The organism is Vibrio navarrensis, from assembly GCF_015767675.1.
Classification (GTDB): domain Bacteria; phylum Pseudomonadota; class Gammaproteobacteria; order Enterobacterales; family Vibrionaceae; genus Vibrio.
Map to the genome: position 1 here is coordinate 2,362,679 of NZ_CP065217.1, position 57,671 is coordinate 2,420,349.

At 47.7% G+C, this 57,671-nt stretch carries 51 protein-coding genes, 1 tRNA gene, 3 pseudogenes and 1 riboswitch (1 of these 56 cut by a window edge); of the genes and pseudogenes, 27 read left to right on the top strand and 28 right to left on the bottom strand.

The annotated features are described in order from the left end of the window. On the top strand, positions 1–1,259 hold the 3' portion of the coding sequence (gene pta / locus I3X05_RS11270) for a phosphate acetyltransferase (RefSeq protein ID WP_045570798.1). The gene continues 886 nt to the left of window position 1, outside the view; the window shows 1,259 of its 2,145 coding nt (coding positions 887–2,145); the start codon falls outside the window, past its left edge; it ends in the stop codon at positions 1,257–1,259. Between the two features lie 58 nt (positions 1,260–1,317). Here the strand turns inward: pta and I3X05_RS11275 are convergent. The 12 genes and pseudogenes from I3X05_RS11275 to moaA form a co-directional block, all read right to left on the bottom strand. After that, positions 1,318–1,460: pseudogene (locus tag I3X05_RS11275) on the bottom strand (MgtC/SapB family protein); the annotation flags it as partial. 141 nt (positions 1,461–1,601) lie between these two features. Further along, entirely contained in the window at positions 1,602–2,546 is a 945-nt protein-coding gene (locus tag I3X05_RS11280) for a glutathione S-transferase family protein (protein WP_337970725.1), read from the bottom strand. 195 nt (positions 2,547–2,741) lie between these two features. Next, on the bottom strand, positions 2,742–3,737 hold the full coding sequence (oppF, locus tag I3X05_RS11285) for a murein tripeptide/oligopeptide ABC transporter ATP binding protein OppF (protein WP_045570800.1): 996 nt from the start codon (positions 3,735–3,737) through the stop codon (positions 2,742–2,744). Next, positions 3,734–4,705: an ABC transporter ATP-binding protein gene (locus tag I3X05_RS11290; RefSeq protein ID WP_045570801.1), complete on the bottom strand. Its 972-nt coding sequence runs from the start codon at positions 4,703–4,705 to the stop codon at positions 3,734–3,736. The genes oppF and I3X05_RS11290 overlap by 4 nt, the downstream gene beginning before the upstream one ends. 27 nt (positions 4,706–4,732) lie before the next feature. Continuing rightward, a complete protein-coding gene (gene oppC / locus I3X05_RS11295; RefSeq protein WP_045570802.1) occupies positions 4,733–5,635 on the bottom strand; it encodes an oligopeptide ABC transporter permease OppC in 903 nt (300 codons plus the stop codon). A 15-nt stretch (positions 5,636–5,650) separates the two neighbouring features. Beyond that, the gene (gene oppB / locus I3X05_RS11300) at positions 5,651–6,571 is read right to left on the bottom strand and encodes an oligopeptide ABC transporter permease OppB (RefSeq protein WP_045570803.1); all 921 of its coding nucleotides are present in this window, start codon (positions 6,569–6,571) and stop codon (positions 5,651–5,653) included. Between the two features lie 99 nt (positions 6,572–6,670). Beyond that, the gene (locus I3X05_RS11305; RefSeq protein ID WP_045570804.1) at positions 6,671–8,302 is read right to left on the bottom strand and encodes an ABC transporter substrate-binding protein; all 1,632 of its coding nucleotides are present in this window, start codon (positions 8,300–8,302) and stop codon (positions 6,671–6,673) included. A 530-nt stretch (positions 8,303–8,832) separates the two neighbouring features. Continuing rightward, positions 8,833–9,294, bottom strand: a complete 462-nt coding sequence (gene moaE, locus I3X05_RS11310) for a molybdopterin synthase catalytic subunit MoaE (RefSeq protein ID WP_045570805.1) — start codon at positions 9,292–9,294, stop codon at positions 8,833–8,835. A gap of 2 nt (positions 9,295–9,296) precedes the next feature. Next, positions 9,297–9,542: a molybdopterin synthase sulfur carrier subunit gene (gene moaD, locus I3X05_RS11315; RefSeq protein ID WP_045570806.1), complete on the bottom strand. Its 246-nt coding sequence runs from the start codon at positions 9,540–9,542 to the stop codon at positions 9,297–9,299. Then, positions 9,539–10,018 carry a cyclic pyranopterin monophosphate synthase MoaC gene (moaC, locus tag I3X05_RS11320; RefSeq protein ID WP_045570807.1) on the bottom strand — a complete coding sequence of 160 codons (480 nt, stop codon included), beginning with the start codon at positions 10,016–10,018 and terminating at the stop codon, positions 9,539–9,541. The genes moaD and moaC overlap by 4 nt, the downstream gene beginning before the upstream one ends. Before the next feature lie 10 nt (positions 10,019–10,028). Next, the gene (gene moaB / locus I3X05_RS11325; RefSeq protein ID WP_045570808.1) at positions 10,029–10,541 is read right to left on the bottom strand and encodes a molybdenum cofactor biosynthesis protein B; all 513 of its coding nucleotides are present in this window, start codon (positions 10,539–10,541) and stop codon (positions 10,029–10,031) included. Between the two features lie 74 nt (positions 10,542–10,615). Next, positions 10,616–11,605, bottom strand: coding sequence for a GTP 3',8-cyclase MoaA (moaA, locus tag I3X05_RS11330; protein ID WP_045570809.1), 990 nt, complete (start codon positions 11,603–11,605; stop codon positions 10,616–10,618). Continuing rightward, positions 11,594–11,732: riboswitch (molybdenum cofactor riboswitch) on the bottom strand. (Overlaps the previous gene by 12 nt.) Before the next feature lie 175 nt (positions 11,733–11,907). On the opposite strand from moaA, the gene I3X05_RS11335 reads away from it, so the two are divergent. Continuing rightward, positions 11,908–12,801, top strand: coding sequence for a YvcK family protein (locus tag I3X05_RS11335; protein WP_045570810.1), 894 nt, complete (start codon positions 11,908–11,910; stop codon positions 12,799–12,801). Between the two features lie 62 nt (positions 12,802–12,863). On the opposite strand, the gene luxU is transcribed toward I3X05_RS11335, so the two are convergent. From luxU to uvrB, 3 genes are all read right to left on the bottom strand, one after another. Further along, positions 12,864–13,211 (bottom strand): quorum-sensing phosphorelay protein LuxU, encoded by a 348-nt coding sequence (gene luxU / locus I3X05_RS11340; protein WP_045570811.1) that lies wholly within the window; start codon positions 13,209–13,211, stop codon positions 12,864–12,866. Further along, positions 13,195–14,613 (bottom strand): quorum-sensing sigma-54 dependent transcriptional regulator LuxO, encoded by a 1,419-nt coding sequence (gene luxO, locus I3X05_RS11345; RefSeq protein WP_045570812.1) that lies wholly within the window; start codon positions 14,611–14,613, stop codon positions 13,195–13,197. The genes luxU and luxO overlap by 17 nt, the downstream gene beginning before the upstream one ends. Positions 14,614–14,875: 262 nt before the next feature. Further along, a complete protein-coding gene (uvrB, locus tag I3X05_RS11350) occupies positions 14,876–16,906 on the bottom strand; it encodes an excinuclease ABC subunit UvrB (protein ID WP_045570813.1) in 2,031 nt (676 codons plus the stop codon). Positions 16,907–17,489: 583 nt separating this feature from the next. On the opposite strand from uvrB, the gene I3X05_RS11355 reads away from it, so the two are divergent. Beyond that, positions 17,490–17,565: transfer RNA gene (locus I3X05_RS11355), tRNA-Asn, on the top strand. Between the two features lie 58 nt (positions 17,566–17,623). Here the strand turns inward: I3X05_RS11355 and vceB are convergent. After that, positions 17,624–19,159 (bottom strand): multidrug efflux MFS transporter permease subunit VceB, encoded by a 1,536-nt coding sequence (vceB, locus tag I3X05_RS11360; protein WP_045570814.1) that lies wholly within the window; start codon positions 19,157–19,159, stop codon positions 17,624–17,626. 9 nt (positions 19,160–19,168) lie between these two features. After that, on the bottom strand, positions 19,169–20,365 hold the full coding sequence (locus I3X05_RS11365) for an HlyD family secretion protein (protein ID WP_337970726.1): 1,197 nt from the start codon (positions 20,363–20,365) through the stop codon (positions 19,169–19,171). Between the two features lie 230 nt (positions 20,366–20,595). On the opposite strand from I3X05_RS11365, the gene I3X05_RS11370 reads away from it, so the two are divergent. The 10 genes from I3X05_RS11370 to I3X05_RS11415 all read left to right on the top strand — a co-directional run bounded on the left by I3X05_RS11370 (position 20,596) and on the right by I3X05_RS11415 (position 29,312). Then, positions 20,596–21,201, top strand: a complete 606-nt coding sequence (locus I3X05_RS11370) for a TetR/AcrR family transcriptional regulator (protein WP_045570816.1) — start codon at positions 20,596–20,598, stop codon at positions 21,199–21,201. A 293-nt stretch (positions 21,202–21,494) separates the two neighbouring features. Beyond that, the gene (gene rsxA, locus I3X05_RS11375) at positions 21,495–22,073 is read left to right on the top strand and encodes an electron transport complex subunit RsxA (RefSeq protein ID WP_039429927.1); all 579 of its coding nucleotides are present in this window, start codon (positions 21,495–21,497) and stop codon (positions 22,071–22,073) included. Position 22,074: 1 nt separating this feature from the next. Next, positions 22,075–22,671, top strand: coding sequence for an electron transport complex subunit RsxB (gene rsxB, locus I3X05_RS11380; RefSeq protein WP_337970727.1), 597 nt, complete (start codon positions 22,075–22,077; stop codon positions 22,669–22,671). Positions 22,672–22,679: 8 nt separating this feature from the next. Next, positions 22,680–25,169 (top strand): electron transport complex subunit RsxC, encoded by a 2,490-nt coding sequence (gene rsxC, locus I3X05_RS11385; protein WP_337970728.1) that lies wholly within the window; start codon positions 22,680–22,682, stop codon positions 25,167–25,169. Beyond that, positions 25,169–26,236, top strand: coding sequence for an electron transport complex subunit RsxD (gene rsxD, locus I3X05_RS11390; protein WP_045570819.1), 1,068 nt, complete (start codon positions 25,169–25,171; stop codon positions 26,234–26,236). The genes rsxC and rsxD overlap by 1 nt, the downstream gene beginning before the upstream one ends. Before the next feature lie 13 nt (positions 26,237–26,249). Beyond that, entirely contained in the window at positions 26,250–26,888 is a 639-nt protein-coding gene (gene rsxG, locus I3X05_RS11395) for an electron transport complex subunit RsxG (RefSeq protein WP_045570820.1), read from the top strand. Next, complete coding sequence (locus I3X05_RS11400) at positions 26,881–27,573, top strand: electron transport complex subunit E (protein WP_045570821.1); 693 nt, start codon at positions 26,881–26,883, stop codon at positions 27,571–27,573. The genes rsxG and I3X05_RS11400 overlap by 8 nt, the downstream gene beginning before the upstream one ends. 66 nt (positions 27,574–27,639) lie before the next feature. After that, positions 27,640–28,281 (top strand): endonuclease III, encoded by a 642-nt coding sequence (gene nth / locus I3X05_RS11405; protein ID WP_045570822.1) that lies wholly within the window; start codon positions 27,640–27,642, stop codon positions 28,279–28,281. Positions 28,282–28,304: 23 nt separating this feature from the next. After that, complete coding sequence (gene gloA / locus I3X05_RS11410) at positions 28,305–28,721, top strand: lactoylglutathione lyase (RefSeq protein ID WP_045570823.1); 417 nt, start codon at positions 28,305–28,307, stop codon at positions 28,719–28,721. A 156-nt stretch (positions 28,722–28,877) separates the two neighbouring features. Next, positions 28,878–29,312, top strand: coding sequence for a DUF2753 domain-containing protein (locus tag I3X05_RS11415; protein ID WP_045570824.1), 435 nt, complete (start codon positions 28,878–28,880; stop codon positions 29,310–29,312). A 2-nt stretch (positions 29,313–29,314) separates the two neighbouring features. On the opposite strand, the gene motY is transcribed toward I3X05_RS11415, so the two are convergent. Next, positions 29,315–30,196: a flagellar protein MotY gene (gene motY / locus I3X05_RS11420; RefSeq protein ID WP_045570832.1), complete on the bottom strand. Its 882-nt coding sequence runs from the start codon at positions 30,194–30,196 to the stop codon at positions 29,315–29,317. Positions 30,197–30,393: 197 nt separating this feature from the next. On the opposite strand from motY, the gene rnt reads away from it, so the two are divergent. Both rnt and I3X05_RS11430 read left to right on the top strand, forming a co-directional pair. Next, positions 30,394–31,050, top strand: coding sequence for a ribonuclease T (gene rnt / locus I3X05_RS11425; RefSeq protein ID WP_039443506.1), 657 nt, complete (start codon positions 30,394–30,396; stop codon positions 31,048–31,050). Between the two features lie 21 nt (positions 31,051–31,071). Further along, positions 31,072–32,397, top strand: coding sequence for a Na+/H+ antiporter family protein (locus I3X05_RS11430; protein WP_045570825.1), 1,326 nt, complete (start codon positions 31,072–31,074; stop codon positions 32,395–32,397). 67 nt (positions 32,398–32,464) lie between these two features. On the opposite strand, the gene I3X05_RS11435 is transcribed toward I3X05_RS11430, so the two are convergent. Continuing rightward, entirely contained in the window at positions 32,465–33,097 is a 633-nt protein-coding gene (locus I3X05_RS11435) for a DsbA family protein (RefSeq protein ID WP_337970729.1), read from the bottom strand. A 119-nt stretch (positions 33,098–33,216) separates the two neighbouring features. Beyond that, positions 33,217–33,555, bottom strand: coding sequence for a Grx4 family monothiol glutaredoxin (locus tag I3X05_RS11440; RefSeq protein ID WP_039429958.1), 339 nt, complete (start codon positions 33,553–33,555; stop codon positions 33,217–33,219). Positions 33,556–33,836: 281 nt separating this feature from the next. On the opposite strand from I3X05_RS11440, the gene sodB reads away from it, so the two are divergent. The 3 genes from sodB (at position 33,837) to I3X05_RS11455 (ending at position 35,908) form a co-directional block, all read left to right on the top strand. Next, the gene (gene sodB / locus I3X05_RS11445) at positions 33,837–34,421 is read left to right on the top strand and encodes a superoxide dismutase [Fe] (RefSeq protein WP_193157867.1); all 585 of its coding nucleotides are present in this window, start codon (positions 33,837–33,839) and stop codon (positions 34,419–34,421) included. Positions 34,422–34,546: 125 nt separating this feature from the next. Then, positions 34,547–35,050, top strand: a complete 504-nt coding sequence (locus I3X05_RS11450) for a VC2046/SO_2500 family protein (RefSeq protein WP_337970730.1) — start codon at positions 34,547–34,549, stop codon at positions 35,048–35,050. Positions 35,051–35,224: 174 nt separating this feature from the next. Continuing rightward, positions 35,225–35,908: an SDR family oxidoreductase gene (locus tag I3X05_RS11455; protein ID WP_193186148.1), complete on the top strand. Its 684-nt coding sequence runs from the start codon at positions 35,225–35,227 to the stop codon at positions 35,906–35,908. A 162-nt stretch (positions 35,909–36,070) separates the two neighbouring features. Here I3X05_RS11455 and adhE read toward each other — a convergent pair whose 3' ends face one another. Continuing rightward, positions 36,071–38,776 (bottom strand): bifunctional acetaldehyde-CoA/alcohol dehydrogenase, encoded by a 2,706-nt coding sequence (adhE, locus tag I3X05_RS11460; protein WP_337970731.1) that lies wholly within the window; start codon positions 38,774–38,776, stop codon positions 36,071–36,073. Positions 38,777–39,437: 661 nt separating this feature from the next. On the opposite strand from adhE, the gene I3X05_RS11465 reads away from it, so the two are divergent. From I3X05_RS11465 to I3X05_RS11480, 4 genes and pseudogenes are all read left to right on the top strand, one after another. Further along, the gene (locus I3X05_RS11465; RefSeq protein ID WP_039429970.1) at positions 39,438–40,076 is read left to right on the top strand and encodes a YchE family NAAT transporter; all 639 of its coding nucleotides are present in this window, start codon (positions 39,438–39,440) and stop codon (positions 40,074–40,076) included. A gap of 66 nt (positions 40,077–40,142) precedes the next feature. Next, positions 40,143–40,625: pseudogene (locus I3X05_RS11470) on the top strand (ion transporter); the annotation flags it as partial. Between the two features lie 72 nt (positions 40,626–40,697). Then, a protein-coding gene (locus tag I3X05_RS11475; protein WP_337970625.1) for an IS3-like element ISVpa4 family transposase occupies positions 40,698–41,821 on the top strand; the annotation gives its coding sequence in 2 pieces (ribosomal slippage) (positions 40,698–40,950 and positions 40,950–41,821; 1,125 coding nt in all). 52 nt (positions 41,822–41,873) lie between these two features. Continuing rightward, a pseudogene (locus I3X05_RS11480) lies at positions 41,874–42,164 on the top strand (ion channel); the annotation flags it as partial. A 35-nt stretch (positions 42,165–42,199) separates the two neighbouring features. Here the strand turns inward: I3X05_RS11480 and asd are convergent. Further along, positions 42,200–43,330, bottom strand: coding sequence for an aspartate-semialdehyde dehydrogenase (gene asd, locus I3X05_RS11485; protein ID WP_045572484.1), 1,131 nt, complete (start codon positions 43,328–43,330; stop codon positions 42,200–42,202). A gap of 409 nt (positions 43,331–43,739) precedes the next feature. On the opposite strand from asd, the gene nhaC reads away from it, so the two are divergent. After that, positions 43,740–45,176 carry a Na+/H+ antiporter NhaC gene (nhaC, locus tag I3X05_RS11490; protein WP_337970732.1) on the top strand — a complete coding sequence of 479 codons (1,437 nt, stop codon included), beginning with the start codon at positions 43,740–43,742 and terminating at the stop codon, positions 45,174–45,176. A 66-nt stretch (positions 45,177–45,242) separates the two neighbouring features. On the opposite strand, the gene I3X05_RS11495 is transcribed toward nhaC, so the two are convergent. Further along, complete coding sequence (locus tag I3X05_RS11495) at positions 45,243–46,490, bottom strand: Hpt domain-containing protein (RefSeq protein WP_045572482.1); 1,248 nt, start codon at positions 46,488–46,490, stop codon at positions 45,243–45,245. Positions 46,491–46,591: 101 nt separating this feature from the next. Beyond that, positions 46,592–47,593, bottom strand: coding sequence for a nucleoid-associated protein YejK (yejK, locus tag I3X05_RS11500; protein ID WP_045572481.1), 1,002 nt, complete (start codon positions 47,591–47,593; stop codon positions 46,592–46,594). A gap of 84 nt (positions 47,594–47,677) precedes the next feature. Between yejK and I3X05_RS11505 the strand changes: the two genes are divergently transcribed. After that, the gene (locus tag I3X05_RS11505; RefSeq protein ID WP_039429982.1) at positions 47,678–47,905 is read left to right on the top strand and encodes a YejL family protein; all 228 of its coding nucleotides are present in this window, start codon (positions 47,678–47,680) and stop codon (positions 47,903–47,905) included. 21 nt (positions 47,906–47,926) lie between these two features. Continuing rightward, complete coding sequence (locus I3X05_RS11510; RefSeq protein WP_045572480.1) at positions 47,927–49,738, top strand: DUF3413 domain-containing protein; 1,812 nt, start codon at positions 47,927–47,929, stop codon at positions 49,736–49,738. A 98-nt stretch (positions 49,739–49,836) separates the two neighbouring features. Here the strand turns inward: I3X05_RS11510 and I3X05_RS11515 are convergent, their stop codons facing one another. Both I3X05_RS11515 and I3X05_RS11520 read right to left on the bottom strand, forming a co-directional pair. Further along, positions 49,837–50,547, bottom strand: coding sequence for a Crp/Fnr family transcriptional regulator (locus tag I3X05_RS11515; RefSeq protein WP_082069820.1), 711 nt, complete (start codon positions 50,545–50,547; stop codon positions 49,837–49,839). A gap of 156 nt (positions 50,548–50,703) precedes the next feature. Next, on the bottom strand, positions 50,704–51,021 hold the full coding sequence (locus I3X05_RS11520) for a methyl-accepting chemotaxis protein (protein WP_045572478.1): 318 nt from the start codon (positions 51,019–51,021) through the stop codon (positions 50,704–50,706). Positions 51,022–51,160: 139 nt separating this feature from the next. On the opposite strand from I3X05_RS11520, the gene I3X05_RS11525 reads away from it, so the two are divergent. Both I3X05_RS11525 and I3X05_RS11530 read left to right on the top strand, forming a co-directional pair. After that, a complete protein-coding gene (locus I3X05_RS11525; protein WP_337970633.1) occupies positions 51,161–52,771 on the top strand; it encodes an IS1634-like element ISSpu7 family transposase in 1,611 nt (536 codons plus the stop codon). A 245-nt stretch (positions 52,772–53,016) separates the two neighbouring features. Beyond that, complete coding sequence (locus I3X05_RS11530; RefSeq protein WP_082069583.1) at positions 53,017–54,699, top strand: methyl-accepting chemotaxis protein; 1,683 nt, start codon at positions 53,017–53,019, stop codon at positions 54,697–54,699. Positions 54,700–54,727: 28 nt separating this feature from the next. Here the strand turns inward: I3X05_RS11530 and I3X05_RS11535 are convergent, their stop codons facing one another. Both I3X05_RS11535 and I3X05_RS11540 read right to left on the bottom strand, forming a co-directional pair. After that, a complete protein-coding gene (locus I3X05_RS11535) occupies positions 54,728–55,645 on the bottom strand; it encodes a histone deacetylase family protein (protein ID WP_045569552.1) in 918 nt (305 codons plus the stop codon). Between the two features lie 15 nt (positions 55,646–55,660). Then, positions 55,661–57,652, bottom strand: a complete 1,992-nt coding sequence (locus I3X05_RS11540) for a DNA topoisomerase III (protein WP_045569553.1) — start codon at positions 57,650–57,652, stop codon at positions 55,661–55,663. Positions 57,653–57,671: the final 19 nt, after the last annotated feature.

A 57,671-nucleotide genomic window follows, 5' to 3' on the forward strand; every position in this document is an offset into this window, starting at 1 on the left:
GTGTGGAAATTGGCGCCGTGCTTCTGACCGGTGGTTACGATATTCCTGCTGAGATTACAGGTCTGTGTAAGCCAGCGTTTGAAACCGGCCTACCCATTTTCAAAGCACAAGGCAACACTTGGCAGACCTCGTTAAACCTACAAAGCTTTAGCTTGGAAGTGCCAGCAGACGACAAAGAGCGTATTGAATTCATCAACGAGCACGTTGCAAGCCACATTGACGGCAACTGGATCGAATCCATGACCGAAGGCACGCAGAAATCACGCCGCCTAAGCCCACCAGCGTTCCGTTATCAGTTGACTGAACTGGCACGTAAAGCGGGTAAACGTATCGTGCTTCCAGAAGGTGATGAGCCACGTACCGTCAAAGCAGCGGCTATCTGTGCTGAGCGCGGTATCGCAGAATGTGTCCTGCTTGGTAACCCTGAAGAGATCAAACGTGTTGCCGCTCAGCAAGGCGTTGAACTTGGTGCTGGCGTGCAAATCATCGATGCAGATGCGATTCGTGAAAACTACGTTGCTCGCCTTGTTGAGCTGCGTGGTTCAAAAGGCATGACCGAAGTGGTTGCGCGCGAAAAACTGCAAGACTCTGTGTTCCTTGGCACCATGATGCTCGAAGCCGATGAAGTTGACGGTCTGGTTTCGGGTGCGGTTCACACAACGGCGAACACCATCGTTCCTCCGTTCCAGATCATCAAGACAGCACCAAATGCGTCGATCGTATCATCCGTATTCTTCATGCTTCTGCCTGATCAAGTACTGGTTTACGGTGACTGTGCGATCAACCCAGATCCAACCGCAGAGCAGTTGGCAGAGATTGCTATCCAGTCAGCAGATTCTGCCGCAGCGTTCGGCATTGAACCACGAGTAGCAATGATCTCTTACTCAACGGGTGAATCAGGTAAAGGCGCTGACGTTGACAAAGTGCGCGAAGCAACACGCATCGCACAAGAGAAGCGCCCTGATCTGATCATCGACGGTCCACTGCAATACGACGCAGCGATTATGGAAAACGTGGCCGCTTCTAAAGCACCAAACTCTCCAGTTGCGGGTAAAGCAACCGTATTCGTCTTCCCTGATCTAAACACAGGTAACACGACTTACAAAGCAGTACAACGCAGCGCGGATCTCGTTTCTATCGGTCCAATGCTGCAAGGTATGCGCAAGCCAGTAAATGACTTGTCTCGTGGTGCGCTTGTCGACGATATCGTCTACACCATCGCTCTAACGGCCATTCAGTCAAGCCAAGAGCAGAAGTAATTGTCACTGTAAAGTTCAAGCCCTCGCCAAGTCGAGGGCTTTTTATTGTCAGGCCTACGGCGAGTAAGGCGGTTAAGCCGCCGAACAGACCAACCAGAGAGAAAGTGCGAATGCCTGCCACTCGGTCCCTTCCGCACTGTTGCGCATTACCCAGTCACGCTGAGTACCGATGATCACGCCGAGTAACAGCGCAATCAACAAACGCCTTGTTCATTAACCAATTCACTGACGTCTATTCCAACACCTTTAAAGGAAAATACCCTTTAAATTCAGTTTAATTGATTCATCAATATGGACTGTGAAATGACAAAGGTTGTGATACAAAAGACTTCTCATGTTTCATTACAAGTGATCCCGTCCGTGAGGCGAGTTCAGATCTAAATCTGGGCCAACAGGCACCACTTGGCTTGGATTAATGGTCGTATGGCTGAAATAGTAATGACGTTTGATATGGTAGAAATCTGTCGTTTCAGCAATGCCTTCGATCTGATAAAGCTCTTTTAGGTAGCCATTTAAATTGGGGTAATCGGCAATGCGCTTTTTATTGCACTTAAAATGGCCAACATACACAGCATCGAAGCGAATCAACGTGGTAAACAGACGCCAGTCAGCTTCAGTTAGGTGACGGCCAGCTAAATAACGATGAGTCGCCAAGTGTGCATCCACTTTGTCTAAAGCGGCAAAGAGCGCTTCATACGCCTCTTCGTAGGCTTCTTGTGTGGTGGCAAATCCACAACGATAGACACCATTGTTGATATTTGGGTAGATAAACGCATTCCATTCATCAATCACATCGCGAAGAGCAAGCGGATAGTAGTCGGCCGTATTGCCCGTCAGTTGGTTAAATTCGGAGTTGAACATACGAATGATTTCAGACGATTCGTTACTGACAATAGTGTGGGTCTTTTTGTCCCACAAAACAGGCACAGTGACTCTTCCGGTGTAGTCTTTCTGCGCCTGAGTATAAATTTGGTGCAAGCGCGTATGACCAAATAGCGGCTCAGGCAACCCCATTTTCCAGCCTTCACTGAGCATATCAGGGCAGACAATCGTGACATCAATATGGCTTTCTAACCCCTTAAGATGACGAAAAATCATGGTACGATGCGCCCAAGGGCACGCCAGAGACACATAAAGATGATAACGCCCAGATTCAGGTTGAAATGTTGCTGCCGCGCGATTTTCTATCCAATGACGAAATCCTGCCTCTTCACGGACAAATTTACCTTGATTTTGCTTCGTATCGTACCAAACATCGTGCCATTCACCGTTGATTAGCTTGCCCATTTTCGAGCCTCCTCGTGTTTTTTCTCAGTATAAACAGGCTGGCATTTTTCTTAACAAGTGGTGATTGCTAGTGATCTTCAGAAATTTCGAACAAGTACAGAAGTGCAATTTGAAACATCAGAGAGGCAGACACAGAGACAAAAAAAGCGCGGATCATTACGATACCGCGCTTAAGCCCGTCACAGGCTGAATGGCTTAGATTTCAACGTGCAGACACGAAACCGCGTGAGTATCTGTACCTTGAATGGTTGGTCTGGTTTTAGCACACGCTTCGGTCGCCTGTGGGCAACGCGTACGGAAGACACAGCCTGATGGTGGATTGATTGGCGAAGGCAAATCACCTTCCAACATCTGGATGGTTTTGCTGCGCTCGATCCTTGGGTCAGGGATCGGCACCGCAGACATCAGCGCTCGTGTGTATGGGTGTTTCGGATCGGCAAACAAGGCTTCTGATTTACCTAGCTCAACGGCATTACCGAGGTACATCACCAATACGCGATCGGAGATGTGTTTCACCACCGACAAATCGTGCGCAATAAACACCAAAGAGAGGCCAAGCTCTTTTTGCAACTCTTTCAAGAGGTTGACAACCTGAGCTTGTATCGACACATCCAGAGCAGAAACAGGTTCATCACAGATGATCATCTTCGGGTTCAAGATCAACGCGCGAGCGATACCAATACGCTGACACTGACCACCAGAAAACTCGTGTGGATAACGGTTGATTACGTTGGGCAATAGGCCAACCTTTGCCATCATCTCTTTCACACGATCTTTCACATCTTGCTTAGAAAGCTGCGGGTAGAAGGTTTCTAAAGGCTCAGCGATGATATCACCAACCGTCATACGCGGGTTAAGCGATGCCAATGGATCTTGGAAAATCATCTGCATGTCTTTGCGCGTTTCGCGGCGCTTGACCTCTTTCATCTTGGTCACATCTTGGCCAAGCCAAACGACTTCACCTTCGGTCGCTTGAACAAGACCGATAATGGCACGAGCAAAAGTCGACTTACCGCAACCAGACTCGCCTACCACGCCGAGCGTTTCCCCTTCATAAAGGCGAATGTTCACTCCGTCAACCGCTTTCAGATTCGCAGGCTTGCTCCAAGGCCAAGCCGATTTAGACGCGATGCTGAAATGAACCTTCAGATTTTTAACGTCGAGTAGTATTTTTTTCTCTTGTGCACTCATTTTGTCCAAGCCTCCCAATCAGAAAAACAGGCGCGCTGACGACCATCACCGAATTGCGTCAGAATTGGCGCTTCACGTTTACAGTGATCCATCACGCGATGACAGCGTTCTTGGTATGGGCAACCTGGTGGCAAACGCAGCAAGTTGGGTGGATTGCCCGGAATGGTTGGCAAGATCTCGCCTTCAGTATCAAGACGAGGAATCGCTTTCAAAAGACCTTCGGCATACGGATGAGTCGGTTGATAGAAAATGTCGTCAACTGTGCCATATTCCATTGTACGTCCCGCGTACATCACCAGCACTTTGTCACAAGAGCCTGCAACGACGCCCAGATCGTGAGTAATCATGATGATCGCCGTGTTGAACTCGCGTTTAAGTTCATTGAGCAGGTCCATGATCTGTGCCTGAACAGTCACATCCAATGCGGTGGTCGGTTCATCCGCGATCAACAGTTTGGGGCGACACAGCAGCGCCATCGCAATCATCACACGTTGACGCATACCGCCTGAGAACTCATGCGGGTACATGGTAATACGTTTACGCGCTTCGGGAATTTTTACCGCTTCCAACATACGCACAGATTCTTCGAACGCTTGCGCTTTGCTCATGCCTTTGTGCAGCATAAGCACTTCCATCAACTGATCGCTCACCTTCATATACGGGTTAAGCGACGTCATTGGATCTTGGAAGATCATCGCGATCTGCTCTGCACGCACTTTGTTCAATTTCTTTTCAGGCAAGTTGAGGATCTCTTTGCCCTCAAACTTAGCACTACCTGAAATTTTTCCGTTTTTCGCCAGCAAGCCCATAATGGCAAATACCGTCTGGGATTTACCCGAACCAGACTCACCCACGATACCTAGGGTTTCACCTTGGTTTAGCGAGAAATTTAAATCGTTTACTGCGGTGACGATACCATCTTGCGTGGTAAATTCGACGCGCAGATCTTTGACATCTAATAAGCTCATCATTGCTTCCTTAATCTTTTATTCTACTTATCTGTCTTTTGGATCGAGCGCATCGCGCAGGCCATCACCGACGTAGTTGAAACAGAATAGAGTAATAACCATGAACGCTGCTGGGAAAAGAAGCTGCCAAATAGCGACTTCCATTGTGTTCGCGCCTTCTTGCAGCAAGGCACCCCAGCTTGTCATCGGTTCCTGTACACCTAGACCAAGGAATGAAAGGAAGGATTCTGTCAGAATCATACTTGGGATGAGCAGTGTTGAGTAAACTGCCACGATGCCCAGCACATTTGGCACAATGTGCCGAGTAATAATATTCCAGTTACTAACACCACACACATGTGCTGCTTCAATAAACTCTTTGCTGCGCAAGCTCAACGTTTGCCCGCGCACAATACGTGCCATATCGAGCCAAGCAATCGCACCAATGGCAACAAATATTAGAACAATGTTGCGGCCGAAAAAGGTGACTAGCACAATCACTAAGAACATGAATGGGATTGCGTATAGAATCTCTAGAATACGCATCATAATGCGATCTGTACGTCCGCCAATAAAGCCCGATGCAGCGCCGTAAAGCGTACCGATCAGCACAGCAACCAGAGCCCCCATGATACCGACCATCAGAGAGATGCGTCCACCTACTAGTGTACGCACCAATAGGTCTCGGCCGAGCGCATCTGTACCAAACCAGTGCTCAGCGGTTGGCGCTGCATGCATGGCATACCAATCGGTATCTTCGTATGAATAAGTAGAAAACATTGGCACAAAAATAACGGCCAAAGTAATTAAAGAAAGAATGAACAAGCTGACCATTGCCGCTTTATTGCGCATAAAACGAATACGAGCATCCTGCCATAAACTGCGACCTTCAATTTCTAAGTTCTCAGAGAACTTTTCGATCGCTTCTAAGTTTGCTTTTTTGGTTAACATAATATCCGTGTCCAATTAGTAGCGAATTTTAGGGTCGATATACGCGAGCAGAATATCCACAACCGCATTGAAGATAATAAATAGGAAACCGATTAAGATAGTTACCCCCATAACCAACGAATAGTCACGGTTAAAGGCGGCGTTAACAAATAGTTTACCGATGCCCGGCAACCCAAAGATGGTTTCAATGACGACAGAGCCAGTAATGATACCAACGAATGCCGGACCCATATAAGACACTACAGGCATCATAGCTGGTTTCAGGGCATGCTTGATAACAATGTAGCGATAACTTAAACCTTTGGCGCGAGCAGTACGAATGAAGTTACTGTTTAGAGTTTCAATCATTGAACCCCGTGTGATACGGGCAAAGGTGGCAACATATAGCAACGACATACCAATAACAGGAAGTGTCATATAGTGGAAGGAACCATCTAACCATCCACCGGCTGGGAACCACCCCAGATTAATAGAGAAGATATAAATCAACACGGGGGCGAGTACAAAAGAAGGCATCACCACGCCGAGCATAGCCGTCGACATTATCGAGTAGTCAACCCAAGTGTTTTGCCTTAATGCTGCGATAGTACCGATACTTACCCCTAAAATGACAGTAAATATAAATGCTGCAAATCCAACTTTAGCAGATACAGGCAAAGCACTCGCTATCAATTCGTTTACCGAATAATCTTTATATTTAAACGATGGGCCAAAATCACCTTGCAAGATATTGGTCAAGTAGGTGAAATATTGTTCAGATACTGGTTTATCCAAACCATATTTCGCGTTGATATTAGCCATAACCTCTGGAGGCAGAGGACGCTCAGAAGAAAATGGGTTACCTGGTGCAAAACGCATCAGAAAGAAAGATATCGTGATTAGCACCAACAAAGTTGGAATCGCTTCAAATATCCTTTTTGCAATGAATTTAATCATAAACTCACTCTTTCAGTCTGTGACAATAGAAATTAAAAGACGCTGTATGCGCGCTGCGCATACAGTGTCTATATATTTATAGTTTTAAATGCTCAAGAACTATTGAGCTTTGATGTAAAGATCTTTAGCGTAGATCTTATCTTCCGCGTTACCAGCAGGGTAGCCGCCAACCGTTGGAGATACTAAACGAGATTTTACGTACTGATAGATAGGCGCAAGTGGCATATCACGAGCTAGTAATTTCTCAGCATCAACATATAGAGCTTCACGCTCTGCGTCGGAAGTGGTGTTCATCGCTTTTTCCATCACTGCATCGTATTCTGCACTGTGGTATTTCTGGTCGTTTGAGCTGTTATTGGACTGCATCAGTGACAAGAAGCTTGATGCTTCGTTGTAGTCACCACACCAACCAGCACGAGTTACGTCATATCCACCCGAACGACGTGTATCTAGGAAAGTCTTCCACTCTTGGTTTTCTAGCGCTACGTCAACACCCAGTGTGGTTTTCCACATTGATTGGACCGCAGTTGCAATCTTCTTGTGGTTTTCTGAAGTGTTGTACAGCAGTGTGAATTTTAGAGGGTTTGATTTGTCGTAACCCGCTTCAGCTAGAAGTTTCTTCGCCTCAGCAATACGTTCTTTCTGGGTCATCTTGCCATAAGCAGGCATTTCAGGGTGGAATCCGGCTGTGATTTCTGGGGTCAAGAAATAAGCAGGTTTCTGACCTTGACCAAGAATCGCGTCTGTGATGATGTTACGGTCAATCGCGTAAGACAATGCTTTGCGAACACGTACATCATTGAAAGGTGCTTTCTGGTTGTTGAAGCCATAGTAGTAAGTACATAGGTTACCTTGTACTTGAATCGATTCAGGATGCTCTTTCTTCAGGCGTTTGAAGTGCTCAAGTGGCAATTCGTTTGTGATCTGAATCTCACCAGATAGAAAACGGTTCATTTCCGAGACTTGGTTTTCAATTGGCAGGTAAGTCACTTTGTTGATGACTGTATGCTCATTGTCCCAGTAATTAGAGTTACGTTTTAGCTCCATACGCTCGTTCACAACCCATTTATCTAGAACGTATGCGCCGTTACCTACGAAGTGTTCAGGTTTGGTCCACTGATCGCCCCATTTTTCAACCGTTGCACGGTGTACTGGTTTCACAGTAGTGTGGCCCATCATTTTCACAAAGTATGGAACCGCTGATTCCAATTTGATCTCCAGTGTGTTTGCATCCAATGCTTTCACACCCAAAGTTTCTTTGTCTTTTTTCCCTGCGATGATGTCAGCAGCATTTTCCATCGTCGTCATCTCTAGGTACCAAGAGTATGGAGAAGCGGTTGCTGGATCAACTGCACGTTTGAAGCTGTATACGAAGTCTTCAGCAGTCACAGGATCGCCGTTAGACCATTTCGCATTTTTACGCAGGTGGAAAACAAAGGTTTTGTTGTCTGTTGTTTCCCAGCTTTCAGCCACACCTGGGATAGTGTTGCCAGTTGCATCCTGGTTCACCAAGCCTTCGAGTAAATCGCGAATAACGTTTGACTCTGGCACCCCTTCCGTTTTGTGCGGATCGATAGACGCGACTTCTGTGCCGTTACCACGAACCAGTTCCTGCTTTGCTGCTAGTTTAGTACCTGCTGGAACATCAGCAGCGAAGGAAAGAGTAGAAGTGGCAGCCATTGCCAAACCAGCGCCTAGAAGAAGGGCTTGAGTGATTTTGTTCTTATACATGCATAAACTCCAAGTTTTTCATTTGCATCCATGACTTCTTTGCAAGACACCAGAACGGCCAGTGATTTAGGAATTTTTAGCTTGTTTTTTAAGCAAAAATAGCTAAATAATCGCAAAGATTGCGGCACACATTAGCAATCATTGAAGTAATTTGCCATAAAAATGTAGCAAAAAACGTAATAATCCTTAGGAAACCGCACAATATTAGCACCTTATACTACAGCTTTAGTTTTCAGCAGAAGTTTCTTGACCAGCTCACCAAAACTCGTAGATATAAGTGTCGATAAATCTAAAAATCAACTCCACATCAGCATCTTGTGCTAGATATGTTGCTAAAAATTAACATTTATGACATATGGCGTCTAACAGATTGTGGCAAATATTTTGTCAGAAAAGGTGGTCTTGTGAACAATGTCACCGATTCAACACAGATACAAAAGTGAACTTAAGATCATGTTATTACTGAAAGTGATCGTGATACAAAAAAGCGATGGATGAGACCGAGACCATCGCTTTTCATTGTCTGTTGATTATTGGGGAGAATGCCAACGCTGCGCTGCTTTGCTGTCCGATTCTCGAGATTCCACCCAGCGCGTTTGCTCAGTGGTTCTCTCTTTCTTCCAAAAAGGCGCGTTGGTCTTGAGGAAGTCCATAATAAATTCGCACGCCTCAAACGCCGCACTGCGGTGCGCACTGGACACGCCGACTAGGACAATTTGATCGCCAAGCGCTAGATCACCAACTCGGTGAATCACTCGAACGCCTAATAGTGGCCAGCGTATTTGCGCTTGATCGCAAATCTCACTCAGTGACTTTTCGGTCATGCCCGGATAATGCTCGAGTGACAAGCCAATCACCTTGTCGCCGAGATTCATATCACGCACTTTGCCAACAAAAGTGACCACTGCCCCGGCGGCACTACCCTGCGCTAGATGGGCATATTCTGTGGCGAGATCGAAGTCCTCTAACTGAACAGAAACACGCAAATCCAAGGCTAACCTCCTGTCACTGGTGGAAAAAATGCCACCTCATCACCGTCTTTTACTTCAGTATCCAATGACACAATACTTTGATTAACTGCCGCCAACAGCTTACCGGTTTCCAATGCAAGAGCCCACTTTCCGGTTTGCGAGGCAAGATGAGCGCGAATCGCTTCGACATTCGCAAACGGCTCTTGCAGCTCAACTGAATCCGTGCATACCAACTCGCGGGTTTGCGCGAAAAAGAGAACTTTGATCATACATCCACCTTAAAGTGCCCTGATTTGCCGCCCGTTTTTTCCAACAGCCGTATATTGCCGATCACAATGTCTTTCTGTACCGCTTTACACATATCGTAGATGGTAAGAGCCGCTACAGAGGCCGCAGTCAACGCTTCCATTTCAACGCCTGTCTTGCCCGCCAACTTGCACACCGATTCAATACGAACTTTATTTTCCGTTTCAATGGCTTCGATCTGTACTTCGACTTTCGTCAGCAACAAAGGGTGGCAAAGTGGAATTAAATCCCAGGTTTTCTTTGCCGCTTGGATACCGGCAATGCGCGCCGTCGCGAAGACATCACCTTTATGATGTTGGCCGGATAGAATAAGTTGCAGCGTTTCTGGCGCCATTTGAACCAAGGCTTCTGCCCTTGCTTCACGCACCGTTTCAGCTTTGGCCGACACATCCACCATATTGGCTTCGCCCGAGGCATTGATATGGGTTAATTGGCTCATACTCTCTCCTTTATACACTCAGATGAGGCATAAAGTTGCACGGACGATGGCTGGCATCCAATTGTTGCTTGATAATTTTGCTCCAGCCCGTGCGACACGCACCCGTTGAACCCGGCATGGCGAAAATTACTGTATGGTTGGCAAAACCCGCAATCGCGCGAGATTGAATCGTGGAAGTACCGATCTCTTCATACGATACTTGACGGAATAGCTCACCAAAGCCTTCTACTTCTTTATCAAACAATGGCTTGAGCGCCTCAGGCGTGCTATCGCGCGAAGTAAAGCCCGTTCCGCCAGTAATAAGCACGGCCTGTACGCTCTCATCGGCAATCCACTGAGATACAATGGCGCGGATCTTATACATATCGTCAATGACAATTTTCTTATCGACTATGTGATGTCCAGCTTCCTTGGCGCTCTCCACCAAATACGCACCAGAAGTGTCATTTGCTTCGCTACGTGTATCTGACACGGTCAATACCGCAATATTTGCTGGTTGGAATTTACTTTCAGCGTGACCCATTTTTGTTCACCTTGTCATATCATTTAATCAGTTGTCTGCTCACCCTTTAGGCGGTGAGTTCGAGAAGTTTGGAATTATCCACCGATAGAAGCCAAATGTGGCGTCGCACCGGTGTTGCCTTGTTGGAGAAAGTGGCTGACGGCTTTATTTTTCAATCCGCCTGCAATGCGAGTGATCAGTTCGTCACGTTGCTCGTCACGGTGTAAGAGATCACGCAGATCGACTCCTTGTTCACCAAACAAACACAGATGCAATTTGCCTTTTGCCGATACTCTCAAGCGATTGCAACTGGTGCAAAAATCTTTTTCGTAGGGCATGATCAGACCAATTTCACCCCGATAATCTGGATGAACAAAAACCTGTGCAGGGCCATCATTAGCGGCTTTCACTTTCGGCAGCCAGCCTGCATTGAGTAGTTGAGTGCGGATCACAGCACCAGAAACATGATGCTGGTTGAAGAGTTGGTCCATCTCACCAGTTTGCATTAATTCGATCAAACGTAATTGAATTGGGCGATCTTTTATCCAGCGCAGGAAAGCCGGAAACTCGCGTAAATTTAGCCCTTTCATCAATACCACGTTGACTTTGACTTGCTCATAACCGACATCAAATGCACGGTCGATACCTGACATCACTTGAGCAAATTTGTTCTCACCGGTAATTTGCTGAAACATCCGCGCATCAAGACTATCGACGCTGACATTGATGTGAGTCAGCCCTGCCGCTTGCCACTGCGCGACCTGCTTCTCAAGCCGATAGCCATTTGTGGTCATCGCCACTTTTTCGATACCCGGGGTTGAAGCAATGCTCTCAATGATGGGTAAAAAGTCTTTACGCAGACTAGGCTCGCCACCTGTAATGCGCACTTTGTTTGTGCCGCAAGAGGCAAACGCAGCCACCAGCCGGCGGATCTCTGGGACAGATAAAAAAGACGAAGGCGCTTGCCCGTGCGACTGATAGCCGTTAGGTAAGCAGTAAGTGCACTTAAAATTACAGACGTCAGTCACCGACAAACGCAGGTAATAGAACTTGCGATGAAATGTATCTTCAAATTGTTGCGCCACGGAACACCTTTCCAAATACGGGAGGCGAGATCATTTCCAATGTCGCCCTTGTGGCCTTTTGCCACTGGCTTAAGCTGCTTATCGCAAAACACGACTTAGCAAGTTAAGCTCGGAGTTATGGCACCCTTGATCTAGCAAGATAAGGGTAGCTTTGCCAGATAAAATACTTAATATTTATGGTGGAATCTAGCTCTAGCCAAGAAAAACATCACTAAATACACAATTTACTACTTAGTGAGTATCTGATATGAATCGAATACTCTAAATTGTAGTTGGTTATGACAAAAAATAAGAAGAATTGAATGAACGTACACACTTCCAAAAAGGTCGTCGCAGTGGGTGGCGGCCATGGCTTAGGAAGAGTTTTGGCAGCTCTTAAAGACTTTGGTGGGAACGCGACAGGTATTGTCGCGACTACAGATAACGGCGGCTCAACCGGGCGTATTCGACACTGCCAAGGCGGCATCGCTTGGGGCGATACCCGCAACTGTATTAACCAGCTCATCACCGAACCATCTATCAGTTCCATGATGTTTGAATACCGTTTTAAAGGCAGTGGTGAACTTGACGGGCACAACTTAGGGAATCTGATGCTCACGGCATTGGACAACTTATCTGTTCGGCCTTTAGACGCCATCAATCTTGTGCGTGACATGCTCAAAGTCGAGGTCAATATTCTCCCCATGTCTGAGCACCCGTCCGATCTCACCGCCCTGTCGGTGGAGGGAAAATGGGTCACAGGAGAAACCAACGTGGATGAAATGGCCACCGATTTAAAACGCTTGGATCTTTCCCCAAAAGTGCCAGCCACGAAGGAAGCCGTCGTCGCACTTGAGCAAGCGGATGCAATTATTCTTGGCCCGGGCAGCTTTTTGACCAGCATTATGCCACCTTTACTTTTGCCTGAGCTGGGTAAAGCGATTGCACGTAACAGCAGGGCGAAACTGATATTCGTTGCTAACCTTAGCCCTGAATATGGCCCAGCAGGAAGAATGGATCTCAAACAAAAGCTGGAATGGTGTGAACGTGCTTGTCAAGGACGGAAAATTGATGTCATTCTTGGCGATACTGAACATCCTGATTTAAAAAAACATTGGCATTTCGCGACCCAATCTCTTGCCTCTGCCAACCACGATTGGCGACATGATCGCAATAAATTGCGTTTAGCCATTGAACAGCAACTGATTCAAGCTTAATGGGTAATACACTAACGGCCCATCAAGGGCCGTTTTCGATTCCCATATCCTATATTAGACGCTTAGAACGCTTCGTTTTGCCATCGCTGGTAAGCGTGCTGGGTTTGATGCAAGACATCAATCATTGCTAGCACATCGGTCACTTCGTCAAATGCGTCGTTTTGTTTCGCTCGTCCGTCCAAATTTAGGGCAAAGTCGCATAGAACATCGGCACCAAAACTGGCGGCGCTGCTTTTTAATGCGTGACTGATCTCTTTCAAGTAAGTGATTTTGTCATTGTAAGTGGCATCCGACAGTACCCCGAGGTAGGTCTCAAGTTCGTTAAGAAAGATACCCAGCAATATAGGCACGTTCTCCGGACCTATCTCTTCACCGAGCGAAGCGATTTTCTCTTTATTCAGTAATTCCATCACGGGCCCTGCTCTCTTCTTTTCCATTCCAAGTCTGGAGTTTGCGATAGATAGTCGATGGACTAACGTCCAAGTAACCTGCGGCACGTGGAATATTGCCATCACACGCTTTTATCGCCTGCTCAATCGCCATTTTTTCTGTCATCCATAACGGGTAGATATCTGTTACAGAAACCGGCTCTAACTCTTTGAATAGGCGATTTTCGCTGCGAGCTAACGGTTGATTTAACGGCGGTGGTAACATTTCCATGGTAATTTCCTTACCATTGTTTAGTACTACGATATTACGCAGTACGTTTTGTAGCTGTCGCACATTGCCGGGCCATTCGTACTCATTGAATCGATCAAGTACCTGTGGAGAGAAACGTACAAAGTTTTTACCCTCCTCATGAGACATATAACCAAGTAAAGAATAGGCGATCTCTATCACATCCTCTCCCCGCTCTCGCAGCGGAGGAAGATGCAGTGGGATCACGTACAAACGGTAGTACAAGTCCTCACGAAAGCGCCCCTCTTGCACTTCTTTCCAAGGATCGCGGTTGGTTGCGCAAACAAAACGCACGTCAACACTTTTCATTTTTGACGAACCGACTTTCTGGAACGTGCCTGTTTGGATAAAGCGCAGCAACTTGGTCTGCAAATCCAAATCCATTTCGCACAGCTCATCAAGAAACAACGTACCGCCATCGGCCAATTCTGCGGCCCCTTGCCGGTCAGTAGCCGCGCCTGTAAAGGCACCTTTTACGTGGCCAAACAGCTCACTTTCAATCAAATCTTTGGGAATAGCCGCGCAGTTAATGGCGATGAAAGGCTTGTCACCACGACGACTCGCGGCGTGAATGGCCTCTGCACAAACTTCTTTACCTGTGCCACTTTCTCCGGTGATGAAAATACTCGCTTTGCTGCTCGCCGCTGAGTCTATGGTGCGGTACACCTGCTGCATTTTTTGACTACTACCGATGAAACCTTGGTAATTCTGATTAGCTGGACTGTCAGCTTCATTTTTCAGTTTGCTGGCTTTACGAATGGCGTTATTGACCGTGACCCGCAAGCGGTCTGCTTCACAAGGTTTAATCAAGAAGTCTTGCGAGCCATGACGCATCGCCTCGACTGCAGTATCTATCGAACCGTGCGCGGTCATAAAGATTATCGGGACATCGGGATGACTGGCTTTCACTGCGTGCAGGACATCCATTCCAGTCATGTCAGGCAATCTTAAATCAAGCAGGATCAGATCCGGGATTCGGTGTTTGAGACTTTCAATCGCATCTCGTCCGGTACCAACAATATTAATGTCGATACCCAATGGTGTTAAATAGGATCGGTATAAAGCCGCGACAGACGCAGTATCTTCCACCATGAGAAGGTAACGCGAGCGCGGCGCATCAGTAGTATGTTGCATAATCTAGCCAAGTTTTATTTGTGTTTCGAACAATAATCGCATTGCGCGATGCATTTTGCAAATTACAAACGTGCTTTTTCGGAAATATGTTCAAAAATCAAGCAAAGAGAACCACAAAGATTGGCATAAACGATGCAAAGGCTGGATGACCTTTTAGGTCACCTAGCCAACTGACGTTGTTAGTGAACTTCGTGTTCGCAACCGTAGCCAATAGTGAAAACGCTGTTGGCTTTTTTTTGCGTCTGAGATTGAAAGTGGGCCTTTAGCTATTGGCGATAAATTGCTGACGCAGCTTTTCAATTTGATCGCGCTTCTCTGCAGCCAACTCAAATTCCAGATCACGTGCATGCTTGTACATCTGAGCTTCCAATTTACTGATCTCTTTCTCAAGCTGCTGCGGAGACAGGATGTCGTAGGTCTGAGAAGGCTCAGCCACTTTAGACAGAGGCACCATTTTGCTGCTCTTCTGCTTGCGGCTCTTGGCTATGTCTCCCAGTTCCATAATATCTTTGATATTGCGTTTTAGCGCTTGCGGCTGGATGCCCATTTGCTCGTTGTAGGCTTGCTGTTTCTCTCGACGACGATCGGTTTCATCCATCGCCTTTTGCATTGATTTGGTGATGTTGTCCGCGTACAGGATGGCTTTACCATTTAAGTTACGCGCTGCGCGGCCAATCGTTTGAATCAGAGAGCGTTCCGAACGTAAGAACCCCTCTTTATCAGCATCCAGAATAGCCACCAGCGACACCTCAGGCATGTCGAGACCTTCTCGCAGTAAGTTGATACCCACCAGCACATCAAACTCACCCAGGCGCAAGTCACGGATAATCTCCACCCGCTCAACCGTGTCGATGTCCGAGTGCAGATAGCGTACTTTGACGTCGTGTTCATGCAGATATTCGGTCAAATCTTCCGCCATGCGTTTGGTTAGCGTGGTCACCAGGACCCGTTCGTCTTTCACGGCGCGCAGACGAATCTCCGAAAGCAGATCATCGACCTGAGTCGACACCGGGCGCACTTCCAAGATCGGATCCAATAATCCTGTCGGGCGCACGACCTGATCAGCAATTTCACCCGCCGATTTTTCCAGCTCATAATTACCGGGCGTGGCCGATACAAAAATGGTTTGTGGGGCGAGCGCTTCAAACTCATCAAACTTCAGAGGACGGTTATCCAGCGCGGATGGCAAGCGAAACCCGTATTCCACCAAGGTCTCTTTACGCGATCGGTCGCCTTTGTACATCGCGCCGATTTGCGGAACGGTCACGTGCGATTCGTCGATGATCAGCAAGCCATCATGCGGGAGATAATCAAACAAGGTGGGTGGCGGCTCGCCTTCTGAACGTCCACTGAGATAACGAGAGTAGTTTTCAATACCCGAGCAGAAACCAAGTTCGAGCATCATCTCAATATCAAATTGAGTGCGTTGGGTAATACGCTGATCTTCGAGTAATTTATTGTTCTCTCGTAAATAGGTTTGACGCTGAAGTAACTCTTTCTTGATATTCTCAATCGCTTCGAGAATGCGATCACGCGGCGTCACGTAGTGCGTTTTGGGGTAAACCGTAAAGCGAGGAATGTCACGCTGCTTAATCACGCCTGTCAAGGGATCAAAAATACTGATGCAATCAATTTCATCGTCAAACATTTCTACTCGTACCGCATCTTGATCGGACTCGGCGGGAAAAATATCAATCACTTCACCACGGACTCTAAACTGCCCTCGCTCGAAGGCAATGTCGTTGCGACTGTATTGCAGTTCAGCCAATCGGCGTAAAATATCGCGTTGTTCCATCACGTCACCACGACGAATATGCAGCATCATCTGCAAATACGCTTCAGGATCGCCCAAACCATAAATAGCGGAAACCGAAGCGACAATAATCGCGTCTTTTCGCTCCAGCAGCGCTTTGGTGGCCGATAAACGCATCTGCTCAATATGCGCATTGATGGATGCATCTTTCTCGATAAAGGTGTCGGTGGTGGGAACGTACGCTTCGGGTTGATAGTAATCGTAGTAAGAGACGAAAAACTCAACGGCGTTGTTGGGGAAAAAAGCTTTCATCTCGCCGTACAACTGAGCCGCTAGGGTTTTGTTGGGGGCCAACAGGATCGCGGGACGCTGTGCTTGCGCTATGACATTCGCTAGAGTAAAAGTTTTGCCTGATCCCGTCACACCCAATAAAGTTTGGTGGGCCAAACCGGAATCTAATCCTTCGACCAATTGCTTAATTGCACTTGGTTGGTCTCCGGATGGCGCATATTCCGAAACTAAATCAAATACTTTGCTCATATCTTCCCCGTTTCTGATGGCTGCGATTCAAAGCTGTATAAATATACACATCATCTCTGGAGAATGACAGTGCAACAAGCGTTTGTCGATTTTACCTGAACTGCGTTTAGGCAAAACCGTACAGAGTTTTTTCTGGATTTCCTGACAATGACTTGATATTATCTTCGCCCATTTTGCTGCTTAACTGGCTTTAACAGCGAAATATTCTTCCACAAGTTTTCCCCAAAATAGATCCTTTCTGTCTGTTTTCTTGCTATTCCGCGACTCGCAAACCATTTCAGCCACATCTTGGATCCGTGTCATATTTTTAAGTTATTCGATAAAAATCATTAAATTAACATTAGCAATTCGTCATTATTTTTTAGAGTTTACTACCTAAATTATCCACCCAATCTATTTGCTAAAGTTTAACTCACACACTTATCCACAATTTTGGTGGATAAGTAAACTCAGCCTTTGAACTGTAAGGCATACAGAAAAGTAAAGCTTTTTTTAAAGCAAAAATGTGTGTCTCAGACATGACTTGCTATTGACAGGAAATCATTCGATCAGTAACATTCGCCCCGCTTTTTAGCACGACCTTTCCTCCTTAGCTCAGTCGGTAGAGCGACGGACTGTTAATCCGCAGGTCGCTGGTTCGAGCCCAGCAGGAGGAGCCAAATTCATAAAAAAGCCACATCGCAAGATGTGGCTTTTTTTGTCTGTGAAATCGACGAATCAGTGTACCGACGAGGTATCGACGCCTCGTTTGGGCTTAGGCGCTAGCCATATCATGCAAGCGGCCAGCGCAAAGATACACGCGATAACCATAAACAGTTGGTTAGTCGCGATCATGACACTTTGCCCTTGCAGCATCCAATCCATGCTAGAGCGCGCTTGCTCGGCACTCATTCCGCCATTTTGCATTGCTTGTAGCGCCACACCACTGCGATCGGTTAAGCCTGCTAACTCCGCATGAACATACCGCGTTTCATGCTCCCACGAGGTATTGATCATCGATGTGGCAAACGCGCCGGATAAGGTGCGGATAAAATTCATTAGTCCTGCCGCAGATTCCATTTCATGCGGTTTGACACTTCCCAACGCAATCGCAGTCAGCGGCACAAAAAACAGCGGCATGCCGATACCTTGGAAAAACAGCGGCCAACTGATCTGGGCGAAGGTCATCTCGACCGAACCGAAACTGCGATATAAGGTCCAAAGCCCAAGCCACATCACCCCAGTAAAGACGAATGGTCGAGGATCATATTTTGCAGCCAAGTTGGCAACAATCGGCGCTAAAAACACCGCTAAAATGCCCATTTTCGCCGTCGCGAAACCGGAGATGGTGGCGGTATAGCCCATGTAGATTTGTAGCCAGAGCGGCGTCAACACAGAGATGCTAAAGAAAGCACCAAAGGCCAAGGAAAGCGTCACCATACTCATGCTGTAGCCTCGATGGCGAAAGACTTTGAGATCTACAACGGGATTCTTTTCGGTCAGTTCCCATATCAGAAACGCAATAAAACCAATCACCGCCACTACCGCCAAAAAGATAATTCGAGACGATTCAAACCAGTCGTGATCTTTACCTTCATCCAACATCAATTGCAGTGCGGCTACCCAAACGACCAACAGCAGCAGACCCACTTTGTCGATTTTTGCTTTCGCCGTCTTGGTTTCAAATCTCTGCAGCAGTTTCCAGCACAACAAGCCCGCAATGATGGCAAACGGCATTTTCACCATGAAGATGTAAGGCCAGCTGTATTGGTCACACAAATACCCACCGAGTATTGGCCCCATTATCGGCGCAATCAAGGTGGTCATACTCCAAATGCCTATCGCCGCGTGACTCTTGTGCTTGGGAAAGATGCGAATCATCAAGGTTTGCGATAAAGGCATCAGAGGGCCACCCGCGAAGCCAAGAAAAACACGAAACATCACCAATGTGCTCATGCTGTCCGCCATACCGCAGAGCAGTGAAAAAACGCCAAACAAGATAAAGCAAGTGACAAATACGCGAATTGATCCAAAACGCGACGCGAGCCAGCCAGTTAATGGAACGGAAATCGCCTCAGCCACCGCATATGAGGTAATCACGTAAGTGCCCTGACTGGTCGACGTACCGAGGCTACCTGCGATATTGGAAACCGAAACGTTCGCGATGGTGGTATCGAGAATGGCAAGAAAATTGGCCATCGCCAAACAGAGCGCGCCGATAAAGAGTGCCCCTCCGGATAGGGGCTGGATCGCTTGGTCGGAGGAATGACTCATGTCGCCTCCTTAACCTTGGTTGGCCAGTTTAATTGCGCGATAGTTGACTAAGGTTTGCCCGTGAGTATCGGTGGTGGTATCGACCGTCACTTCCATCGATAAACCGACTTGCAATGGATGTGCTTGCAAATCCTTGGGATCGATCTCGACGCGCACAGGCAAGCGTTGCACCACTTTAATCCAGTTACCGGTCGCATTTTGTGCCGGGATCATGGAGAACGCGGCGCCTGTACCGCCAGAAAATCCGGCAATGACACCGTGATAAAGCACCTCATCGCCGTACAGATCGGCTTTTAGAGTGACTTCTTGGCCCACTTTGACATCGCGCAGCTCCACCTCTTTAAAATTGGCATCGACATAAATGTTATGCAGGGGAACCACACTCATCAGCGGCACGCCAACTTGCACACGGCGACCAATCTGGACCTGACGCTTGGCAACAACACCACTGATTGGCGCACGGATCACGGTACGCTCCAAGTCAATTTTCGCTTGCTCATAGCGCGCTTTGGCCAGCAACACTTCCGGGTTATTTTCCAGCGTAGTGTTGTCTGTCAATGCCGCATTGGCTTTCTGCGAGCCGATGCTGGATAACTTATTCGCTTGCGCTTGTGCCATGGCAGCTTTGGCCGCATTGAGATTGGCCTTAGCTTGAGCAAATTGTGTTTTCGCGTTGGTCAACTCCTCTTTCGATACCGAACCAGAGCGCAGCAGATCTTCTCTGCGGCTCAAATCAATTTTGGCACGCTCAAAATCGGCTTTGGCGGCATTGAGCTGTGCTTGCGCTCGTTGCTCATTCGCTTCTTGCGCTTCGACTAACGCGGTCAGCCCTTCATCGTTTGCCAGATAGCTACGCACACGACGGATGGCTAAAGCCAGATCCGCCTCCGCTTGGCGCAGTGCTAAACGGGCATCGGTATCATCAATTTGCACCAAGACATCTCCCTGATTCACATATTGGGTATCCACGACGTTTACGTTCGCGACAATACCGCCGACTGCAGGCGTCACTTCCGCCACTTCGGCTGCGGTGTATGCGTTGTCCGTAGTTACCAAATGAGATCCGACAAAGTGCCAATAGGCTGTATAGCCGCCCGCCGCAATAGCAACGGCGGCAGCTAAAGCGAGGAATCCTTTTTTGCGCGATTGAGCAGCGCGTGCGGCATCAAAATCTTGGCCTGTCTCTTCTTTGGTTGGAGATGTCATATAGTAAACCTTCGTCAAAAATGCACGATGGAGCCTTTGAAGATTGGCTTCATCGGAAATCAAGGGGAAATGAGAACGGCGCACACCAGTTGCGCCGTTTTCGTTAGGCAGCAGTCAAATTGAACGTCTTGAGCAAATAACTAAACCGTACTGTACAGTTATACTCTTGACATCAGGAAACCGTCAAGAGAAACTTAACCCCATTTTTTCGGTTGGAATTGGTAAGAAAGATGCGAGTTAAAAGCGATGAAAAGCGCCAAGCCATTTTGGATATAGCCAAAGAATCCTTTACTAAACAAGGATTTGAACAGACTTCTATGTCACATATATCGAAGCAACTGGGCGGCTCAAAAGCGACGCTTTACAACTATTTCTGCTCAAAAGAAGAGATCTTTTCTGCTGTTATGGAGCAATGTGCTGCATCACAAATTTCCAATTCATTCCTCGCACTTGAGCAAAATAGCGACATCCGCAGCGCACTATTAGAATTTGGTTACAATTTTCTAAAATCGGTTCTGCGTCCTGAGGTTATGGCTATTTATCGTATGGCGATTCATGATGCAGAACGCTCAGACATTGGTAAACATTTCTATGAAAATGGTCCAAAGCGAGGCTGGACCCGGATGAGAAATTATCTCTCCTTACAGACGAAACAAGGGGTATTGGTGCCTTGCGATCCTTGGGTGGCCGCCATGCAGTTTAAAGCGCTGCTCTACTCGGAATATCATGAACCTTACGTGTTAGGCGCGATCGAGCAACCGTCTTCAGAACAGCTTCGTCTTTCCACGGAGCGCGCAGTGACGGCCTTTTTGTGTTTGTACCAAAAGGCGGCATAAGTGCATTTCGCCTCGAGATTGGGCTAACGGGCCAGATGAATTATTAAGTGCCAAAAACAAATCACGTTAGCCAATTTCATTCAAAATACACGACCGACTTCATTCCACTCTTTGATTGCGTTGCCAACGGCTTTCTTTCCCATCCACGGCGACGTTTCTCGGCTCTGCTTGTCCGAGCGGTTGCATAACGTATAAATTTCAGCCAGCTATACAAAAACCTTAGCTTTCATTGGTTGTTATTGACGTAACAAAGCACGATAATACCGAGATCGGAATTGAAGAACGTTATAACTATGACCGAATATCTCTTGTTGTTGATTGGCACTGTGTTGGTAAACAACTTTGTACTGGTGAAGTTTTTGGGCCTGTGTCCATTTATGGGGGTGTCGAAAAAGCTGGAAACAGCCATCGGCATGGGGCTTGCGACTACGTTTGTCCTCACTCTGGCTTCTGTCTGCGCCTATTTAGTGGAAAGCTACATTCTCCGCCCGCTTGCGATTGAATACCTCAGAACCATGAGTTTTATTCTCGTAATTGCCGTCGTGGTACAGTTCACCGAAATGGTGGTGCATAAAACCAGCCCAACCCTCTATCGTCTGTTGGGCATCTTCCTGCCATTGATTACCACCAACTGTGCAGTACTTGGCGTTGCGCTGCTCAATATCAATGAAAACCACACTTTCATCCAATCGATCATTTACGGTTTTGGTGCCGCAGTGGGCTTTTCGCTGGTGTTGATCCTCTTTGCTGCTATGCGTGAACGCATTAACGCCGCCGACGTGCCCGTTCCTTTCAAAGGCGCTTCGATTGCGATGATCACCGCAGGTTTGATGTCTCTGGCATTTCTCGGTTTCACCGGGTTGGTAAGATAGCATGAGTACCATTTTAATCGCGGTTATCGCGATCGCCATTTTGGCGGCGCTGTTTGGCGCCATTCTTGGTTTCGCTTCGATCCGTTTTAAAGTCGAAGCCGACCCCATCGTCGATCAAATCGATGCCATTTTGCCACAAACTCAATGTGGTCAATGTGGCTACCCTGGTTGTCGACCTTACGCAGAAGCGATCGCCAATGGCGACAGCATCAATAAATGTCCTCCAGGTGGCCAAGCAACCATAGAAAAGCTGGCCGATCTGATGGGCGTTGAGGCGCAAGAATCGGCTCATGATTTAGAGGGCAAAGTCAAAACCGTGGCCTTCATTCATGAAGACATGTGCATCGGCTGTACTAAGTGTATTCAAGCATGCCCAGTGGATGCGATCGTCGGTGGCACAAAGGCCCTGCATACGGTGATCAAGGATGAATGTACTGGCTGTGATTTATGTGTTGCGCCATGTCCAACGGATTGTATTGAGATGATTCCGCTGACAGCCACTCCAGAGAGCTGGAAATGGCAGCTAAATACTATCCCTGTGGTCAACATTACCGAGGCAGATACGCACCGTGCTCCGGGCAGCAACAATAACAATTAAGGGGCAGCATGTTGTCTTTGATTGAACAAATTCGTACTGGCGCCCTGTGGGACTTCCCCGGAGGGATTCATCCGGCCGAAAACAAAACCCAATCTAACCAGCAAGAGCTGGTTTTTGCTTCCATCCCGCAAGAAATCGTTCTACCGCTTAAACAACACATTGGCAAAGCGGGCAACCTGTTGGTCAACATTGGCGATCACGTACTCAAAGGGCAGGCGCTCACCCAGTCAACCACAGGCTTCACTCTGCCAGTACATGCGTCCACCTCCGGTATTGTGACGGCGATTGAACCAAGAACCACCGCGCACCCTTCCGGCTTAAGTGAGTTGTGTGTGGTTATTCGCCCAGACGGCCAAGATACATGGGCACCGAAGAAGCCAGTGAGCGATTACACTCAGTGCGATGCGGAAACACTGGTCGATCTCATCCGCATGGCGGGTATTTCCGGTATGGGCGGCGCTGGCTTTCCGACCGCCAAAAAACTGCAATCTGGGCTGAGTCGTACTGACATTCTGATTGTCAACGCCGCCGAGTGCGAACCTTACATCACCGCAGACGACAAACTGCTGCAAGAGCACGCCGACGAAGTTATCCAAGGCATTGAAATTGTAGAGCATATTTTAAAGCCTCAGCTCACCATCATTGGCATTGAAGACAACAAACCCCTTGCCATAGCGGCGTTAGAAAAGGCGGCAATCAACAAAGATATCGTGATTCGCGTTATCCCGACCAAATACCCTTCTGGCGGTGAAAAACAACTGATCAAAGTGTTGACCAACAAAGAAGTGCCCGCCGGTGGCATTCCTGCCGATATCGGTATTTTGGTACAGAACGTCGGCTCACTCTACGCGGTCAAACGAGCGATTGTCGATGGCGAGCCGATGGTCAGCCGCATTGTGACTCTCACGGGTAATACCTTCAAACAGCCACGCAACGTTTGGGCTTTACTTGGCACACCAGTGCAAGCACTGCTGGACGAATTTGGCTATCACGCTGATAAAAAACTGACGCGCCTGATTATGGGCGGTCCGATGATGGGATTTAGCCTGCCGCACGCGCATGTGCCAATCACCAAAACCTCGAACTGCATTCTCGCGCCAACCCGTCGGGAAATTGAGCCATCTCGTTATGAGATGGACTGTATTCGCTGTGGCGCGTGCGCAGAAGCCTGCCCTGCATCGCTTTTGCCTCAGCAGTTGCAATGGCACGCCAAAGCGCAAGAGTACGAAAAGTGCACCGAGCTCAACCTGAAAGATTGTATCGAGTGCGGCGCTTGTGCTTACGTCTGCCCGAGTGAAATCCCACTGGTCAACTACTATCGCCAAGCAAAAGCTGAAATCCGCACTCGCGCTCAAGAAGCCGAAGCCGCCGAGCGCGCTAAACAGCGTTTTGAAGAGAAAAAAGCACGCCTTGAGCGAGAAAAAGAGGAACGGGAAAACCGCTTTAAGAAAGCGGCTGATGATCGCCGGAAAGAGATGAAATCAACTGGCGGCGATGATGCGATTGCCGCGGCGATTGCGCGAGTTAAAGCTCAGAAAGCGCAAGAAAACAGCTCGCAAACCGAAGTCAAACCTGCCGTTGCCGCCGCGATTGCCAAAGCGAAAGCAAAGCAAGCGCAGGCTTTACAAGCAGGGGAAACCGAACCTGATAATGCCGAAATGGCCAAGCTGCGTGAAGAACGTAAGCGCCTCGCTCGCGAGCGTAAAGCGGCCAAAGAAACGCCACCAAGCGTTGACGAAGAGGCCAAGAGTTCCGACCCGAAAGCCGCTGTCGCAGCCGCCATTGCCCGCGCTAAAGCGCGCAAAGCACAAAGTGAAGAGCAGGCTGGAGCGCCGACAGAACCAGCCGAAGTGCAAGACGACCCGAAAAAAGCCGCCGTCGCGGCCGCCATTGCCCGCGCTAAAGCGCGTAAAGCGCAAAGTGAAGAGGCAGTTGCAGCGCCTACAGAACCAGCCGAAACGCAAGACGATCCGAAAAAAGCCGCCGTCGCAGCCGCCATTGCCCGCGCCAAAGCGCGTAAAGCACAAAGTGAAGAGGCAGTTGCAGCGCCAGCAGAAGCAGCCGAAACGCAAGACGATCCGAAAAAAGCCGCCGTCGCGGCCGCCATTGCCCGCGCCAAAGCGCGTAAAGCGCAAAGTGATGAGCAGGCTGAAGCGCCGACAGAAGCAGCCGAAGCGCAAGACGACCCGAAAAAAGCCGCCGTTGCGGCCGCCATTGCCCGCGCCAAAGCGCGTAAAGCGCAAAGTGATGAGCAGGCTGAAGCGCCGACAGAAGCAGCCGAAGCGCAAGACGACCCGAAAAAAGCCGCCGTTGCGGCCGCCATTGCCCGCGCCAAAGCGCGTAAAGCACAAAGTGAAGAGGCAGTTGCAGCGCCAGCAGAAGCAGCCGAAACGCAAGACGATCCGAAAAAAGCCGCCGTCGCAGCCGCGATTGCCCGCGCTAAAGCACGCAAAGCACAACAACAAGCAGAAAAGAATCAGTCTGAGGAGAACGAGTAATGTCGTTTTTTATTGCCAGTTCACCACACGCCCATAATCGACGCAGCACGCCTGACCTGATGAAATGGGTCGCATTGTGTGCCTTGCCTGGCTTGATTGCACAAAGCTACTTTTTCGGCTGGGGCACCTTGATTCAACTGATCATGGCCATCACCCTTGCGTTGAGTTTAGAAGCCTTGGTCATGCTGTTGAGAAAACGTTCACCAGCGCGCGCTTTACGCGATAACAGCGCCCTCGTCACGGCATGGTTACTCGCTGTCGCGATCCCGCCTTTGGCGCCTTGGTGGATCATCGCCATTGGTTTGGTGTTTGCCATCGTGATTGCCAAGCACCTTTATGGCGGCTTGGGACAAAACCCATTCAATCCGGCCATGGTCGCTTACGTAGTTCTGCTGATCTCATTTCCGGTGCAAATGACCAGTTGGAATGAGCCAAGCATGCTGCAAGAGATTGGGCAAACCGTTGGCCGTGAAGCCACCACTTTTGGCGATACACTTTCCCTAATTTTTCGTGGTTTGACGCTTGATGGCTCTTCACTCCAGCAAGTGCGTGCAGGCATCGATGGCATCACCACAGCGACGCCACTGGATGCTTTCAAAACTGGGCTACGCGCTGGTGCGACACCCTCAGAGATTCTTCAACAGCCGATCTTTGAAGGCTTGGCAGGGCTCGGCTGGCAATGGGTAAACCTCGCCTATCTGCTCGGCGGCTTGGTGCTTATCAAACAAAGAATCATCCAATGGCACATTCCAGCAGGGTTTCTTGGCGCATTAGCGGTACTCAGCAGTCTATTTGCGCTGTTTGCGCCTGGCGAAACCGCTTCTCCAGTCCTTCATCTGCTCTCGGGCGCAACCATGCTCGGCGCGTTTTTTATCGCCACCGACCCGGTATCTGCATCCACCACGGTGAAAGGTCGATTGATCTTTGGCGCCATCATCGGCACCTTGGTTTTCGTGATTCGCAGTTGGGGCGGATACCCTGATGGGGTCGCCTTTGCCGTTCTGTTAGCCAATATGTGTGTACCGTTGATCGACTACTACACCAAACCTCGAACTTACGGACACTAAACAGGAAAAGTGCATGATTAACGCCATTCGTCACAACGGATTAACGCTCGCTATTTTCGCCTGTGTCACCACAGGTTTGGTGGCCGTTACCCAATATTTCACCAAAGATCAGATCAAGCGCCAAGAGCAAGCGCAGCTCTCTTCGGTGCTCAATCAGGTGATTCCCAAACAGATGCACGATAATCTGCTGTTTGAATCCTGTATTTTGCTCACCAATCCAGCGCTTGGCACCGATAAAGCCATGCCCGCTTACATCGCGACCTTGAACGGTGAACCAACCGCAATCGCGATTGAATCCATCGCTCCAGATGGCTATAACGGCGCGATTAAAATCATTACAGGCATTGATAATACAGGTACAGTTTTGGCAACTCGCGTTCTCGGCCATCAAGAAACACCCGGATTGGGTGATAAGATTGACTTACGTGTGAGCGATTGGATCAGCAGTTTTTCCGGTAAGCAACTCAATGAAAACAATTATGACCGTTGGAATGTGCGCAAAGATGGCGGCGATTTCGACCAATTTACTGGCGCGACCATTACACCCCGTGCCGTTGTAAAAGCGGTGCGTAATACGGTAGAGTTTGTCAACGCCAATCGCCAGCAACTTCTGACCCAGCCATTAAACTGTGGAGAGAACCGCCATGAGTGAACATAAAACTTTGCTGAAAAACGGCATGTGGAGCAATAACCCCGCGCTGGTTCAACTGCTCGGGTTGTGCCCACTGCTTGCTGTCTCCTCAACCGTCACCAATGCGCTTGGCCTTGGTATTGCTACCTTGCTGGTGTTGGTTGGCTCAAACGTCAGTGTCTCTTTGATGCGCAATCATGTCCCGAAAGAGATCCGCATACCTGTGTTCGTCATGATCATCGCGTCTTTAGTAAGCTGCGTGCAATTGCTGATGAATGCCTATGCTTACGGACTCTATCTCTCTCTTGGGATTTTCATTCCTTTGATCGTCACCAACTGCATCATCATCGGCCGCGCAGAAGCGTATGCCTCTAAAAATGAGGTGTTGCCCGCAGCGTTAGACGGCTTTTGGATGGGGATGGGCATGACCAGCGTTTTGGTCGTGCTCGGCGCGATGCGTGAAATTCTCGGCAACGGGACACTCTTTGATGGCGCCGATTTATTACTGGGAGATTGGGCCGCCGCACTGCGTATAGAAATATTCCATTTTGACACCAGCTTTTTATTAGCCTTGTTGCCACCGGGCGCATTTATTGGCGTCGGCTTTTTGATTGCCCTGAAAAACGTGATTGATGCTAATCTCAAAGCACGTCAGCCTCAACAAGAAAAACCGGCAATAGAGCGCGTGCGCGTCACAAACGCCTAATCGGTTTTATCGGCTTAGCGGCCATTATAATTCTCCTAGCGCTAAGCCTTTCCCTTGGAAGTCAGCATGAACAAAGAAAAACGAATTCAAATCTTGCAGCGTTTGCGCGAGCACAATCCCAACCCACAAACGGAGCTCAATTGGAATTCACCGTTTGAACTGCTTATCGCTGTACTGCTCTCAGCCCAAGCAACGGATGTGAGCGTCAACAAAGCCACGGACAAACTTTTCCCAGTGGCAAATACCCCGCAAAGCATCTTAGATTTAGGGGTCGACGGCTTAAAAGAGTACATCAAAACCATCGGCCTGTTTAACTCGAAAGCAGAAAACACCATCAAAACCTGCCAGATTCTGCTGGAAAAACACGGCGGTGAAGTGCCAGAAGACCGAGCAGCACTCGAAGCCTTACCGGGCGTTGGACGCAAAACGGCTAATGTGGTGCTCAATACTGCGTTTGGCTGGCCAACGATTGCCGTTGATACACACATTTTTCGTGTATCTAACCGCACCAGGTTTGCCATCGGTAAAAATGTGGATGAAGTGGAGCAAAAACTGCTGAAAGTGGTGCCCAAGGAATTTAAACTTGACGTCCATCACTGGTTGATTCTCCACGGCCGTTATACCTGTATCGCCAGAAAGCCGCGTTGTGGGAGTTGTATTATAGAAGACCTTTGTGAGTTCAAAGAGAAGGTCTACCCAGAGAGCTAAGTTCGATTAATTAGGAGCAAACAATGTCAAATGGTCGCATTTTACACACCATGCTACGTGTGGGAGATTTAGACAAATCTATTCAGTTTTATACCGAAGTCATGGGTATGCAACTGCTGCGCAAGAACGAGAACAAGGAATACGAGTACACCTTGGCTTTCCTTGGCTACGGTGACGAGTCACAAGGCGCAGTGATCGAATTGACCTATAACTGGGGCAAGTCTGAGTACGATCTGGGGACCGCGTTCGGCCATATTGCGATTGGTGTCGATGATATTTATACCACTTGTGATGCCATCAAAGCGGCAGGCGGCAACGTCACGCGCGAAGCGGGCCCGGTAAAAGGCGGCACAACGCACATCGCGTTTGTCAAAGATCCCGATGGCTACATGATTGAACTGATTCAGAACAAACAAGCATCTGCAGGATTGGAAGGCTAAGCCGGACATTCTGAGGTGTGATAAACGCTGTTTGACACACTGAGTGATTTGAGAGAGGAAGCCAAGCGCTTCCTCTTTTTTGTTTCATTCACGCCACTTTACATGAGAATTATTTTCATTTAGATTGATGAGAGTTTGGCTAAGTGGAAGAAAAGCATGATAAACGAGTGGGAAAAACACACCTTATTGGCAGACACTGCACTGCAACTCGACGATCCAATTCGCAGTATTCTGCACTACCAACAAGCTTTGGCACTCAGTGATGAGATAGCCAATAGCGGTGAGATTGAAGCCGATGATAAGATCTTAATTTCGGTTATCTCTTGTCATAATCTAGCGCAATTCTGGCGTTGGGCTGGTGACACCGAGTATGAACTCAAGTACTTGCAGCTCGCTTCAGAAAAAGTGCTGACCTTGATCCCGCAGTGCCCACAGCATCAATGCGAGAACTTTATTGATTCCATCGGCTGTTGTAAAAAAGCGCTGTTTGATTTCCTAAAACGTCATCCAAACCCAAAAATTGCGCAGTTGGTAGAGAAGATCGATACCGCAACCCAATGCGAAATTATCGCCAAATTTAGGCTCAACTGAACTTATACTTCGGTCCTGCCTAGCGAAATAACGACGCGGCGGTTCTTATCTTTGCCGATGGGCGTCGCGTTGTCGGCAATTGGGCGACGTTTGCCAAAGCCTTGTACTTGAATGCGATCTTCTGTCAGCCCCAGCGCTTTGAAGTACTCCCGCAGCGATTCCGCCCTGCGCTCAGAAAGGTTCTGACTAAGGCTAGTGCCATCCGTCGAATCGGTATAAGTGGAGACTAACACCAGATCAATATCGGTGTTGTAGCGCACGTATTCGGCGATTTGCGAAAGACGTTTTTGCGACGCTTTGGTCAGTTTGTCGCCGTTACGCTCGTAATGCAGAATGGTGAAGGAGATATCTTCAAAACTGTACGGCAGTAAGTTAGCGATGCAGTCGCTAAACGCATTGTATTTTTGCTGAAACAGCACCGACGAAAGCACCACTTCAATACGCTGATTGCGGCTTTGCCAATCTTGATAGCTGAACGTCGGATAACGCCCTTTCTCCAGCTCGGTCAAAATGCCCCAAGCGGTCTGACCGCCCACATAGCCATCAAACTGTTTAAAGAATTTGAGCGTGGTTAGGCGATCGGCTGGCTCGCCAGGACGCCAAGGTGGCGGCATCGAAATCAAGCTCACATTACGCGTTTCCCCCATCGGGCGACGCATTTTCAGCTCAAAATCGAGCACGATTTTTTTGCTGGCACGCGAAGAAAACTCCGCGTCGCCAAAGTTCGGAATGGGATGCACCAAGCGACATTCCAGCGGCGAATTAACCACCATCTCCCACTGAGATTGCTGAGGCGTGGCCACATAACGTTTGTCCATCGCCATCACGGAGACAGAGGCAAAAGTGGTTAGCACTAGACTACTGGTTACAAGCCACATTTTCATTATCGGCAACATCTCTTCAATCATCTGCACGCTCTGGCAAGGTTGCCAACGTACATTACCCAACTTCATTTCGAAATTTACATGCAAGAATCTAGCCATCAAACCCGTAAACTTTTGCCGTTTTCTCTTTCTGTAGCGTTTTTTTCGCCGTCATAATCTGTAATAATGCCGTCTTTGTCACACAAATAAATAGAAACATGACTGTAGAAAACACAGCACAGACCCTAAAAAAACGTTTTCGCGGCTATTTTCCTGTCGTCGTAGACGTTGAAACTGCCGGGTTTAATGCAAAAACTGATGCACTTTTGGAAATTTGCGCCATCACGTTGAAAATGGATGAACATGGCGACCTTCACCCCGCATCAACCATTCACTTTCATGTCGAACCATTCGAAGGGGCCAATATAGAAAAGGAAGCCTTAGAATTTAATGGCATCCGCGACCCTTTTAGCCCACTGCGCGGCGCTGTGACTGAACAGGAAGCGCTCAAAGAGATCTACAAACTGATCCGCAAAGAGCAAAAAGCGGCAGACTGTGGCCGCGCCATCATGGTGGCCCACAATGCCGCATTTGACCTCAGCTTTGTCAACGCTGCCAACGAGCGCTGCAAGCTAAAACGTATCCCTTTCCATCCCTTTGCCACCTTTGATACCGCCACTTTAAGTGGTTTGGCTTATGGCCAAACGGTGTTAGCCAAAGCGTGTAAAACCGCTGGGATGGAATTTGATAATCGTGAGGCGCATTCTGCCCTATACGATACCGAGAAAACCGCAGAGCTATTTTGCGGCATTGTCAATAAGTGGAAAGCGTTAGGTGGCTGGCCGCTTGTCGATGATGAAGACAATAATAAGTAAACACAACTTCCTGAGAAAACTATGAATCCTGTTGTTATTTCTGTTTGCGTCATGCTGATTTTGGCATTGATGCGAGTGAACGTGGTGGTCGCCCTCACGTTCAGTGCCATCGTAGGTGGCTTGGTGGCTGGCATGGATCTCGGCGATACCATTGCCGCGTTTGAGAGCGGTCTTGGTGGCGGCGCAACGATTGCTTTAAGTTACGCCATGCTAGGTACTTTTGCGGTGGCGATTTCCAAATCAGGCATCACCGACCTTTTGGCGCAAAGCGTCATCAAACGCCTCAACGGTAAAGATAGCGCCGCTTCAACCACCGGCCTCAAATATGCCGTGCTCGTGGCGCTAGTGCTGGTGACTATGTCGTCGCAAAACGTTATCCCTGTGCATATCGCCTTTATCCCCATTTTGATTCCACCTCTACTGGGCGTTTTTGCCAAACTAAAACTAGACCGTCGTCTTATCGCGTGCGTGCTAACGTTTGGTCTCATCACCCCATACATGGTGTTACCCGTTGGCTTTGGCGGTATTTTTCTCAACAACATTCTGCTGAAAAACCTGCACGACAACGGCCTAGACAATGTTGTTGCCAGCCAAGTCCCTACCGCGATGCTCTTGCCTGGAGCAGGGATGGTTTGCGGCTTATTGATTGCGATTTTCTTTAGCTACCGTAAGCCTCGCGAATACGCAGAGACCGAACTCACTGTCGTGCACGAGGAGACTCAAGGGCTGAACAAGCAACATATTCTGGTTGCCGCCGTTGGCATCATCGCCGCGCTGAGCGTTCAGCTTTACACCGGTTCGATGATCATTGGCGCGCTCGCTGGCTTCATGGTGTTTACCTTTGGTGGCGTGATCGCATGGAAAGAAACACATGATGTGTTTACCAAAGGTGTTCACATGATGGCGATGATCGGTTTCATTATGATCGCGGCGGCGGGTTTTGCTGCGGTAATGAAGCAGACTGGCGGCGTAGAAACTTTAGTAGAATCACTCTCGACTAGCATTGGTGACAACAAAGCGCTGGCCGCACTGCTGATGCTGGTTGTAGGCTTGCTGGTCACGATGGGCATTGGGTCTTCATTCTCTACTATCCCAATTCTGGCCACCATTTACGTGCCACTGGCGATCGCTTTTGGCTTCTCACCGATGGCGACCATCGCTTTAGTGGGTACTGCAGCAGCACTTGGTGACGCAGGTTCACCGGCTTCGGACTCTACTTTAGGTCCAACGTCTGGCTTAAATGCCGACGGTCAACATGAACACATTTGGGAAACCGTTGTCCCCACATTTATCCACTACAACGTTCCACTGATCATTTTTGGCTGGATCGCCGCGATGATTCTGTAGTGTAAAAACTTCCATCAACAACAAAGCCGCTCAATGAGCGGCTTTGTTTTAACTGGAATTCTGACCACTACGATTGCGCAGGCATCGTTTGTAAGATGCGTTCGCGGATCTGCTTAAGCGTCGATTCTGATGAAAAGTAATCCACCTCGATCAGGAAATAGGCATCGTTGATTTGCAGCACTAAACTCGGATAGGAGCTTACGCCCAAACTGCTCGCGAAACTCAATTGATCCTGAAAAACCCCCTCAAGAAATGCACCATTCACATCATGCTCAAACTGTGACACATTCAGCCCAAGCTCCTGTGCCAGTTGACGATGAGTCGCCTCCTCATGCGGTGATATAGCACGCAGATAATACGCTTGTTGGATGGCATCAAGCATTGCTTCGTAGCTGTCTTGAAATCCTGCCGCGATTAGCGCTCGGCACGCTTGATAGGTACTGCGAACGGGTGTGCACTTGGTCCAAAAATCATAGTTAAAACGGGTACCGAGCTGACGCTCAATTTGATGCCAGACCCCTTCAATCTTTTGCTGCATTTCTGGTGGCATTGGCAGTGTCGAATCAGGAGCAAGCCCCCCGACTACGTATTCAAACTGGATTACCCCAGGCAACTGCTGTTTTAGCTTGTCCAAGGTAGGCTTGTAACCCCAACACCAACTGCACATAGGATCATGGACGTAATATAGTTTGATTTTCATTCTACCCACTCAAAAAAGAAAAAGGAGCCAAATAGCAGCTCCTTTGTATTCTATACATAATTGCTCATCACCACTACGCTGACACCACGTCATCCATGGGAGAGCAAAGCAAAGCGAGATTACTCCGCTTCGTTACTCGCAGCGCGTGCCGCGGCTTCTTTGATCAATGGCTGAAGTTCGCCTTTTTGGAACATCTCAATCACGATGTCGCAACCGCCGATCAATTCACCTTCAACCCAAAGCTGTGGGAACGTTGGCCATTGTGCATAGCTTGGTAGCTCGGCGCGGATGTCAGGATTCTGCAGAATGTCCACATAAGCGAACTTTTCACCACAAGCCATCAGAGCTTGAGCTGCTTGAGAGGAGAAACCACAGCTTGGTAGCTTTGGAGAACCTTTCATGTAAAGAAGGATTGGGTTTTCTGCGATTTGCTGTTTGATTTTATCGATAGTTTCCATTGCTTCCTCTAGATGGAGTTACTGCAAATAATCGCAACATTTTACCTTATTACTCAAGAATAAAAAGCACATAAAAATTAGGGCTATAATCAGGGGCGCGATGACAAAGAAATTTCATATAGAAATTGTCACTTAGCCCTTTTAATAAAGTAAAAACTTGCTAAACTATAGCGCAAGTCAGTCATAAAGACATTCAACCTTGCCAAAGCAGGTTGAAAATCGGATAAATAACACTGGAAGCAATCGAAGGTTACCCCTTCAAATAGATGGAGAATCGAGCAATGGCATTTGAACTACCCGCTCTTCCTTACGCAAAAGACGCTCTTGAGCCACACATCTCTGCAGAAACTCTTGAGTTCCACCACGGTAAACACCACAACACTTACGTTGTAAAACTGAATGGCCTTATCCCAGGTACTGAGTTTGAAGGCAAATCTCTAGAAGAGATCATCAAAACTTCAACTGGCGGTATCTTCAATAACGCAGCGCAAGTTTGGAACCATACTTTCTACTGGCACTGCCTAGCGCCAAATGCAGGTGGCGAGCCAACAGGTGCGGTTGCTGATGCGATCAATGCAGCATTTGGTTCTTTCGAAGAGTTCAAAACAAAATTCACTGACTCAGCTATCAACAACTTCGGTTCTTCTTGGACTTGGTTGGTGAAAAAGGCTGACGGTTCTCTAGCCATCGTTAACACCTCAAACGCAGCAACACCGATCACCGAAGAAGGTGTGACGCCACTGCTAACCGTTGACCTGTGGGAACACGCTTACTACATCGACTACCGCAACCTACGTCCAGATTACATGAACGGCTTCTGGGCTCTGGTTAACTGGGAATTCGTTGCAGCGAACCTAGCGAAATAATTCGCGACACCTTAAGTTCAATTTAGTCACTAATTCAAACCCGCTCATCGTAGCGGGTTTTTCTTTTATTTTACCTAAAGTTACCTATGTTGCTGCCGCTATAAAAACATCAGGCGGAGGGCATAATGCAAATACATACTTTAGACAAAGCAGGCATCATCAACGAGCTTCAGTTTGGCACAGGAATTAACCACGCCATTCATGATGGTCGTCGTGCCGATTTCGCTTTGCTGCTATCGATGTTTTCTAATGATGCACGCCACATAACGCCTGTAGAAGAAACGGACTCGCAACCCGTCACGGAGCAAATTCTGCGTCAACAATTTGCTTTAAGCGAACCGCAGAAACTGAGAGGCGATCAATCCAGCTACACTATTTCAGCGGAGCAAGCAAAGCAGTTTCACCGTGCGGGGCTCGCCTCAAGCAAACTCAGCCACTACCTTATCGCCGACGCGCTCGCCTATATGCCAGAGGAGACCTTCGATCTCCCGGAAGAGGTGTATCAAAACCTTTCCGGCCATGAAAGACGTCAGTTAGCGCAGCCAAAGACTCCACTCCTACCTGAAGCCGGTCTGTATAATCAGTTGTCAACCGCTTGGGCCAAAGCCCGATTGAGCGCATCAGTCTAGACTTTAACTTGTTGAATATTAATGCGTTACAATACAAGAGCAGACTAAAGTGTGACTTTTTACATACTTTGGCATTCTGCTTGACTCAGATAGTCATTAGTTTGACGTTATTCACACTGAGAAGCCCCATTTTCTCCCATGATAAAAGTACCGCTAACACATGGAGTCAGGGAAATGGAAATAAAGCACGCGCTAATCTTGGTAACGAATGCTGGCTCTCTGCTCGGCCGAACCATCGCCCTACACTTTGCCAAACTCGGCGCAACCATCATTCTGAGCGACCAAAATAAAGCTCAGCTGGCTGAAACACAGACAATGTTAGCGACGATTACCGACAAAGCCTGTTCTATTGCCATCTGTGATGACCAAACCGAAACCATTCAGCGCCTATTTGCCGAGATAGAACAGCAGTTTGCGCAAGTTCCCGATGTGCTCGTCAACTGTTGGACTTCGCTCCCTCTCCCGTCTTTAACCGATCATGCAGCCGATGGTGGTTTCGTCGAACAACTCTCCTCCACCGCAGGCGCGCTGTATCGCTTTGGACAGGTTTGCGCTGAACGTATGCGGCACACCGAAACGAAAGGCGTGATCGTCAATGTTATCACCCACGCCGATTATCAAAACTTTTCTGGCGTTGAAAGCGTCACCTCGCTCGTTTCTGGCTTTACCCACAGTTGGGCCAAAGAGCTCACCCCTTTTAATATTCGTGTCGGTGGTGTTATCCCGGCTCTGTCGCATACACAAAATCACGTTGATGAAGCACACTGGGCGCAAGTGCAAGACGAACTAATCCGCAATACAGAGTACATTGTCGCCAACGAGTACTTTAGCGGACGGGTAGTCAGTGCAGAGGTTTAACCACCTTCCTCACTTTTACCGCGAACCTGATGTACAATCCCGACACTATTCATGTTGATGAATAGGTAAAAAAAGCCCCTATCTCTCGATAGGGGCTTTGCTCTTTTCCCGATTTTTTAGGTTTCGTGCTAGCGAAAACCTATCTCAAAATGTCCGTCTTACTTAGGCGTTCGCTTTTTCTTTCTTCGCTTTAACCACTTCAGCTTTAGCTGCTTCTTGGTCTGCTTTCTTCTTGATCACAGTAGTACCTTCGAAAGTTTCACCTTCAACGAAAGCTTTACCGTAGTAAGCAGCAATTAGAACTTCTTTCAGCTCAGCGATTAGTGGGTAGCGTGGGTTTGCACCAGTACATTGGTCATCAAACGCTTCTACTGCGAGTTCATCAACTTTCGCTAAGAAGTCAGCTTCAGCAACGCCAGCCGCTTGGATAGACATTGGGATGTCTAGGTCACCTTTCAGCTCATCCAACCATGCAAGTAGACGTTCAATCTTCTGCGCAGTGCGGTCACCCGCTTGGCTTAGGCCTAGGTGGTCAGCAACTTCTGCGTAACGACGACGTGCTTGTGGACGGTCGTATTGAGAGAATGCCGTTTGCTTAGTTGGGTTATCGTTCGCGTTGTAACGTACCACGTTAGAGATCAGAAGTGCGTTCGCCAGACCGTGTGGTAGGTGGAACTCAGCACCGATCTTGTGCGCCATAGAGTGACATACACCTAGGAACGCGTTAGCGAATGCGATACCAGCAATAGTTGCTGCGTTGTGTACTTTCTCACGAGCGATTGGGTCTTTTGCACCGTTCGCGTAGCTTGAAGGTAGGTACTCTTTTAGCATCTTAAGTGCTTGCAGAGCCTGGCCGTCTGAGTATTCGTTCGCTAGAACCGATACGTAAGCTTCTAGAGCGTGAGTCACTGCATCGTAACCACCGAATGCGGTTAGAGACTTAGGCATGTTCATCACTAGGTTCGCATCTACGATTGCCATTTGAGGAGTCAATTCGTAGTCCGCTAGTGGGTACTTAGCGCCAGTCTTGTCGTCAGTCACAACCGCGAATGGTGTCACTTCTGAACCTGTACCTGAAGTGGTAGTGATACAGACAAGCTCCGCTTTTTTACCCATTTTAGGGAACTTGTAGATACGTTTACGGATATCCATAAAGCGCATTGCCAGTTCTTCGAAGTGAGTTTCTGGGTGCTCGTACATAACCCACATGATCTTCGCCGCATCCATTGGTGAACCACCACCAAGCGCTAGAATCACGTCTGGCTGGAAGCTTTGCATTGCTGCAGCGCCTTTCTCTACAACAGATAGAGTTGGGTCAGCTTCAACATCAAAGAATGTTTGAACTTCCATGCCTTGTGCTTTCAGTAGGCTAACTACATCATCTGCATAACCGTTGTTGAATAGGAAACGGTCAGTAACGAGGAATGCGCGTTTTTTACCTTCTAGATCGCTCAGTGCGATTGGAAGGCTACCACGACGGAAGTAGATTGACTTAGGTAGTTTGTGCCACAACATGTTTTCAGCTCGCTTCGCAACAGTTTTCTTGTTGATTAGGTGCTTAGGACCTACGTTCTCAGAGATAGAGTTACCACCCCATGAGCCACAACCCAGAGTCAGAGACGGTGCAACGTTAAAGTTGTACAGGTCACCGATACCACCGTGAGTAGTTGGGATGTTTACAAGGATACGTGCAGTCTTCAGTTTGTCACCGAAGTAACGAATACGGTCTGCGTTTACGTCTTGGTTGGTGTATAGGCCAGAAGTGTGACCGATACCGCCGATCTCAACCATAGTTACTGCTTGAGCAACTGCGTCTTCGAAGTTGTCAGCACGGAATAGACCTAGAGTTGGAGACAGTTTCTCATGAGCGAATTCGTCATCGTAAGATACTTTACCAATACCTTCACCAACGAGAACTTTAGTGTCAGCAGGAACTTTAACACCCGCCATTTCAGCAATAGCAGCTGCTGGTTGACCTACGATTTTCGCATTCAGTGCGCCATCGATTAACAGTACCTTACGTACTTTTTCTGCTTCTGCTTTGCTTAGAACGTAAGCTTTGTGAGAAGCAAAACGCGCTTTCACTTCGTCATATACTTCGTCAACAACGATTGCTGCTTGCTCAGAAGCACACACTACGCCGTTATCAAAGGTTTTAGACATCAGGATAGAAGCCACTGCACGTTTGATGTCAGCAGTCTCATCGATAACGACTGGAACGTTACCTGCACCTACACCGATCGCAGGTTTACCAGAAGAGTAAGCCGCTTTCACCATGCCTGGACCACCAGTTGCAAGAATAAGTGCAATGCCATCGTGCTTCATCAGTGCGTTTGAAAGCTCAACTGAAGGTTGGTCGATCCAACCGATGATGTCTTTTGGTGCGCCAGCGGCAACAGCAGCATCCAAAACCAGTTTCGCAGCTGCGTTGGTTGAATTTTTTGCACGTGGGTGTGGAGAGAAGATGATACCGTTACGAGTTTTCAACGAGATCAGAGATTTGAAGATCGCGGTTGAAGTCGGGTTAGTGGTTGGAACGATACCGCAGATGATACCTACAGGTTCAGCGATAGTCATTGTACCTAGGTTGTCATCTTCTTCTAGGATGCCACAGGTTTTCTCATCCTTGTATTTGTTGTAGATGAACTCAGACGCAAAGTGGTTCTTGATTACTTTATCTTCAACAATACCCATACCAGATTCTTCAACCGCCATTTGTGCTAGCGGGATACGCGCTTGGTTTGCAGCAAGAGAAGCAGCACGGAAGATCTTGTCGACTTGCTCTTGAGAGAAAGTAGCAAATTCTTCTTGTGCTTTCTTAACGCGTGCAATCATCGCATCTAGTTCAGCCATATTAGTTACAGGCATAGGGATTCTCCTAAATTAACAAATATTAAAAACTTTTTAGTAAGGCGACTTGCTGGTTGTTTTGACTGTCTATCAGTAACTTACTTAACAACCGTCTTAGTAAATTGCTTTCAGGACTGAGTATAATATTTCAGAGTGTGAAAATAATTGACTTGGATCAGTTCTCACTCTCGAAATCCCTCAAAAGTAGTACCCCATTGCACACAAACACATTAAGCTCATGATCTATAAGAAAAACATACAAAAAATGTCATTGAGCAAAAAAGAAGCAATCGAACCAACCAACTAAAAAAGCCACAACAATCTGTAAAAAAGTTTCATTTTTAGTCCATAAAATTACATGTGGACCCCAAATCTTGTGCTACTGAGAGTATATCTAAGCTCAATTATCTCTCCACATTGTGACGTTTTTTTTATCTATTTTGTGTGGATGTTAACGTTTATGAGCAAATCCCAACTCAAGCAAATGCAGAATGATACAACTCCACATCTGGATTTACATACGGGAACAGTTATTCTCCGTACGTTAACACAGTTTACTGCCCAACTGAGTAAGCTCGGGTAAGATTAGTCTAACCGCACACAAAAGGCGTTTTTTCTCTCGTCAATTCTTAGCATCTTTTCTAGAATATAAGCTCCTGTCCCTCTGTATGAATTCGTCATGTCAAACTTCGAAATCGCTATTTTTCTGCAATTTTTCCTAGGCTTAGTTGCCGCAGTCAATCCGGTGGGCATCATGCCTGTTTTTGTCTCTCTAACAGGACACATGACACCGGAAGAAAAACACAAAACGGCACTGACTGCGAACATTGCGGTGGCAGTGATCCTGGTGGTGTCGCTGCTTGCAGGTCAAATGCTGCTGGATATGTTTAGCATCTCTCTCGATTCGTTTCGTGTCGCGGGGGGATTGTTGCTGCTCAGTATTGCCTTCTCAATGATGAGCGGTAAGCTCGGTGAAGATAAGCAAAACAAGCAAGAACAATCCGAATACGTTAGCCGCGAGCAGATCGGCGTTGTGCCACTTGCCATGCCTTTAATGGCTGGGCCTGGTGCCATCAGCTCTACGATTGTCTATGGCGCTCGTTACCCCAGTATGTTCGACACTGTGGGTATCGTCATCACTGTCGCCATATTCAGTTTTTGCTCTTGGCTGCTGTTCCGCTCTGCACCACTTATCGTGCGCTTCCTTGGTCAAACGGGTATCAACGTCATCACTCGGATTATGGGCCTGATCCTTGGCGCACTCGGCATTGAATTTATTGCCAATGGCTTGCGAAATCTCTTCCCCGGATTAGCCTGATTTTCGCTTTAAGGTTATGATGTGGCTACGATACTATTTGTTAGTCACATCATGTTCAGCCGCATCATGTCTCAAGAAACGTTAAAAAACCGTCTGTACGTTATTATCTTTGGCACACACACTCCTGCGGGCAAAGCTTTTGATATTGCTCTCATTATTGCCATTCTCAGTTCACTGTCAGTGCTGGTTTTAGAGTCCATTCCTACCGTTCGCGCTTCTTGGTCAACAGAGCTGCGTTATTTCGAATACGGCTTTACCGCGCTTTTTACCATTGAGTACTTGTTGCGTCTCTACTGTTCGCCCAAACCCGTCGCCTATGCGAAGAGCTTTTACGGCGTGGTCGATCTGCTTGCCATTTTGCCAACCTACCTTGTTCTGCTGTTCCCTTCCGCAACGTTTATGGGCGTGATTCGGCTGCTGCGAGTCATGCGTATTTTCCGCATCCTTAAGTTGGTACGCTATTTACAAGAGTCCAACGTGCTCCTGCGTTCGCTTTTGATGGCACGACGAAAAATCCTGATTTTTTTCAGCACCGTCGCGATAGAAGTGGCCCCCGATTTTCGGACATGACTTTAAGTGGTCGATCTGTTTTGATAGTACCCAACAATACAGGGACAGATTATGACTAGAAAACGTAGAAACCACTCTCCTGAGTTTAAAGCTAAGGTGGCACTCGATGCCGCTAAAGGCGATAAAACCGTCGCTGAGTTAGCTCAGAAATACAACCTGCACGCTAACCAAATCTCGACATGGAAAAAGGAGCTGCTTGAAAACGCAGCCATGATTTTTGCCACCGAAAATCACACAGGAAAAGAGAATTCCGAAGAAGTGGACAAACTTCACGCCAAGATCGGTCAATTGACCATGGAAAATGATTTTTTGGCCAAAGTGCTCGGTCGTTAGACCGAGCCCAGCGAAAGAGTTCGCTGGTTAAATCCACCCCATTGCCGATAAAGCGCCAGTGTGAGCTGCTCAATATTGCTCGCTCTACCGCTTACTATCAACCCATAGGACTCTCTGCTGAGGAGATTGCGTTGCGCCGTATGATTGACGAAATTCATCTTCAGTATCCGTTTATGGGCAGTCGGCGCATTCGAACTGAGCTGGCTAAGAAGGGTCATAGCGTTAATCGTAAGCGTGTTGTTCGACTCATGCGCGATATGGGGATTGGGGCGATTTACCCCAAGCCCAAAACGACGCTGGCGAACAAAGCACACAAGGTGTATCCCTACCTGTTGCGTGATATCGAAGTCACTTACCCAAACCAAGCTTGGGCGATTGATATCACGTACATCCCAATGGCGAAGGGGTTCCTGTACCTCGTTGCTATTATCGACTGGTATAGCCGCAAAGTGCTGGCTTGGCGACTATCCAACACCATGGACACGAGTTTTTGTATCGAAGCGCTTGAGGAAGCGCTGAAGCATTATGGGCCACCTGATATCTTTAACTCAGATCAAGGCAGCCAGTTTACCAGCACAGAGTTCACACAGAAGTTAATTGAACATGACATACGTATAAGCATGGACGGGAAAGGCCGCTGGGTTGACAATGTTTTCATTGAGCGATTATGGCGAAGCCTGAAATATGAGGAGGTTTACTTAAAGGCTTATACCACGCCCCGTGAAGCCGAGCTTGAAATCGGCAACTACATGGTGTTTTATAATGAAGAGCGTAACCATCAAGGACTCAATAACCTCACTCCTGATGAGGCCTACTTCGGTAGGCAAAGATACGCAGCATGAGCTGGGTCAACCACTTAAGAAATGAGCTTATGCGTCCAACCATTGGGGTCCACTTCTGACCATTACTACCGTCGGGTACGGTGACTTAGTGCCACAAACTGATTTTGGCAAAGCGATCGCCTCATTGACCATGCTAATGGGCTATTCGATTCTCGCTGTACCAACCGGGATCATTACGGCTGAACTGAGCCAAGAAATGAACTCACACCGTCAACTGGTAAAATGCCCAAATTGTTCGCGCTCTGGGCATGAGTCCGATGCACTCTATTGCAAACATTGCGGCAGCGAATTGGCCGACCCGGACAAACGTGTCGTCGCAAGTGAAATAAAAAAAGCGCCGTGAACACGGCGCTTAGAATGTGGAATTAACCGAGCAGCTTACTGTTTTTCTGCCAAAATAATACGCAAGGTGCGGCGTAGAGGCTCCGCAGCGCCCCAAAGCAGTTGGTCACCAACGGTAAACGCATTGAGGAAATCGTCGCCCATTGACATCTTACGCAGACGACCGACTGGCACAGATAAGGTGCCAGTGACTTTCGCTGGTGTCAGTTCTTGAGCGGTAATATCGCGCTCGTTTGGAATGACTTTAACCCAATCGTTGTGCGTCGCGATCATCTCTTCAATCTCATCCAACGGGATATTCTGCTTAAGCTTGATGGTCAGAGCTTGAGAGTGACAACGCATTGCGCCGATACGCACACATGTGCCATCGATAGGGATTGGCGAGTCTTGCAAGCCCAGAATTTTGTTTGCTTCAACGCCCGCTTTCCACTCTTCTTTACTTTGGCCGTTGTCGCGTTTCACATCGATCCATGGGATCAACGAACCCGCCAGCGGCGCGCCAAAGTTGTCGGTTGGGAAAGATGCGCTGCGCATCGTTTCGGCAACTTTTCTATCAATATCTAAAATAGAACTGGCAGGGTTAGCAAGCTCTGAACTGACGGCATCGTTAATCACACCCATTTGTGAAATGAGCTCACGCATGTTTTGTGCGCCTGCGCCAGAAGCCGCTTGATAGGTCATCGCACTCATCCATTCCACTAGGCCTTTCTCGTAAAGACCACCGAGCGCCATCAGCATCAGTGAAACGGTACAGTTACCACCAACAAAGGTATTGGTTCCCTTGTGAATGCCTTGCTGAATTTGCGCCAAGTTTACTGGATCTAGGGTAATGATAGAATCTGGTGCCATGCGCAGTGTTGAAGCGGCATCAATCCAATAACCTTTCCAGCCGGCTTGACGCAGTGCCGGATAAACTTTCTCTGTGTAGCTACCGCCTTGGCAGGTAATCACAGCATCCAACTGTTTTAAGGCTTCGAGGTTAAAAGCATCATGCAATACACCTGCGTCTTTACCAACCTTACTGTTTGCAAATAGGGGCGCTGGAATACCAACCTGAGAGGTACTAAAAAATACCGGTTCAATCAGATCAAAGTCTTTTTCTTCAACCATACGTTGCATAAGGACTGAACCAACCATGCCGCGCCAACCAACTAAACCAACTCTCATAACATTAACTCTCCGTGTAATCTCGAACCAAAATGTGAATTTGAGCTCAATAGTTCAATTTTCCCAGCAAAATCTCAAGTGTTAATTCAGCAAAACGGTCTTTTTTTCATCATGAAGTTGTAAGAATCGGAAACACCGCTTCTCTTGGTCAGACCTCGGATCCGTCAGTTGTTACATAGAAATGCGCAACTTCACATCTGAAGCACATTTATTTTACATTACACAACATTTAATATCATAAAGTTTTGTATTTAACAGATGATAATTTCAACAATCGCCAGTCAAACCGATCAACATCAAAACATACAACCAAAAAATTCGAATTATCCACCATGTTAATGTAAGGTACAGTTCCTAACTATCCGGGGGCGTAATCCCTCTAACGCTCCGACATTCTTCAGAGGAATATATGAAGCAGGAAAACACACGCTTACCGAGCCTAATACAAGTCATTATATCGCTCGGTTTGTTTCTACTCTTGGCGTTTTCGTTTACAGCGAAACTAGACCTCCCTATTCAATTAGCCCTGTACATCGGTTGGTTCATCATCATGGTGTTGGGCATACGCTTAGGTCATCAGTACAAAACGTTGGAAACAGCGGCGTTAAACGGAATTTCTAATGGCTTGGGAGCGGTACTCATCCTCCTAGCGGTAGGCGCTCTGGTTGGCACTTGGATTTCCGGTGGTATTGTGCCCACCATTATCTACTATGGTCTGAAGGCAATTCACCCGTCGATTTTCCTTTTAGCCACTATGATCATCTGTTCACTCACCGCACTGGCAACAGGCACTTCTTGGGGTGCAGCGGGAACAGCGGGTATCGCGATGATGGGGATTGGTCAAGGCCTCGGAGTGCCTGCACCTATCACGGCTGGTGCAGTATTATCCGGCTGTTACTTTGGCGACAAAATGTCACCGTTGTCTGATTCCGTTATTTTGGCGTCTTCAATGTCAAACGTGGAGGTCATGGAACACATCAAGGGCATGCTGCCAATTGCGCTGATCAGCTATGTGATTACCGGTGTGATGTTTACTGCGTTTGGCTTCCATTACGCGGGTAATGTGGACATGAGTCAGGTGGATTCGGTGATTAAGGCGATGGAACAGCAGTTCTACATTACCCCATACTCGTTTGTCCCGGTTATTATCGTGCTGGCGTTACTTGCGATGCGCATGCCATCTTTCCCCGTCATCAGCTTCGGCTCTCTACTGGGCATTATCTGGGCGGTGATGATTCAGGATGTCGATTTCCTTACCGCGTTTAACACTGCTTGGGCACCGTTTGCTATCTCATCTGGCGTTGATTTTATTGACTCGATCCTCAATCGTGGCGGGATGTCATCCATGCTGGGCTCGGTAGCGGTGATTGTCTTCGGTCTTGGGTTTGGTGGCTTGCTGGATAAAGTCGGTGTGCTGGAAACCATCGCGAAGCTGTTTGAACGTCGTGTGCAAAACCCGGGCTCGCTCGCGATCAGCACCATAGCTACGGCATTTATGGGCAACGTATTTGGTTCAGCAATGTACGTATCATTGATTCTGACTCCGAAGATCTGCGCCAAAAACTATGACCGTCTGGGCTACCAACGCAAGAATCTGTCACGCAACGCGGAATTTGGCGGCACGCTTACCTCGGGTATGGTGCCTTGGAGTGACAATGGTATCTACATGGCGAGTATTCTCGGCGTGGCGACTCTCTCTTATGCCCCTTTTATGTGGCTCAGCTTTGTCTGCATCGCGGTGACCATTTTCACCTCTTATATGGGCTGGTTTGTCGATAGATGTGAGCCTACGGCGCACATCGACGATGTGGACGAATCCACATTAGTAAAAACACAAACGGTTTAAATGCAGTACCATCTTAAATAGCTAATCCAAGCGTAGCCTAAACCGCTACGCTTTTTTCTGCGTGACTCATACACTCCACTCCTCATCGAGTAACTGCTTGGCAAAGTCGATGGTTTCACGCAGCGCTTCTTCCAATTTAGCTAACTGCTGCTCAGAAACGCTATGGCCATTTTTCATCGTCATCTCAATGTCAAACGCCACTTCTTTTAACCGAATCGCGCCAAGGTTAGCGGCTACGCCTTTCAAACTGTGCACGATACGCTGCGCTTTGACTTTGTCATGCACCGCTACATCGGTGAAACGCTGGTAGTCATTGCAATGATCTTGAATGAATACTTGTAATAGCAAACGCACCGATGCTTCATCCCCGGAGAGTGAATCCAGCATGGCTTTCGTGTCGATCACCTTCCCTTCTTCCAACGACTCTTGAGAATAACTCATCACTTTCTCGCTATTCGAGCGGATGAGCGTATCCAGACTGACCTCTTGATCGTGAGCCTGCTTGCCCAGTTTCACGCTCTCCAATGCCTCTTCACCGCTATCTTGCCAATAGAGCAAGAAGAGCATCCCAAACACAGACAAAGCACTGGTGGTAATAAATACCATCATATAGTGCAAAATCATACGGTTAACGTATTCTTCTAGTTTTGATTGTTGAGCATAAATGGCATGATTGTTGATTTGTTGCACTAAGTGGTCGATTTGTAAATTCTCCGCCAGCGCATCACCGCTCTCAGCGATAAGCTGTCTTAAAGGCACACCGTACTCCTCAGGAAGGGTTTCTGAGGCATGCAATAAATCGTCCATGTCCTTAAATATCAGATCCAACTGTGGCGATGCGGAAAATGCCGCCTCAGAGACATAACTGCCTAAAAGGGCATACTGTGTCATCGCGAAAGGAGATTGTTCACTGATTTTTAAGCGCTTTTCCCGAATCGCATCAACTAGGGCAGAAAGTTGGTTGTCTATTGAAAGCAGGCTCCTGAGACTTTGTAGATAGTGATCAGTCGAGTAGATAAACTGCGACACATCTGGAGCAAAAAAAGATTCTGCATAGTTGGCTTCGAGTTGAATACGTAGCGCATAAACAATCTGCAAATTGAGTGAAATTTCATCATTCAAACTCACTCTTTGCGATCGTTCATAGGCAAAAGTGCTATGCGTTTGCGCAACTTTATTGCCCAGTTCTTCAATCACCTGCACAACCGTCGTCATATTGTAAGTCTGAATCATGATAAACAGTGATACCGACGCCCACAGAGCTAACAAACCAACTGAGCATCGCATTTTCATTTTTTTTGCTGTGAGTGACATGTTCAATCCCTGAATAACACCTGTTACAAGCATATACCATCTTCTAACATCATGTCAGACAACAAAAAAGAGAGCCCATGCTCTCTTTTTTGTTTGCTTGATTACTGACTGCGCGTGAGTTGATCGCGCAAATTGGGCGGCGTGCCCTTAATCGTCAGCGTATCTGTCTCTGGGTCGTAAAAAATGCGCTCGCCGAGCAACAAACTGTCGAAGCTAAGATTCAAACCGCCACCAGCGCCAACATACTTGGTTAACTTGCGTACCAACCCACGGTCCGCTGGAAAACGCTCTTCCAACTGGTACCCTTGCGCTTGAGTGAAATCGAGAAAGCTAGCGCCCGATGGCCCTGAGGGGAGCTCGTCTGACAACTCACGAATCGTCACTTCTTCGCCAGATTTCAGTTGTCCATTGCAGTAATCGTAAACTTGCTTTCTGTACTCGTTCACTTCCTGTTTTTCCAGCTTGGCATCGGTACAAAAATCATCCAACGCTTGAATCAGCACTTGGCTTTGCTGCTTGCTGTCTAAGCCCACCTCAGCCTGCATGAAGTCCAAAAAGAAGTCCGCTACTTTTCGGCCAACCCGTCCTTTAATATAAGAGAGGTAACGGTTCGACTCGCTGTCAACTTGGTAAACAGAGAGGTCAATACGCGCCGCAATATCCATTTTATTGATGTCTAAATAGTCAGTGGCACTGATGTCTAATCCTTCCGTAACTTTCAGGCTTTGGTTGAGCGGCAGGATGCCGACAAACAAATAGTGCGTTGCGAGGCTCTGGTACTCTGCAAACACGAGGATGCCTTCATCTGCAAAAGGATACTTACTCAGTTCATCTTTCAAGCGTGAAGCACTTTTCTGTGAGAAATCGTAAAAAGTGAGTTCATTTTTACGCATCGCTTGCAGCCAAATCTGAAATTCGCTGTCTGATTTGAAGCTGCCGAATCCTTTTCCAGCTTTTGCGTGGAACACTCGGTGCAGCTCAGCCACAAGATTTTCTGTGGATGAATCGTTGCTCAGAGACTCAGAACGGTAGTGGACCGTGAGTTCATCCTGATCATTTTTACTAAGCTGATGCAAAATAACGTTGGAAAGATGCAGGCTCATAATCTTTTATCTAGCTTCAAGGTTTTAGTTGTGAGGCATTGTAGGTTATCATAAGCCGCTTTTACTATCATTATTAGAGTTGTTATGCCGATTACATCTAAATACACAGACCAACAAGTTGAAACGATTCTTGCTGAAATAGGCGCCGTGTTAGACAAACACGGAGCGACCCCAGAGCTTTCACTGATGATTGCGGGCAATATCGCTACCAATGTCTTAAATCAACAAGTTGCCGCTTCACAACGTAAAGTTATTGCAGAAAAATTTGCCCAGGCACTGATCTCTTCTCTGAAAGAACAAAAAACTCATTAATCACGGATAACAGAATCATACATGGTAGACAGCGGAAACTCATACGGCGAACGTGTATCCAAACTGGTTGGTTGGGGTCACTGGTTTGCATTCTTCAACATCATTGCTGCGATGTTGATCGGTACGCGTTACATTGCCCAGTCACCTTGGCCGGAAACCTTCTTGGGCCAGCTTTATCTTGTTGTTTCCTGGGTCGGACATTTTGGCTTTCTGGTCTTCGCGCTGTACCTGTTGATTCTGTTTCCACTCACTTTTCTTCTTCCCTCCCAACGGCTGTTCAGATTCTTTGCCGTCACTTTTGCCACCGTTGGCTTGACTGTCTTGCTCGTCGATACTCAAGCCTATCAGTCGATCAATTTGCACTTAACCCCAGTCGTTTGGGAGTTACTGTTCAGCGATGAAAAATCGGCAATTAGTGCTGATTTACAGCATCTTTTTGTCGTTTTACCGTTGATTTTTTTCCTCCAGCTTGGGCTTGCTGAGTGGGTGTGGAAAAAACAACGTAAGTTGGCTCATAAACACATTGGCCGTCCTTTATCCGGTGTTTTCTTTATCTGTTTTATTACCAGCCACCTGATTTACATGTGGGCAGATGCGTATTTTTATAATCCGGTCACTAGTCAGCGTGCAAACTTCCCGCTCTCCTATCCGATGACAGCGAAAAGCTTTATGGAAAAACATGGTTTACTCGATAGAGAAGAGTACCTAAAGCGATTGGAGGCGAGCGAAAATAACGTCGAGTTGGTGCGCTATCCATTAGAGCAATTGGAGTTCAATCGCCGTGGGAATCACCTGAATATACTGATGATCAATGTCAACAACTGGCGTGGAGACCATTTGAGCGAAACACAAATGCCAACAACATACCAGTTTGCAATCAACAATCAGTGGTTCACCAATCATTACAGCTCAAGCAACGATTCTTTTGGCGTCTTCGGCTTGTTTTATGGCCTGCCAACCAGTTACGCCAGCAGCATCAAAGCGCAAGGCACAGCGCCTATTTTCCTGAGTGTTTTGCAAGAGCAAGGCTACGATTTTGCTTTGTTCAGCGGCAATGGCTTTAGTGACCCACTGTATCGCGAAGTGATTTTCCGCGGACAACATCTTGCTGCGCAGCTTGAGAAGCAAAACCAGACTGAGTTTAGTGACGAGAAAGCTGTTGATGCTTGGCAAAACTGGTTGGGCGAACAAACTAACTCACCTTGGTTTAGCTTTATCGAACTGACCTCCGTGGACGACATTGATGCTTCGGCCATGCCAAAAGGCGCGAATGCCAGTGAAAAATTCAAGCAGACGTACAATCAAGCCGTCGGCCTGGCCGATAATATGCTGCAGCGTATTTTGGTTACTTTAGAAGAGCAGCAACTGAGTGCCAACACAGTGGTGATCCTGACCTCAAACCACGGCAGTGAGTTTAACGAAACGCAAACCAATAGTTGGGGGGCGAATTCTAACTACAGCCGCTATCAGCTTCAGGTTCCTTTGGTGATTCATTGGCCGGGTAAATTGCCCGCGCAGTTTAACCAAAGTACCAGCCACCTCGACCTATCAGTGACCTTGTTGCAAGATTTGCTCGGCGTCGCTTCTAACCCAGCCGACTTTAGTTCAGGGCGGAATCTGTTTGATGAGAGCAGACGCCGTTGGATTTTAGCGGGCGACACGCGTGAAATTGCCTTGATCACGCCAACCCAAACGACGGTGATTGATAAATTTGGCAACTTCAAGTTATACGACGAGAACTACAAACGGGTGAGAGACGACAGCCCGAAATTGCCCGTATTGATGCAAGGATTGACTGAACTACAACGCTTTTACAGTAAAAGTCAGCAGTAATTATCTTAACTGATGCCAGTAAGGGATGTGGAAATCACGTCCCTTACTGTTTTTATTGAGTATGAAGTGCTCTTTCATTTCTTCTCGAACTAAAAAGCCTAAATGCTGACCATAGACAAGGTTTCTATCTTCTTTTTTAAACTTTCCAATGAATTAATGGTAATCGAGCCGTATCCAACCGCAATTGTCCCTTCCTCCACAAAAGAAACAATATATTTATTCAGTGCTTGTCGAGTGATCCCAACCACCATTGCTAATTCCGCTCTGGTCATCTTTATTTTAATCGTCTGTTTCCCAGGCTCTTGATTACCGAGTATTTCAATATGAGAGAGGATGGTGCGGGCTATTTTCAGAGGGATATTGGTTGTCATATTGTTCAACGCAAAATGGCCGATGGATGCGCCACGCCGTGCTAATGCACTAAATGTGTTTCTCATCAGCATCGGGTCAATCTGGCAAAGCTCAATAAAGCGACTAGTCGGGAGTTTTACAATGATTGCATCCTCTAATGCTTTAAGTGATACCACACGATTAAAGCCTGGGATAAAGGATGACTCGCCAAACCAGCCACCTGTTGTCACTTTGGCAACGAGCAAATTACTTCCTTGCTCGTTTCTTCGATACACCCCGACTTGACCCGAGGCGAGAATTAATAATTCCTCTGCTGGCGCATCTTGTTTAGCAATCAACTCATTTCGTTTGAAGCTTTCATAGCTACTATATTCATACAGTGTTGATAAGGTAGTTGAGCTGCAACCTTTAATTAATTCACAATTATGTATTGCGTGTAATATTAAATAGTTAAACATAATTACAACTTACTCGCACCGAAAATATACGATGCCAATATAAAGTCCATTTAAAAGAGCCCCGACCTCACGGCCGGGGAAAGTCAAGTTAAGCACATTAGGGAAAGGATAGTAACCGCATTCAAAGCAGATTATTGACTGTTTTACCGTTGGGCTTTAAACACGAAACTCGAGTAATTTGCGTTGTTGTTCCTCGGCCAGTCGCGCTAATTCTTCCGTTGCTGTCGCGCTCTGCGAAATGCCCGCCACGTTCTGATTCACCATATTGGAAACCACTTCAATGCTGCGGGAAATATCAGTGCTCACCGCAGATTGTTCTTCAGAGGCGGTCGCCACCATGCTGTTGACATCACTTATTGAAACGACCGCCTGATTGATGGAAGTGAAACTGCCTGCAACCGAAGAAACAATGGCTAGCGAGATAGTCTCACCCTTTAGTGAGCAAAAGCTCTGCCATTTATTGAAGTCAACCAATTATAGATCCGTCATTCCGCAGCTAATTCCAGAATTTAAATAGTGTGATCTGGCGATCAGTTTTTCATAAAAACCACGACACCATCTTGACCGCGATCGACAGTTTTGATCTATTACTGCTATTTGACGGTCTCAAAATATGTCTACCCATCCTGTTATTAAACGCTTAGATCACCTTGGTCTCATTGCCGCCTTTTGTCACGAAATTGGCCTGCCACGGATGATAGATGCCGTTATCCCAAAATATTCTGACCACAATGTTTCTCATGGTGACGCGGTATTGGCCATGCTCCTAAATGGACTTGGCTTTCATAGCAGAACACTGCACATGTTCTCGGACTTTTTTAAGACCAAGCCTGTGTCTAAGCTACTCGCCAAAGACATTGAAGCACACCACCTTACTGATGATGTACTAGGCCGCACCTTAGATGCTCTATACGAAGCCGATGTCTCAGCGCTCTATCAGGTTATTGCTGAGCGTGTTGTTGATAAACTGGGCTTGACGACGGATTCTGTTCATCTTGATATCACTAGCTTCCACGTTGATGGTGAGTATGCACAAGATGAAAACACCAACGTCATTAAGCTTGTAAGAGGCTACAGTCGGGATCATAGGCCAGAGCTTAACCAAGTGGTGCTTGAACTCATCTGTGAAAACCAAGCAGGTATTCCTGTTTACATGCAAGCACTGAGTGGCAACACCAATGATGCCAAGGCATTCGCTGAAGTCACTAAAAGACACATACATTGCCTAAAAGCCGCGCAAAATAGTCGTTACTTTATCGCTGATGCCGCCTTGTACACCGAAGAAAGCATCTCCTCGCTAGATGAGCAAAATCAAAAGTTCATTACCCGTGTACCCATGACCATCAAGCTCGCAAAACAAGCACTGTTTGCGCTAGAGCCAGAGCAATTAATCGCTATTGATGATGGCTACTCAGGATGTTGGATAGACTCGGATTACGGAAAGGTCAATCAACGTTGGTTGCTCGTTCACAGTGAACAGGCCACCAAGCGGGAAGAAATCACTTTCTTCAAGAACTTAGAGAAAAACATAGCAAAAGAAATCAAAGCGTTGGAAAAGCTAAGTAAAAAACCATTCGCTTGTGAAGTTGACGCAGAATTAGCGTTTAACGATTTCAAGAAACAATCTGACTTACTAGGGTTTGAACAAGGCACTCTCATCAAACTGCCGACTTACTCTCATTCGGGCCGCCCAAAGACAGATGAAGCACCGACAGGATACCAATACTTTATCGAAGCCGCTCCCTTCACCGACCTAGAAAAAGTAAAACTGGCTAAGCTCAAAGTAGGCATGTTTATCCTCGCGACAAATGACACCGACAATGAAGAACTCACCATGACGGCTCTTCTAGCACATTACAAATCGCAACAAAAAGTCGAGCGCGGCTTCCGCTTTCTAAAAAGCCCTGAATTTTTAACCTCTTCCATCTTCTTGAAAAAGCCTGAACGCATTGAAGCGTTGCTAATGATAATGACGTTGAGCTTGCTTGTTTACGCCAGTTTAGAACACAAAATCAGAGAGCAACTCGCACAAACCGAAGCGTTCTTCCCAAGTATGGTAAAGAACAAGACGACCTCCAGACCGACGGCACGTTGGGTCTTCTTGCAATTCGAAGGCATAGATACGCTAGAGATTAACGGCCAACGGTTCATCACTGGACTTCAAGATCACCAAACACAACTACTCAAATTACTCGGTAGATTCTATGAGGTAGTTTATTCCTAAATTAGCTGCGGAATGTCGGATAGATAATAATTATGTAAATAGTATGTTTGCTTCTTGGTGCGATTGAAAAAGTTTGAGCAATGTAAACAACATTACATTTAAGTGCGATTTTTGCGTGCAGAATTTAATGATAAATCTATAATTTAATCAATGCACGCGCAAATGATCCGCGTATGTATTCGTAACCTTACTCTTCTTTGACTTCATTTTTTGTAGTCCACAAACCTAATCATCATGGTAACACTATGAATATAAAGGATTTATTTCGAGTATTTTTCGGTGCAATCATACTCGTGTCAGGGATAACTCTGTTTTTAGCCTTACAACTCAAACAGAACGTAGAAGCCAGTTATGCCGCCGCAGACTATCGCTATAACGTTAGCCACTTAGCGAAACTCTCTACCTCAAACTCAACACTCCTCACTCTCAATGCACGACAGTTCGTCGCCACACTCGACCCAAAATATCGCGACAAATACAACCGGATTGTCGATCAAATAACGGGCAAAGCGCCAATGTACGATGGCCGATCGCTAGAATACCAACAACGTTTAAAAGAGCTTGGTGTACCCAGCAACCTGATGACGTATTTGGCCGAATCCAACAACCTCTCAGTGGCACTAGTGAATACCGAAGTGAAAGCATTTGGTTTGGTTGAACCCTTTGTCGGTAAACGTATCGAAGACCTGAATAAAGAGGAATTTTCCGCGTGGAAACAAGCCATGGATCTGCTGCATGATGAAAACTACATGCGCGAAGTGGCTAAAATCGTTGCCCCCGTCAGCAAATTTATTGAACTCGCCAACCAAAATGCAGCCAACGATGTGAAGCTAGCAAAACAGGAAATTGCCACCAGCACGCTGCTGAGCATCTCGTTCTTGGTCTGCGTTATTGCCCTGATTGTCATCTGCTATTTCATTTTGCAGCGCAAAGTGATCTCACGCATTCAAGTGCTTCGAGGCGAGGCAAATCGCGTTGCGGAAGGCGATTTTACTCAACTGCTGGCGATTTCTGGCAAAGACGAAATTACCGCTCTCTCGACTGCCTTCAACCATATGATCGGTAATATTTCTACTTTGATCCGCGATATTCGCCAGCAAGCGATGCGCGCAGAAAGCGAGTCAAATACTTTGCGTGACATTACCGAACGGACACAAAATCTCAGCTCAGAACAAAGCCAATCGATCGAGGTGATCGCCAGTTCTGTCTACGAAAACCTCGCCGCGGTGAAAGAAGTCACCAATAGTTGTACTGAAACCTCGGTGCAAGCGGCCTCCGCCAACCAACAGTCGCTTGAAAGCCAAGCGACAGTGAAAGAAAACATCGGCTCGGTACAGTTGGTTGCAACGCGTTTACAAAGCGCCAACGATCGCATTGCGCAACTGGCAAGCGCAGTATCAGATGTGGGTGAGATCTTAAACGTGATAGAAGCAATTGCCGAGCAGACCAACCTTCTCGCCCTCAATGCTGCAATTGAAGCAGCGCGCGCCGGAGAGCAAGGACGTGGCTTTGCCGTGGTCGCAGACGAAGTTCGCTCGCTGGCCAAACGCACTCAAGATTCGACCGATGAGATCCAACGTAAGCTCTCGACACTTTCGGAATATTCACGTGCCGTTTCTGAAGAGACCAAACTTTGCACACAAGATACCGAAATGGCCGTGCGCAAGTCTGCCGATGTTGGCGATGTGCTGAATGAAATCAGTGCGCTGATCACCCTGATTTCCGACCAAACATCGTCGATCGCCGCCGCTGCAGAAGAGCAGGAAAAAGTCTCGGAAGATATCTCCAATCGCATCCATAAAATCCGCGATGTGGCTGAAGAATCCGCGACACTGAGCGGCAACGTTTCCGACGCATCATCGCGCTTGAAAGATATTTCCAATGCGCTCACTCAGGGGTTGAATAAGTTTAAGCTCAGCAAAGGATAAAACAAACGCCGCACGAGACGGCGCTGGGTTACTTGAGGCTCATAGCCGCGTGGATAAGTTGCATGTGAATCGGCACTAAATCTTGATGATTGGTGCGATAGCCACCACCCACCACTGCCGCCAGTGGGATCGACAGCTCATTGGCGAGTGTGAGCAGAAATGTGTCGCGTTGATAAATCGCCTCACTCGACACATTAAGGTAACCCAGCTCATCTTGCTGATGGATATCGACTCCAGCGTCATAGAGGATCAAATCCGGTCGATGCAGATGGATGGCCATTGGCACTACCTCGCAAAACGCGGCGAGAGAGGCGTCGTCATCACTCTCGCGTGGCAAGGGCACATCGAAATCGGAATCGGGTTTACGCGCTGGAAAGTTTTTCTCGCAATGAAAGGAGAGCGTGATAATGTCATCACGCTGTTGGCATAAGGTCGCCGTACCATCGCCGTGGTGCACATCGCTATCAATGATCAGTACTTTATCCACGCCCTCTTGGCGCAAGGCGACATGAGCTGCCAACACCAAATCATTGAACAGACAAAAGCCGCTGCCAAAGTCGTGGTGAGCATGATGATAGCCGCCACTAAGATGAATGGCTAAGCCATGTTGCAGCGCTTTTTGCGCCGTCAGTACCGTTCCTCCCGCGGAGGTTAAGGTTCGCTCAATCAAATGTTCACTCCAAGGAAAGCCAATACGGCGCATTTTCGCCGCGGGAAGCTGACCAGACGCGAGTAGATCGACGTAGTGAGCACAATGGATCTGTTTCACGTCCTCTAAACTCAGAGCTTGTGGCTGATAAAAACGGATGTTGCTTTGCCAATGCGAACTGCCAGCCATCTGCCGGTTGATCTCTGCAAACAGATGGCGATATTTATTGATCGGGTAGCGATGTTCTGGCGGTAACGGCAGATCCGAATAAAGCGGATGATAGATAAGTGGCAACATCAGGATTAAACTCGACTATTCACTGTTATTAACGCGGCGTGGTTTACGACTCGCAGCATTTTTACTGGAAGTGGTGCGTGAAGCCGAAGTTCGGCCGCTACTTTTACGCCGCTTAAACGCAGGGCGCTCTACTTTTGGCAAATGCTGCAAAGATGGCGGCACAGGCGCGCTTTTCACTTGTGCCATTAAATCCGAGATCCGCGCTTCTAGCGCTTGCATGAAAGGCTGATACGCTTGATTGCGCTCCGCCATGCCCTGCAACTGGTGCTCCCAATGAGCCGTCATGTCTGGATAGGTCGATTCGTTCGGCAGCGCATTAACCAGACCTCGCCCCGCAGCGGTGCTTAAAATGGCTTTGCCTTGACGTGACAACAATTGGCGCTTGAACAAGGTATCTAAAATGCCCGCACGGGTCGCTTCAGTACCTAATCCGTCGGTGTCTCGTAAGATCTTCTTCAGCTCTTTATCCGCGACATAACGTGCAATACCCGTCATCGCCTGTAATAACGTCGCTTCGGTAAAATGCTTCGGCGGTTCTGTTTTACGATCGTTGATTTCCCCTTCCCGGCACATCAACACCGTACCTTTTTCTAATGGCGGCACAGTGTCTGTGCCATCATCTTCTTTCTCCGTCACGCCCGTTAAGCTCTTCCAGCCAGGGAAAAGCAGTTGACGCCCTTTGGCGATAAAAGTGCCCCCAGCAATGTCAAACACCAACTTGGCTTCGGCATACACCGCCGCAGGATAAAACTGCATCAGATACTGCCTAGATATGAGCTGGTAGATCTTCGTCTCCTGCCCCGAAAGTGCGTTGACGCTCGCCTGCTTTGGAGTGGGAATGATCGCATGATGCGCATCCACTTTACTGTCATTCCACGCTTTTGATTTGAGCGAGAGCTCCGCCCCATCAACGGCGGCAGCGAGTTCACGCGCATTATTGCTGATGGCCTGCATGACGGTCTTGGCCTGTGAAAGATGCTCTAGTGGCAAATAGCGACAATCAGAGCGCGGATAGGTGATCAGTTTGTGCTTTTCATACAGAGCCTGACAAGTATCCAGCACTTGCTGTGCGCTCATAGAAAAGCGCTTCGCTGCATCAATCTGCAATGCCGACAACGAATAGGGCAACGGCGCAGCTTGTTTGGTCTGTTTGTGCTCAGACTCTGTGACCGTCGCTGGCTGACCAGCAATACGCTGCGCAACATTCTCCACCAATTTACGATTAAGAATGCGCCCTTCTTCATCTTGCCAAGGTTTGCACGCCTCACTCGGTTTCCAGCGCGCGCGAATATCAAAAGCGACAGCGTTGTACTGATAGGGGATCAGCGCATGCAACGTAAAATAGTCGCGCGGGATAAAATTTTCGATCTCTTCATCACGGCGCACCACCAAACCCAATACTGGCGTTTGCACTCGCCCCACCGACAAAACGCCTTGATAGCCCGCTTTTTGCCCAAGTAAGGTATACGCGCGCGACATGTTCATGCCGTATAACCAGTCAGCGCGTGAACGAGCCAGCGCCGAGACCGATAGCGGGATAAAGTCGCGATTGCTGCGCATTGAGGAAATGGCTCTTTTGACAGCAGGTAAGTTAAGGTCACTGATCAAAAGTCGCTGCGCCGCTTCTTTCTTCGTTTTACTCACTTTGCAGTAGTCGAGCACTTCATCCACCAGCAATTGCCCTTCGCGATCGGGGTCCCCCGCATGCACCACTTGAGTCGCCTCTTTGAGCAGTTTTTTGATCACCGCAAGCTGCTTTGCCGACGTTTTCCGCGGGCGCAACTGCCACTGCTGCGGCACAATGGGCAAATCGGCCATGTTCCACTTTTTATAGCGCTCATCGTAAGCATCCGGCTCTACTTGCTCAAGCAAATGTCCGATGCACCAAGTCACCACATCTCCATTGCCACAGACAATGAAGCCTTGATCTTTTTTCTGCGGATTAGGGAGAGCAGCGGCAATTGCGCGGCCAAGGCTGGGCTTTTCAGCGATAAAAAGTCGGCTCATAGCGATATAAGAAGAGAAA

Bases quoted from the DNA above. Each gene is read 5' to 3' on its own strand.
- I3X05_RS11280 (WP_337970725.1), bottom strand. From the start codon at position 2,546: ATGGGCAAGCTAATCAACGGTGAATGGCACGATGTTTGGTACGATACG.
- oppF (WP_045570800.1), bottom strand. From the start codon at position 3,737: ATGAGTGCACAAGAGAAAAAAATACTACTCGACGTTAAAAATCTGAAG.
- I3X05_RS11290 (WP_045570801.1), bottom strand. From the start codon at position 4,705: ATGAGCTTATTAGATGTCAAAGATCTGCGCGTCGAATTTACCACGCAA.
- oppC (WP_045570802.1), bottom strand. From the start codon at position 5,635: ATGTTAACCAAAAAAGCAAACTTAGAAGCGATCGAAAAGTTCTCTGAG.
- oppB (WP_045570803.1), bottom strand. From the start codon at position 6,571: ATGATTAAATTCATTGCAAAAAGGATATTTGAAGCGATTCCAACTTTG.
- I3X05_RS11305 (WP_045570804.1), bottom strand. From the start codon at position 8,302: ATGTATAAGAACAAAATCACTCAAGCCCTTCTTCTAGGCGCTGGTTTG.
- moaD (WP_045570806.1), bottom strand. From the start codon at position 9,542: ATGATCAAAGTTCTCTTTTTCGCGCAAACCCGCGAGTTGGTATGCACG.
- moaC (WP_045570807.1), bottom strand. From the start codon at position 10,018: ATGAGCCAATTAACCCATATCAATGCCTCGGGCGAAGCCAATATGGTG.
- moaB (WP_045570808.1), bottom strand. From the start codon at position 10,541: ATGGGTCACGCTGAAAGTAAATTCCAACCAGCAAATATTGCGGTATTG.
- I3X05_RS11335 (WP_045570810.1), top strand. From the start codon at position 11,908: ATGAACGTACACACTTCCAAAAAGGTCGTCGCAGTGGGTGGCGGCCAT.
- luxU (WP_045570811.1), bottom strand. From the start codon at position 13,211: ATGGAATTACTGAATAAAGAGAAAATCGCTTCGCTCGGTGAAGAGATA.
- luxO (WP_045570812.1), bottom strand. From the start codon at position 14,613: ATGCAACATACTACTGATGCGCCGCGCTCGCGTTACCTTCTCATGGTG.
- uvrB (WP_045570813.1), bottom strand. From the start codon at position 16,906: ATGAGCAAAGTATTTGATTTAGTTTCGGAATATGCGCCATCCGGAGAC.
- vceB (WP_045570814.1), bottom strand. From the start codon at position 19,159: ATGAGTCATTCCTCCGACCAAGCGATCCAGCCCCTATCCGGAGGGGCA.
- I3X05_RS11365 (WP_337970726.1), bottom strand. From the start codon at position 20,365: ATGACATCTCCAACCAAAGAAGAGACAGGCCAAGATTTTGATGCCGCA.
- I3X05_RS11370 (WP_045570816.1), top strand. From the start codon at position 20,596: ATGCGAGTTAAAAGCGATGAAAAGCGCCAAGCCATTTTGGATATAGCC.
- rsxA (WP_039429927.1), top strand. From the start codon at position 21,495: ATGACCGAATATCTCTTGTTGTTGATTGGCACTGTGTTGGTAAACAAC.
- rsxB (WP_337970727.1), top strand. From the start codon at position 22,075: ATGAGTACCATTTTAATCGCGGTTATCGCGATCGCCATTTTGGCGGCG.
- rsxC (WP_337970728.1), top strand. From the start codon at position 22,680: ATGTTGTCTTTGATTGAACAAATTCGTACTGGCGCCCTGTGGGACTTC.
- rsxD (WP_045570819.1), top strand. From the start codon at position 25,169: ATGTCGTTTTTTATTGCCAGTTCACCACACGCCCATAATCGACGCAGC.
- rsxG (WP_045570820.1), top strand. From the start codon at position 26,250: ATGATTAACGCCATTCGTCACAACGGATTAACGCTCGCTATTTTCGCC.
- I3X05_RS11400 (WP_045570821.1), top strand. From the start codon at position 26,881: ATGAGTGAACATAAAACTTTGCTGAAAAACGGCATGTGGAGCAATAAC.
- nth (WP_045570822.1), top strand. From the start codon at position 27,640: ATGAACAAAGAAAAACGAATTCAAATCTTGCAGCGTTTGCGCGAGCAC.
- gloA (WP_045570823.1), top strand. From the start codon at position 28,305: ATGTCAAATGGTCGCATTTTACACACCATGCTACGTGTGGGAGATTTA.
- I3X05_RS11415 (WP_045570824.1), top strand. From the start codon at position 28,878: ATGATAAACGAGTGGGAAAAACACACCTTATTGGCAGACACTGCACTG.
- motY (WP_045570832.1), bottom strand. From the start codon at position 30,196: ATGAAAATGTGGCTTGTAACCAGTAGTCTAGTGCTAACCACTTTTGCC.
- rnt (WP_039443506.1), top strand. From the start codon at position 30,394: ATGACTGTAGAAAACACAGCACAGACCCTAAAAAAACGTTTTCGCGGC.
- I3X05_RS11430 (WP_045570825.1), top strand. From the start codon at position 31,072: ATGAATCCTGTTGTTATTTCTGTTTGCGTCATGCTGATTTTGGCATTG.
- I3X05_RS11435 (WP_337970729.1), bottom strand. From the start codon at position 33,097: ATGAAAATCAAACTATATTACGTCCATGATCCTATGTGCAGTTGGTGT.
- I3X05_RS11440 (WP_039429958.1), bottom strand. From the start codon at position 33,555: ATGGAAACTATCGATAAAATCAAACAGCAAATCGCAGAAAACCCAATC.
- sodB (WP_193157867.1), top strand. From the start codon at position 33,837: ATGGCATTTGAACTACCCGCTCTTCCTTACGCAAAAGACGCTCTTGAG.
- I3X05_RS11450 (WP_337970730.1), top strand. From the start codon at position 34,547: ATGCAAATACATACTTTAGACAAAGCAGGCATCATCAACGAGCTTCAG.
- I3X05_RS11455 (WP_193186148.1), top strand. From the start codon at position 35,225: ATGGAAATAAAGCACGCGCTAATCTTGGTAACGAATGCTGGCTCTCTG.
- adhE (WP_337970731.1), bottom strand. From the start codon at position 38,776: ATGCCTGTAACTAATATGGCTGAACTAGATGCGATGATTGCACGCGTT.
- I3X05_RS11465 (WP_039429970.1), top strand. From the start codon at position 39,438: ATGTCAAACTTCGAAATCGCTATTTTTCTGCAATTTTTCCTAGGCTTA.
- asd (WP_045572484.1), bottom strand. From the start codon at position 43,330: ATGAGAGTTGGTTTAGTTGGTTGGCGCGGCATGGTTGGTTCAGTCCTT.
- nhaC (WP_337970732.1), top strand. From the start codon at position 43,740: ATGAAGCAGGAAAACACACGCTTACCGAGCCTAATACAAGTCATTATA.
- I3X05_RS11495 (WP_045572482.1), bottom strand. From the start codon at position 46,490: ATGTCACTCACAGCAAAAAAAATGAAAATGCGATGCTCAGTTGGTTTG.
- yejK (WP_045572481.1), bottom strand. From the start codon at position 47,593: ATGAGCCTGCATCTTTCCAACGTTATTTTGCATCAGCTTAGTAAAAAT.
- I3X05_RS11505 (WP_039429982.1), top strand. From the start codon at position 47,678: ATGCCGATTACATCTAAATACACAGACCAACAAGTTGAAACGATTCTT.
- I3X05_RS11510 (WP_045572480.1), top strand. From the start codon at position 47,927: ATGGTAGACAGCGGAAACTCATACGGCGAACGTGTATCCAAACTGGTT.
- I3X05_RS11515 (WP_082069820.1), bottom strand. From the start codon at position 50,547: ATGTTTAACTATTTAATATTACACGCAATACATAATTGTGAATTAATT.
- I3X05_RS11525 (WP_337970633.1), top strand. From the start codon at position 51,161: ATGTCTACCCATCCTGTTATTAAACGCTTAGATCACCTTGGTCTCATT.
- I3X05_RS11530 (WP_082069583.1), top strand. From the start codon at position 53,017: ATGAATATAAAGGATTTATTTCGAGTATTTTTCGGTGCAATCATACTC.
- I3X05_RS11535 (WP_045569552.1), bottom strand. From the start codon at position 55,645: ATGTTGCCACTTATCTATCATCCGCTTTATTCGGATCTGCCGTTACCG.
- I3X05_RS11540 (WP_045569553.1), bottom strand. From the start codon at position 57,652: ATGAGCCGACTTTTTATCGCTGAAAAGCCCAGCCTTGGCCGCGCAATT.